Here is a 56467-nt window from a genome sequence, read left to right on the forward strand (position 1 = left end):
TCGCGGTGTTCGAGGCGGCGCTGGGGCTGTGCCGCAAGAGCCATGTCAGCGTTGCGGAGGCGGAGGCGGATGTGGGCGAGTTCCTCAGCAGCGCCCGGGTCACGCTGGTGCCGGTCGGGGCGGGGGAGGCGACGACGGCGCTGGGGGCGTTTTCCCGCTACGGCAAGGGTCGCGGGCATCCGGCGCAGCTTAATATGGGGGACTGTTTTGCGTATGCGGTGGCGAAGGGTCACCGGGTTTCGTTGCTGTACAAGGGTGACGATTTCAGCAAGACCGATATCGGGCTGGAATGATCTGACGCGGGCGCGCGGTCAGCGTTTCGGGGATTGCTGCATTTCGCGGCGGGCATCCTCGAGCAGGCGGCTTTCGTTGCGGTGGATGAAGATGATGGCGGCCAATAGGGCGGCGGCGCCGATCACCGCCAGGACGATGCCGACGGGTCCGCTGATGCGCTTGGCGGCATCGCCCAGGGCGTAGGCGCCGAAGCCGTAGAGCGATGTCCAGGCGAGGCCGCCGGCTGAGTTCCACAGCAGGAAGTTGTGCCAGGGCATGCGGTTGGCGCCGGCGAGCAGGGCGGCGAAAGTTCGCAGCAACGCGACGAAGCGGCCGAAGAACACCACGGGGGCGCCGTATTTGCGGAACAGGAAGCGGCCGAGTTCCAACCGGTCCTCGGACAGTCCGAGCTTGCGGCCCCATCGTTTCAGTACGCGGAAGCCGATCCAGCGGCCGATGAAATAGCCGATCTGGTCGCCGCAAATCGCCGCCGCCGCCGCTGTTGCCACGAGCAGGACGATATTGAGATGGTGGGTGCTGGCGGCATAGAGCGCGGCGGCGATCATCAGGCTTTCGCCGGGCAGTGGCAGGCCGATGCTTTCCAGCATGATGATGACGAAGACAGCGGTGTAGCCGTATTGGTGGAACAGGCTGTCCAACAGGTGCATCGGCAGCAGCGACATTTCGGGACGGCCCTTGGGTGTTGGCGTGCGCTACCAGGAAATCGCAACGCGGGAAACGCAGCGGTGTTACCGCGGGCTGGTTCGCGATGTGGTTGGGTGGAGTTGCGGGGAGCCATGTCGGATATCAGATCGTCGGCTAGCCGGTCTTCGGGTTGATTGCCGAAACGGACCGGAAGGCCGAGGCGAGCCTGTCCGACGTCAGTGGCAGGGGAACCAGGAGGCAAGGCGGCAAGGCCGCCAGAACATCGAGATCGAGTTTGTCCGATGTCGCGCTAATGATAACGATCGGAAGGCTTGGGCGCACGCGGGTGAGGAAGGCGGCGACCTCGGCTTGCACCGACGGGTCGCGGATGTCGATGACGGAAAAGTCGAAACGGCCGGGTGCGGCTTCAATGGCGGCCCGCATAGCATCGATGTCGTAGAACCCCACCGGCTCGTACCCCAGAGCAGCGATGACTTCCTCGTCGTGCATCTGCCGGGAAAGATCACTGGCCAGCAGCAGGACGGTCTCGCCGTTGCCGAAGGGTCGGGTATGGGATGAAACCGCGACAAAGTCTGGCGTGCGCGGCAACCAAACCTCAAATCGGCTGCCTTCGCCGACGGTGCTTTCGACATGTAGCGTGCCGCCATGCTCTTGCACGATGTTCCGCGCGGTGGCGAGGCCGAAGCCGTGGCCATCGGGGCGCGTGGTGAAGAAGGGCTCGAAAATGCGGCCCATGGTTTCGGGATCCATGCCGCGGCCTCGGTCGGAGACGGTCAGTCGCAGATAGCTTCCCGCGGCGAGGCGGCCATGGCTGAACCGGCGTTCTTGCGGCAATTCCTGTCTGTCCAGCGTGCATGTCACGTCGCCATGCAGGTCCATCGCCTGCGCGGCATTGTTACAGAGGTTGACGATCACTTGCTGTAGCTGCGCCGGTTCACCGGTTACCAGGCATCGGCCTTCAGACGGACCATTGGTGACAATCCGGAGCTCCGGCGGCAGGCTTCGCGCAAGCTGGGCGGCCGTTTCGGCCACAAGGGACCCCATGTCGACGCAGCCGCGGCGCGTATCTCGCTTGCGTCCGTAATTGAGGATCTGCTCGATGAGTGTTCTTGCCCGCTCGCCGGCCTGGCGAATACCGGCGACCTGCTGCACGAGCTTCGGGTCGGCTTGGGTGGTTTCCTCCATCATTTCAGTATAGCCCAGGATGGTGCCGACGATATTGTTGAAATTGTGCGCAACGCCACCGGTGAGGGCGGCGATCGTTTCGACTTGCCGGGCGCGCTGGACGGATTGCTCCAGCCGAACGCGATCGCGGGTCAAGACTTCGCGGCTGACGGCGTTGGCGATGGCGTCGAATGCCATGCGCAACAACCTGAGCTCAGGCGGATTGCCGTGCTGGCGTGACCGCAGGCAATCCAGACCCAGCAGGCAGGACATCTTGTTGCTGCCTTCGGTTGCAACGCATGTCCAACTTTCGACGCCGGCCGAATCCAGTTCTTGTTTCATCGGTCCGTCGGGCAGCAGGCGTCGATCGCCGATGTGGGTGACACCCTGTTCGGGGGGCGCAAGGCCAGCGGCGAGCCGGGCCGCGTTGTGCGGCCAGTCGGCAGGGTAGACGACGCTCGGCTTGGCCCAGACGTAGGTTTGAGGCGAAGCACCCAGCACCAGGAAATAGGCTCTGTCGGCCGCTTCCAGATTGGCGAGTTCGGCCAGCGCCAAGCCGACGAGGGCGCCCAGCTCGTTGCCGGTCGAACTGATGAAACGCACCGACAGGGACGCAACGGCGCGTTCGAATTCAGCCCTTCGGCGAGCTGCCAGACGGCGGCGATAAAGGTGGGTTCCGAGATTTATGACCTGGACCAGCAACAGGAGAGAGGTGGCGTAAAGCAAGCCGCGGAAGCGGACCGCCCGGGTCGCTTCCGCCTGCTGGGCGAGCGCGATGATGGCGGAGGCCTTCGCCTGTTGCTCCGCCACGGGCAGGCGGAGAATATCCCTGAGGACCTTGTCGGTCGTGGGAAGCAGGTCGCGCAGCAGCCGGCCATAGGCCAGCAGGGCCGAGGCTGGATCGATGAGGTCGGGGGGAACCGGTTGCGCCGCCAGAAGGTCGAGTTGATGGCTGACCTCCCGCACGGTTTCCGGCGAGGTGTCGAGCGTCAGTTGCAGCATCGCGGCACTGAGATTGTTCACCGCCTGGGTCAGGGAAGCGGGCGCACTGGGCGCCTGCAGCCGGCGGCTGAACACCTGGAAATGAGCCAGTGCATTCTGCAACAGCGCATTGTCGGATTTGAACGTCTCGTCCAGGGAGTCTTGACGCGCGGCGAGCGCACCGAGTGGGCGCCCGTCATTCAAGGTGGCCGCCCGCATCCGGGCGAGCGCGTCATCGATCAGCGACGTGGCCTGGTTCACCGGATCGTAATTGCGCAGCAGGCCGGCGCGCAAACTGAGAAGATCGCTATGCAGGGCGCTTTCATTCACCGCGAAGTCGTTCAGAGCCGCGCTTGCCGAGTCCAGATCGGGCTGGTGGGATGTGGATGTGATCCCGATCAGCGAGCCGGCCAAGGCGAGTAGCAATGGCATGGTCAGGATGACGGACGTTCGCGGCGTCATTGGGCCGGCTTCCGCACCGGTGAACCATCATAGTCTCCGGTAAGAGTGCCGAGAAACGCAACGATCTCGTGATCCTGTTGGTCGGTCAAAGTCCGGTTCAGTTGGGCGGACGCCATTCGGCGCACGGCTTCCGCCAATGTCGGCGCGCTGCCGTCATGGAAATACGGAGCGGTCGTGGCAACGTTGCGAAGCGACGGAACCCGCAGCAGAATCGAGCCTGAGTCGGTGAGCGGATGAAAGATGCCTGAGCGCTCGAAGAGGTTACCGCCCACGTTGGCGCCCTGATGACAGTCGATACAACCCATCGACTGGAAGTCATGGTAGCCGCGCAGTTCGACGTCCGACAGCGCCGCGGTGTCACCGGCCAGCCAGCGGTCGAAGCGGCTGCCGGGCGTGGTGAGAGATCTTTCGAAGGTGGCGATTGCATCGACAAGGTTCTTGCGATCGGCGGGGCGGCCGTAGGCTGCTTTGAATCGGGACCCGAGGTCGGCGGCCTGATTGAGCCGAACCGTCACCTGCCGTGGGCTGTTCGCCATGGTTCCGTGCGCGCGCAGTGCGCTGAGGACCTGATCTTCTAACGAATGCTCGTCGCCATTCCAATCCAGGCGAAAGTTGAGAGCCGCGTTGAAAACGGTTGGCGTGTTGTCCGACACCGGCGCACCGGCAAGCTGATCGAACCGGCTTGCACTGGCACCGTTGGTCCGCAGATCGTGGCACGAGACGCAGGCCAGCTTGCCGGTGTCGAACAGGCGCGGATCGTCAAACAGCGCTGCACCCAGCGCGAGCTTACGCGGATCGGCCGGCGCCGGTTGTGGCGTGGGCGTGATCGGCGTCTGAAAAGTTTCGGATGAAACTGTTGAACTGCCGTGTTTCGGGTTGGGCGGAGTGCCCCAGTCGGCCAACAGCCATAGCCATCCGCCGCAGGTCAGGCACACAAGCGCGGCAATTACAATGGTAAACCAACGATCAACCCGGCGCCACATGCTCATTGGCGAGTGGTCCTTTAATGTCGGAGCGCTTCAGCTCCGGCCCGAGCTTGGCGAGACAGTGGGGCTTGTCAAATTAAGATCGGCTGCAAATGTAATATTCAGAGGGTTTTTACCGCACCAACAAATTTGTATCCGACCCCCCGTTCGGTCTGGATCAACTGTGGCGCGGTTGGCTCGGCTTCGAGTTTGCGGCGCAGGCGCAGCACCTGCACGTCGATGCTGCGGTCGAAGATGTCTTCGTGCACGCGCGTTGCCTGCAACAGGTGTTCGCGGGACAACGGCCGGCCGGGTGCTTCGAGAAACGCCACCAGGAGCGCAAACTCGCCTTTGGTCAGCGGGATCGGCTCGCCCGACGGATTGCGCAGGTCACGCCGGCGCTGGTCCAGTTGCCAGCCGTTGAATTCGTATCCCTGGGTTTTTTCAACGGCGCGAGCGAGTCGGCCGCCCGCCTCCTGGCGGCGCAACACCGCCCGAATGCGGGCCAGGAGTTCGCGCAGGCTGAACGGTTTTTCGAGATAGTCGTCGGCGCCGACCTCGAGGCCGATGACCCGATCGACCTCGTCCTTCCGATGTCCGGTGATAATGATCACCGGCACATCGGATTGGCGGCGGATGTCGCGCAACAGATCCAGCCCGTCGTCCTGGTCGAGGCGAAGATCGAGAATGATAAGGTCCGGGTCGCCAGCGGCCAGATGCTGCACCATTTCGCGCCGGCCTGAGGCGCAGGCCACCGCCATGTCCTGGCCAGTCAGATAGTTGGCCAGCATCTGCCGCATGCCAGAGTCGTCCTCGACGATCAATATGGAGCAGGTGTTGGCGCCGGTATTCATTCGCGTCACCTCAGCCCCAGGGCAGGGAAGGCAGTTGATCATCGATCGTCCCTGATAATTCCGAGCCATTACTGATACTGCCAAGTCAACTGGTCAGCCAGAAATGGCGCAGTGGCATATAGGGCGGACCCGGTGCCTGCACAAGGCAGATGCGGAATCCGGTAATCCGCCACAGAAAATCGTCAAGGGTTTCAGGCGTAACACAAAGGTCCCGGCTTGCAATCCGCTTGTAGGATCGGGAGGTGAAGATCGCTCCGGTCACTGATGACAACGGAGAGATCGATATGCCGCAGAGCATGCCTGAATTGCCTGCTTGTTTCACCGAAAAGACGGGTTTTCAAGCGGGCCGGGAATCTGGCGTCGTTTCACCCATGGGTCGGGCGATGGAGAAGGTCGAGACGGTCGCCATGCGCTGTCTGAAGGCGGCTGGCAATGCGTTTGTCGAGGGGCTCGTCGCTTACGCCAGCTCGATGCATGGCTTGCCGAACCCGCTGCAGCTCGATGCGTGGCGGGTCGACACCGCGTCAGGCGGAGGCACTGACGGGTCGGCGGAAATCATGACGCCGCACTATCAGGAGATCGACGAACTGATCGCCTGGCTGGAGGCGCAGAGCGATCGGGCTCGGGACCGGCTGGGAGTGACGAATGGCTGATCGAGACAGGCAGGGCAGGGTGAGCAGTCTGCTGTTGCGTCGCAATCAGGTCGAGCCATGCGGCAGGCCCGCAGTCCGTACGACGATGGTATCAGAGGAAAGCATCAGGACGATGAGGGTTATCAAACGAGGCGGGGCGGCTACCGCGGTTGTGGCCGCCGTGGCGATCGCGCTGGGGGTGCCGGATCTGGCTTCGGCAGGGTGGCATCAGGGATGGCGCTGGGCGTCAGTTTTGCCCGCGCCGCCGGTCGATGGGAGGCGTGGAACAGATCGGGATGGCCTTGGATGGGATGGCCGCGTGGCGGTTCTTGGTGCTGTCCCGTCCGTCATTGCGACCCCTTCCGCGGTTGTGTACTTGCCACCACCGGTTGCGTTTGGGGCGCCGTTCCCAGCGGCCTGGGGGGCACAGCGTTGATCGGCTGGGTTCGATCACCAAGCGATGTGCTGCAAGGTCTTCCTGGCCGATGCCGTAAGGCGGGGCGGCGGATAATGCTTCGATCAGGCCGCTGGTGGCGGCCCGACGGAAGGGCCAGGCCGATCCACGCGAGGACTGACCTTGCCGCGGCAGTAATGCAACCGGTCGAGCGTGAAACCGGCTGGTGATCCGAGAGAGTCTACTAGTCCCAGAATGCGTGAATACAAACGGAGACTTCAATTGCAACAGACTAATTCACCTGACCATCAGGTTGCGGATTGGCTTTCGCGATTTGACCAGCTTCTGACGAGGGGTCATTTGGAAGCAGCGATGGAGCTCTTCCTGGCTGATTCGTTCTGGCGCGATATCGTGTCGTTTACCTGGAACATCCATACAGCCGAGGGGCGGGATGCAATACACGAAATGCTGCGGGCCTGCCTGGATACGGCGAAGCCAGCGAGCTGGCGGCCAAGTGGTTCGGCTCACGAGGTGGACGACATCGTCGAATGCCGCTTCGACTTCGAGACGGCGGTCGGCCGCGGCACCGGTGTGCTACGACTCAAGGATGGGCGTTGCTGGACGATACTGACGACGCTTGTCGAGCTGAAGGGGCATGAGGAGGCGGTCCGCGACCGTCGTCCGGTCGGTCTGGCGGTTGGCGAATATCGCCATGGCCGCGAGACATGGCGGCAGCGCCGAGAGCGCGACGTGATGGAAATTGGCGTCACCCGGCAACCCTATTGCCTGATTGTGGGCGCTGGCCATTGCGGGCTGGCACTCGGCGCTCGGTTGAAGCAGTTGGGTGTTCCCACGCTGCTGATCGATCGTCTGGAAACGCCTTCGGATGTGTGGCGGAACCGTTACGATACGTTGGTGACCAATTCGCCTGCCGCCGCCGATCATCTGCCGTACATGCCATTTCCCGACAATTGGCCGGCGTTCCCATCCAAGGATCAGGTTGCCAATTGGCTCGACGCCTACGCATCGATCATGGAACTCGACATCTGGTGTGGGACCGACTGTCGCGGTGCGCTGTTCGATGAAGCCGCGGACGAGTGGGCTGTCGAGGTGGTGCGTGATGGTCGAAGCATGACTTTGCGGCCACAACAGCTAGTTTTTGCAACCGGTTTTTCCGGGCCCGCGAACGTGCCGCAATTCCCCGGTGCCGAAAGATTCGCGGGCGAGCAGATCCATTCGGCGTCGTTCCGAACTGGTCATGAATACAGCGGCCGGCGGTGCGTTGTCATTGGTGCCGATGTGTCGGGGCATGACGTATCGGCGGCGTTGTGGGAAGCCGGGGCCGATGTCACTATGGTGCAACGATCACCGGTGATCATCATTCGGCGTGATGCGCTGATGAAGATGTTTGCCGAGCTCTATTCCGACGCGGCTGTCGATCGTGGCGTGACGCCCGAGGCGGCCGATCTGATGATCGCCTCGCTGCCGTTCCGCCTTATGGCGGATCAGCACGCCAAATTCTTCGCCGAAATCAAGCGTCACGACGCGGAGTTATATCGGCAGTTGGAGACGGCCGGCTTTCAACTTACCGATGGTGAAGACCATTCTGGATTTCTGCCGCAACTGTATCGTCGTGGAACCGGGTATTATGTGGATGTCGGTGCTTCGAAGCTGATTATCGATGGCAGCATCAAGCTTCGCAGCCGGGTCGGGATTGAGGCCATCACGGAGCACGGAGTCTTGTTGAGCGACGGGACCGAGTTGCCTGCCGACGTCATCGTCTACGCTACCGGTTACGATCGAGCAAAGAACTCGGCTTGGCAGATCTTGCCGGAGGAGGTCAGGGAAGCGGTCGGCAAGATCTGGGGCTACGGTTCGGGCGTGCGCGGCGACCCCGGTCCTTGGGACGGTGAATTGCGCAACGTGTGGAAGCCGACCCGGCAACGGGGTTTATGGTTCTATGTGGGCGGGTTCTTACACTCCCGGTTCTATTCGCGCGCACTGGCGTTGCAGATCAAGGCGAGGCAGCTGGGTATTTCCACGCCTGTCTATAAGATTCCGGAGACGCATTGTCATGATTGAGCGGCTGGCGGGGCGAATGGTTCACCACCGCGCTGAGGTGCCGCGCCAGCGTCTCGCACTGGTGTCTGATATCGGGGACCGCGGTCATTTCCCAGAACGCGGTTCGGGTTGCCGGCCCGACCGCGAAGATGCGCCGCGATATCGATCCGTCGGCGGTTCGGATCGCGCCACCGAGGCTGACATCGAGCCCAAGGCCCAGCCCGTCCGGCCGCGCCGCGCCGTCGCGAAGCAGCGCCTGCAACGACGGGTCGGCCAGGCGGGCGCACTCTATTCCGGGGCCGGTGCAGTTGATGACGCGAGCGATCGGTAGCGTGACGGTCTCGGCGTTGCCGCGCGAGCCGAAGGTCGCCGCGACGGTTCCAGCCTCAACCACGCAGGCCTGCAGACGACCGGCGTGGACTTGCAACTGGCCGACCGCTTGTGCGGCCTCGACGCGGTCGGCGATGGTGTCGGCCATGCGGTGGCGATGAATATCCCACCAGGGTTGCAGGTGGCGGAGAAACCGCCGCTGGTCATCGAGTGAGAACGCTTGCCACAGGTCGTTGGTAAACGGCCGCAGTGCATCGATGACGCCGCGCCAGTCGCCTGCGCGATCGGCGCGGCCCGCAGCAGGCGGAGGAGTGCGGTCAGCCGCGCCGGATAGGGCGCCGTCCTGTCCGGCGCCGGCGGGACCGAGGTGTGCTTGTGCGGCAGCTTTCCTCGCCGCGACAGGGCGTGGATCGGGCCGCGGTGGTGCTGGTCGAGCAGCGCCACCGCGGTATCGACCATGGTCAAGCCGGTGCCGATCAGCAGCACCGGTTCGTCCGGGTGCAGATCGGTCAGCGCATCGGGGGCCCGGGGGTCGTGGTGGTAGAACGGTGTTTGGTAGAAACTGCCGTCGCCGAGGGGGATCGGGCGCGGAGGGAGATTGCCGTTGGCAAGGACGACGAGATCCGCGGCAACCGATTGGCCGTGTTCCAACCGCAGCCGTTGTGTATGGGTGCGGTGATCGAGGCCGATGACATTGCCTTGCAGCAGGACCAGGCGTTGGTGCGGACCTTCCGCCCGCATGGCGTCCCGCAGCAGCGAGCGTAGATACATGCCGTAGACGGCACGCGGGACAAACGTCGTGGGTGCGGGCTGTGCGGTCCCGAGGTCGTCCGGCCGGGTGCGTTGCAACCAGTGCAGGAAATCGAGCGGACGTTCCGGAAACGCGCTCATTTTGCCGGCCGGGACGTTGAGCAAGTGACAGGGGTGCGGCGTGGCGTAGGCCAGGCCGGGGCCGTGGTGTTCATTGCGCTCGATCAGGATGATCCGGGTGTCGGCCGAACATCGGCGCAGCAGGTGCAGCGCCAGCATGGTGCCGCGGAAGCCGGTGCCGATGATGGCGATGGTTGTTGCGTTATCCTTATGACAAGGAGGTGGAGATGTAGCGGTGGCGGTGTCAGGCATCGGGTGCGTCTCCGTTCATTGATTGGTTCGGTTTAACGCGCAGCTCGCTCCAGATGACATGCAGGCCATGGCTGAGGGTTTCGCCGACCACCATGACCGAGCTGCCGAGCGGTTCGGGTGGCGGGGTGGTGTTCGGGGTGTGGCGGGTGCTGACGGCGGGCCGGGCTTTGCAGTTTGTTGTTTGGTCTTGCGTTGGAGCGGTGCGTGACCGGCGACGTCGGGCGTCGAACCGAGTGATTCTCAAGCCGGGTCCTCCTGCTGATGTGCGATTTATTTTGCCGGCTGCCCAGGTGGCGCCTGATCCGAACTTGGATGGTTTCCGCAGGGCGTTGGGTGGCGCCCCTGATTTCTTATTATCTACCGAACGTATAGGGATTAAGGGTACGGCAATTGGGCATTGTCAACCGGGGAATGCGACGGGCTATGCGACGGCGCGACGGGTGGAGGATGGTTTGGTACGAGGCCGGTTTGCCAGTTGTGCCAGTGAGCAGTGGTCGAGGATGTCGGCGACGGCGTCGCGCGCCTGTTGCAGCACCGGGCGCAGGGCGCAGATCACCGGGTCCACGCAGTCGGCGCAGGCGCCGTACTGGGTGCGACTGGAGCAGGGCGACAGCGCCAGCGGACCATCGATGACACGGATGATATCGCCGACGGCGATCCGCTGAGGCGGGCGGCTGAGGCGGTAGCCGCCATAACGTCCGCGCCGACTGTCGATGATGCCGCGATCGCGCAGGTCGACCAGGATCGCTTCGAGGAATTTTTTTGGCAGGTCTTGCGTGGTGGCGATATCGGACGCCAGCGCCCAGCTATCCTCGGTGTACTTTTCCGCCAGGAAGACCGCCGCGCGGAGGGCGTATTTGGCTTTGCTCGACAGCATTGGCGTTCCAGGTTCAGCGCGGGTGATGCGGGTTGGTCGTTGGTGCGCGGCTACAATGTACACCTTGTGGGACGGGAAGCCTATCGCCTAAAGTCCACTGGACTGGTAGGATCTGGGGTGGTGCGGTAGCGGATGTGCGGGACGCTGGGCTGGTTTGCCTCGACTGCCCTTGGGCGCCGCTTTGGGGCTGGGGACAAGGCCTGTCGTTGCAGCGGCCGCGTTGTGTGGAATTGGCTAGTCTGCCGAGGTGCGCTAAAGGTGCTCCGGACCGAACTGACCGTCATGGGCGCCCTTAGCTCAGTTGGATAGAGCAACAGCCTTCTAAGCTGTGGGTCGGTGGTTCGAGTCCACCAGGGCGCGCCATAAAACTCAATAACTTATCCTTGCTCTGTTGGAACGGTGTTCCTTAACTCCTCGGCGTTATGCCGCGACCAACCAGTGAGCGGGGCAGGCATCTCGCGTCTCCGCCCTCCTGCAGGACGAGAGTCAGGTGCCGGGCTTAGTGCTTCGCTGTCAGGAAATGATTTTCCAGCGCAGTCGCCGGACCGGTGTCACCGATGAAGCCGCTGAGCTGTTTGCGGACATGGTCGACAAATGCCGCTCGCCTATCCTCAGGAAGCGCCGGCGAACGCTTTGCCTTCGTTGCTGCGGGCGATGACGCAGCCATCATTGTTGGAGAGGACGACGACCTCTGTTCTCAAGGCCAGACCGAAAGACGCGCTTGAACCGCGCCGGTTTGCCGGAGGCTGTTTGGATTAAGTCACGACGCCATGGCGCACTCGTCAGATGGCGTATGGTAGCGCGCTTCGGCCTCGGCGAGTGCGTTGTCGTAGCTGTCTCCGACGCTGCCGAGAGATGGTTCAGTTCCTCGGCCGGTCCACACCCAGTCGGACACGCATCCTGAGTGACTATTGTCTCGTGACTTGAGTTACTGTAACAGCAAACCAATCTTTTGAGGAGTGATTGAATGAGCCGGAGTGGTATAAGTCCCGAAAAACGTCTGGGTTCCGCTAAATTAGTTCGATCTGCTTTTAAACTCTGCGTGCTATTGCTCGCGGGATGGGCTGGGCACAGCACCATCGCCGTGGCCCAGTTCAGGGTCGATGAGGCCACGATTCCGCTGGTGGAAGCGGCATTTCGCGACGGTAGGCTGACCTGTCATCAGCTCGTGGAATCCTACCTCGACAGCATCGCTGCGCGCGATCAGGTCGGCCCCGCGGTCAATTCATTTCTGGAGCTAAATCCCGACGCGCTCACGATCGCCGATCAGCTCGATCAGGACTTCCGCCAGACTGGGCCAGTCGGCTCGCTTCATTGCGTGCCGATGGTATTGAAGGACAACTATGACACTGCCGACCAGAACCATACCACGGCGGGTTCGCTCACCATGCGCGGCTTTCTCGCACCCAGCGATTCTTTTCAAGTCGCCAAACTGCGCGCGGCCGGAGCGGTGTTCCTGGGCAAGGTCAACATGGATGAGTGGGCGGTGGGTGTCAGCGGCTACAGTTCGCGTGGCGGACAGACGCACAATCCTTATCGGGTCAATCGCGGACCGGGAGGTTCGAGCGCCGGCACCGGCGTGGCAGTGTCCGCGAATTTCGCTCTGGCGGGCGTTGGCACCGATACCATCGGCTCGATCCAGTTGCCCGCGGCCTTCGACGGCATCGTTGGCATCCGTCCGACCTCGGGCCTGATCGGCCGCAGCGGCATTATTCCGGGGTCTCTTTTCACCGATACCTCCGGGCCGATGACGCGCACCGTAACCGACGCTGCGATCATCCTGGGCGTCATGGTCGGAATTGATCCCGACGATCCCGCGACTGAAGCGTCCGCCGGCAAATCGTTCACTGACTATACTCAGTTTCTGCAGCGCGACGGTCTCCGCAATGCCCATATCGGCGTCTTGCGGACTCTGTTTGGAGAGCCCCTGTCGGGCGACAATGACGAAGTCGATGCGACCTTCAACCAAGCGGTCGCCGAAATGCAAAAGCGCGGCGCATTGATCACCGACCCGGTGTCAATCGACGGGAGCGAAGCTGACATCACCAACCTCGTGACCGTCAATTCATACCAGTTCAAGCCAGGTCTTGACGACTATTTCGCCACGTTCGGCGCCAGCGCGCCGGTGCACAGCCTCGCCGACATCATTACGGCGAGCCAGCAGCCCGGGATCTCGAACAAAGTCAGGCCAGCTACCCTGCAGGCCCTCATCGAGGCGCAGAAGCTCGGCGATCTGACCGATCCGGCCTACCTGTCCGCGCTGGCTACGATCAATTCGTTGCGCGCCTCGCTGCTGCAATTCATGCAGCAGAACGGCTTCGATGCGCTGGTGTTTCCCTCCACGACCTGTGTCGCGCCTCCCCTGCCGGGTGTGATCGATCCAACCTATCACTGCGGCTCGGTGGCCCAGCCTTTGGCTGCCGGTGAGATTCCCGGTGTGATGCCCCCGGTGCTGTCGCCGATTTCCGGCTTTCCGGCGATCGTCGTTCCAGCCGGGTTCAGTGCAGACGGACTGCCGATCGAAATATCGTTCTTTGGCGAACCGTTCAGCGAACCGACCCTCATCAAGTTCGCATTTGCGTTTGAACAGGCGACCAAGGCGCGGCGTCGGCCAAGGTTCGTCGTGCCCACCGGCGCAGCCGCCGCAACAGAGGCGAATGCGTCACCAACGTCGTCCACGCTGTCGTCAAAGCCCTATGGCTGGCTGTTGGACGACTTCGAGCGTTCCGAAGCCAAATAGCTTTGCGGCCATCCAATTCGGAGCGACCACTCCAGGCCGATTGCAGGAAACAATGCAGACTGGGGAGGCCAGTTGAGATCAGGTCAGGCTGCGGCTCATCGCACAAATCCCGACCATCTCTGGACAGATTGCGCAAAAAGTAGCGGTGGCTATCTTATTGAGCTTGCGCCCGAGCGCGGCATTTGTCATTTTTGATGCGCAGCGCGGGCGCGGGGGCCCACGACGAGACCCGCCTCATCCGACGCCGCTGGCAATGATTCTCGTCGCGTCAGGATGCATCATCTGGGGGAGAATCCGATGCCCGAGGCAACGCCCGTCACGGTCAACAGCAGCGGCCGCGCCGTAACGCCCGGAGAGACGACGAAGGTCGGGCGGGACGACGGGCGGCCGCCGCCGGTGACACGACGCGGTGCCGTGGTCGGAGCGCTCGCGGCGGGGCTGGCCTCGACGGTGACCCTACCTCGCCCATCCATTGCAACGGAGTCGGGCGGCGACGCTGGTGATGACCTGTTCGCGGCCTTGGACCAGAAGATCACGGAGGGATGGCGCGCTACGCCATCCCCGGCGTCGCCGTCGGCGTCATCTGGCGCGGCCGCTCGTATCTGCGCGGATACGGCGTCACCGACCTCAGCAACCCCCAGCCGATCAACGCCGACACGCTGTTCCGCACGGCATCGATCGGCAAGTTGTTCACCGGCACTGCCGCGATGCGCCTCGTCGATCAAGGGAGCCTCGTGCTCGACCAGCGGGTCGACAGCTACGTGGACGACTTCGTCGCCCCCGCAGGGGCGCAAAGCGTGACCGTCCGCCAGCTCCTCAACCACTCCGCCGGTTGGCTCGGCGACGATCTCCACGACACCGGGTCCGACGACGGCGCGCTCGCCCGCTACGTCCACGACATGCGCAACCTGCCGCAACTCACCCCCGTCGGGCAGGTTTTCGCCTACAACAACTCCGCTCTCAACTGTGCCGGGAGGGTCATCGAGACCAGGACCGGTCTGACGTTTGAGACCGCCGTCGAGCAGCTCGTCTTTCAGCCGCTCGGCATGTCGCGCTCCGTGTATGCCGCGACCCCGGACGGCTTGGACAACCTCGCGCTGCCGCACACCGTCGGAAGCGATGGCGAGGTGGTCGTGAGCCCCGCGGTGTTCTACAGGCCGCGCAATAGCAATCCGGCCGGGGGCCAGCCGCTGTCGAGCGTGAAGGATCTGCTCACCTTTGCTGCATTCCACCTCGGCGACGGTCGCGCCGCCGACGGAAGCCGCGTGATGAGCCTGGCCGCGCTGCGCGGCATGTGGTCCATGCCCGGCCCGGGCGGCACGCTCCTCGTCGAGCTGATCGGGATGGGCGTGTCCTGGGTGCTCCGCCCGACGGCCCAGGGCGTCGTGGTCCTGGAGCACGGCGGCGATCTGCCCGGCTATCGCCAATTCCTCATGCTGGTGCCGGCGCAGGAGTTCGCCATCGTCTTGCTGACCAATGGCGACGGCGGCAGCGAGCTCCGCGCCGAGCTGCTGGTCAAGGATTGGGTGCTTCGCCACTTTGCCGGGCTGCGCAACCTGCCCGCTCCGCCACGTTCGCTGAGCGCGAGCGAGTTGGCCCAGTACGAGGGCTACTACACGGCGGATCAGATCAGCGTCGATGATCAGGCCCAGTTCAACGAACTCCAGCTCACCGGCCGGCCGGACGGCACTCTGCAGTTGGTGTTCTCCGGCACCGAGGGGACCCCCGCCTTCGAGCAGGTTCTCACCTTCTACGCCGACGATTACGTCATCGATAAGAGCAGTGGGATGCAGGCCAGCGGGTCGCGCGCGAACTTCCTGCGCGACGAGAGCGGCGCCGTCGCCTGGCTGCGATATAGCGGCCGGCTGTATCGCCCGGTCGGCTCGCAACCTCGAGAAACACCCACCACTCCTTCCGACGGCGAGCTGCAACCCGATTATGTCTGACACGAAGCAGTTCATGGCCGAGGCGTTCGCCAATGAAAGCAACCACGCAAGCACCTGGAAAGCGACATGGACTACCGTCATCTCCGGGACTTGCTCCGTCGCGGATCGTCATCGACATCAGTTGATCACCCCATTGTCGTTCGCCATCAGGAGCTGGAATGTCCCCCAGAACTCTATCGTCTGCCTGGCGCGCGGCCGCGCTCGCCGGGCTCGCAATCCTCGCCGCCTTTTGCGCGCGCATGACCCCGGCGCACGCTCAATGCAGTAACCAGCAAGACCAATTAGCCGCGAGCCAGGCCGACCCGCGCTACCGCGCCCTGAAGCAGGCGGTCGACGCCTACTATGCCGAACGGCAGAAGGTGGAGGGTTTCTCCGGCGTCAGCGTGCATATCAGCCCGTCGGCGACGGAACCGGCGATCGACGTCGCCAGCGGCAGCACCTCGTTACAGGATGGCAGCGATATCTGCCCCGACGCGCTGTTCAAGTTCGGCAGCATCGCCAAAAGCTTCACCGCCGTCCTGCTCCTGCAATTGGAGGCGGCGGGCGTGCTGGACATCCACGACACGCTCGGCCAGTGGCTGCCCGAGTATCCGGCCTGGTCATCCATCACCATCCAGCAGTTGCTGAACCTGACGGCGCCGATCCACGACGATTACATTCTCAACACCGCTTTCCAAGCGGATCTGGTCGCCAACATCCATCGCACCTTCCAGCCCGCGGAGCTGGTCGGCTACGTCTATCCCCCCACAACCGAACCGGCGGCGCCCTGGGAATACGTCAACACGAAGTACATCCTGGCCGGCATGGTCGTCGCCAGAGCAAGCCACATGTCCTATCCGACGGCGCTCAAGCAAATGCTCCTCACGCCGTTGCGGTTGCACCAGACCTACTACCGCCGCAAAGTGCCGCCGGAGCGGGTGCTCGATGCCATGCCGAGTGGCTATGACACGCAGTCTTTCTGCAAAGGGGCCCTGAACCTGGAGCCGCCTTGCGCGCAGTTTCCAGCAGACGACCTGCTCGGGCAAGACTTGAAGACAATGAACCTTTCCGTTGAAGATTCCTCGGGAGGGATCGTTGCGAGCCTGCCGGACACGGCCCGCTGGGTGAGGGCGATGTTCAGCGACACGCTGCTGCCAGCCAAACAGAAAGCCGAGTTGTTCTCGCTCGTATCGACAAGCTCAGGGCAGCCTATCCCGGCAACCTCGCCAGCCGATCCGGGTGGCTATTCACTCGGGATTGGCCAGGCTTGGGTGCCTTTCTCGGGGGGGCCACTCTGGTTCTACGAGGGCAAATCGTTTGCCCACACTGTCGTTTGGTATCGCCGCCCGCATGACGATTTGGTCGTCGTCATGGCGGCAAACAGCAGCGCCGCCGAGACCGGCTTCGGCTCGCTTTACCAGACCGTGCTCGGCATCCTCGAGCCGCAAAGCGTGATCAGCCCAGGAGCCGCATCGGGACCATCTCTCTCTCTTGGGAATGGTCCGTCCTGAAGGATGGATTCGCAGCGGCGGAGGGCCGATGGATGGCGAGCAGCCGGATCGCCGTCGTGGCGCGGCGGGGCGCTCCCGGCCGCGCTCAGCGGATCCCGCGGCGGATCGGCTGGGTCCTGTCCAACCGATGGAGACCACCTCACTAGCTAGCGGTGCGTGGCAGGGGTCGTGTTGGCACAATACGCAGTCGCCAAACGTCCATAATCTCTCCGTGAGATGATTGCCACGACTTCTTCTTTGATATCATTGAAAAACCCATCAGGCGCTCAGGGCCAGGTCTTTGGTGGCAAGGCGGCAATGTTTGCATGTGATGCGACGTCAGGGTGCGATCGGTGACGCGGCCTTCACCGGATCGAGGATGAGCTGGATTTGGCGGATCGCCGTTGCGACGGTTTGCGGATCGCCGTTGCAACGGGCCTGAGGTGCGGAACAGGCTGCCGCGAAGGCTGGTGGCAGCCGTGTCGAACGGGAGTCACCCGCGCCGGCAACTGGCCAGCAATGCCGGCAGGAAGACGAAGGTGGCGAGCAGCGTGCAGGCCAGGCTGACCAGCAGCAGGTCTCCCATGCTGGCGGTGCCGGGGTGGCGGGATAGCGCGAGGGAGCCGAACGCGGTGGAGGTGGTCAGGGCGGAGAACAGGATCGCTCGGGCGGTGGCCGAGGCCAGCGGCGCGGTGCGGCCGGCGCGCCAGTTCATCACGAAGTAGACGTTGAACGATACGCCGACGCCCAGCAGCAGTGGCAGGGCGATGATGTTGGCGAAGTTCAGGGGCAAGGGCAGCGCGACCGCGACGATAACGGTGAGCAGCGACGACAGCAGCAGGGATGCGAGGACCAGGGCGGTATCGAGCAGGCGGCGAAGCGCGACCGCAAGGATGATGGTGATGGCGATCAGTGCGCCGATGGCGGCGAAGCGGAAGGCGGCCACGATGGTCTCGGCGCTGCGCACGATGGTGACGGCGGCGCCGCCCGCGCTGGGGACGACGGCGGCGACCTCGGCGACGAAACGGTGCAGGCCGGCGCTGGTGCGGGCGATCTGGGGTTTCGGCATCACCTGGAGCTTGGCGCGGCCGTCGGGTGTGATCCAGTCGCGGGCCAGATCGGGCGGGATGTCGGCCTGGGTGACGGTTGCGGTGGCTTGCAGCGCGGTGAGCAGTTGCTTCAGTTGCTGGGGCAGGAACCGGGTCAGGGCGGCATCTTCGTCGGTCAGTCGCTGGTCGGGCGCATTGCCGAGGTTTCGCAGGTCGTCGGCGATCGGCTTGAGGGCGCGGCCGGCGGGTTTTGCTGCGGCGGCGGTGATGGCGGGAAGCGCGTCGCGTATCGCGGCACGCAGCGCCGCGGCGTCAGGATGCGGTTCTGGCGGTACGTTCAGCGTGGTCATCAGGATGTCGGCGGCGTCCGCGATCAGTTGGCGTTTGCGCGTCTGATCGTCGGGCACCAGGCTGTTCAGGGATAGCACGCCGTCCACCGTCGGCAGGGCGCGCAGCTTGGGGGCGAGTGCCTCGGCGGCGGCCAGTGAGGGCTTGAGGATCTCGATGCTGTAGGGGCTGGTGACCGGATCGGCGATCAGGTCGTTCAGGGTCTGCACCGATTCGGTGTTCTGGTTTTTGGTGTGCAGCGGGTCGCTGTCGAAGCGCAGCCAGGGCAGCAGGCCGAGGCCGAGCAGGGTAAGAAGCGCGGCGGCGGCGAGCACGGGGCGGCGGTGGCGGGCCAGGGCGGTGTCGATCGGGCGGGCCCAGACGAAGCCGACCTCGCCTGCCTCGGCGGCGGGGCGGAACAGTGCGATCAGCGCCGGCAATACCGCCAGAGTGCAGATGAACGCGAGCAGCATGCCGACGCCGGCGATCAGGCCGAGCTGGGCGACGCCGGCGAAGGAGGTTGGGGTGAACGCCAGGAAGCCGGCGGCGGTGGCGAGTGCGGCGACCAGGATCTGGGAGCCGCTGTGTCGTCCGGTGTGGCCCAGCGCGGCTACCGCTGCCGGCGTGTGCAGGCTGGCCTCGCGGAAGCGGACGGTGAACTGGATGGCGAAATCGACGGCGAGGCCGACGAACAGTACTGCGAACGCGACCGAAACCAGGTTGAGCGTGCCGACCGCGAGGGCGGCGAAGGCGGCGGTCAGATCCAGGCCGAGCAGCAGCGTCAGCACGATCGGCAGGATCAGGCGCCAGGAGCGGACGGCGATGAACAGCCACAGCGTGACCAGCAGCAGGCTGCCGAGCAGGCCGACCGCCGCGCCTTGCGCCACGGTGGCGAATTCATCGTCGTCGAGGGCGACGGAGCCGGTGATGCGCACGCGCGCGGCGCCGTCGCGCACGAACGGCAATTTAGCCGCGGCGTCGCGGATTGCCTGGGTCGCCGCCGCTCCGGGTTGCAGCGCGCCGTAGTTGGGGCGTGGCTTGGCCAGCACGAAGCGGTAGCGCCCGGCCAGCGATGACACCGGGCCGGCCATCAGGTTTTGCCATGACAGCGGCGTTGGGTTGGTGGCGGCGAGGGTCTTGTGGAAGGCAGCCAAAGCCGGTTCGAAGGGGGTCAGGCTGGCCTGGCCGCGGCGCGCGGCCTCGGCGATCAACGACAGGGCCCGTGCCAGGCCGCGCAGGCTGGGGTCCTGGGCCAGGTAGCCGAGGAACGGCTGGGCGTCGATGGTCTGGTTCAGCAGGTCGGTCAGCGGACCGGGATCGAGGAACAGCAGGGCGTTGCGTTGCAGGTAGGGCGAGGCGTCGGGGCGCCGGACCAGGCTGAAATGGGTGGTGTCCTGGCGCAGGGCGTCGGCCAGGTGGGCGGCGGTGCTGTCGGCCTGTTCGGGGATTTTGGCGTCGATGACGGCGACCAGGAGGTCCTCGCCTTGCGGGAAGGCCGCCTGCAGCTCGGCCTGGCGTTGTTTCCAGGGTAGGGTCTTGGAGAACAGGCCGTTGGTGTCGGTGGTGACGCCTAATCGGGTGTGGATGATAAACAGGCCGGCGGCGGCCAGCAGCAGTGCCAGCAGCGCGACCAGGCCGGCCCGACGTGCGCATGCGGCGGCAAGATACCCCAAGACCACGCGATCAGGCCTGCAGCGGCAGCCGTCGCAGGCGGACCCAGGTGATGATCATCAAGGTGGTGGTGCAGACCGCCGCCGCCGCCAGGATGGGGGTCAACCAGCCGAGCCAGGCGAGTGGGCTCATGAGGTAGAGTGCGTCGTCGGGATCGAATCCCCAGCGGCCGGAATAGGCTCTGGTGTTGGAGGAGCTGCGTTGCTCCAGTTGTTCCGAGAAGGCGTTGCAGGCGAGCAAGGCGAGGGCGGTGACGATGCCGAGCGGGATCGCCCAGCGGCCGAGCCAGGTGTGGCGCAGGCCGATGCCGATGGCGGCGAAGAACAGCGCGTTGACCAGGTTGTCGCTGTAGTAGTCGTAGATGTGGCCGCCTCGGGTCATCATGTTGCCGACGCGGGCGAGTTCGCCGTCGGCACGGTCGAGGAACGCCGATGCCAGCCACAGGCCGCCGCCCCAGGCCATTCCGGCCTCGGTTCCCGGCGCGAAGCAGGCGCAGGCGGCGATGCCGGAGACCAGGCGCAGCGTGGTCAGGTGGTTCGGGCGCAGCGCGGTGCCGATGAAAGGGTTGATCATCAGGCGGGCCAGAAGGTGGGTCCAGGAGGTTCCGATCATCGGGCGAGGCCTGGCATTGGCTGGACGACGGGGGCTATCTCGGGGTGGATGATGGGGCGGGCTTCGGCATCGAGGATAGGGCGCGCCTCCGCGACGAGGACGGGGCGCGCCTCCGCGACGACGCTGGGGCGCGCATCCGCGACGACGGGGTACGCCTCCGCGCGGATGATGGGGCGCCCTTCGGCATCGACGACCGGACGCGCCTCCGCGCGGGGCCAGGCGAGCAGGGCGGGTATGCCGAGTGTGACCTCGCGCAGGCGCCTCATCAGCGAGAGGGCGATCGCCGTCTCGGGCGACAGGCCGAAGAGCTGACCGATGATGATGTAGCCTCCTTCCTGGATGCCGAGCGCGCCGGGTACGGCGAAGCCGGCGGCTTTCAGTGCCTGGCCGAGGCTTTCGATGATGAGGCCCGGAACGAGGCCGACGTCGTGGCCGAGGAAGTGGAGGGCGAGGCAGACCTCGATGCCGCCGAGCAGCCAGGAGATCATGTGCCACAGCGCGGATTGGGCGACGCGGGCGGGGGAGCGGTAGCAGGCGATCAAGGCGTCGTGCAAGCCTTTGACGTTGGCGGTTCCGGCCCAGCCTAGTGCTCGGCCGAGGCGGAGCAGGGTGGATTCGATGGCCGATGCCAGGCCGAACCATTGGGCGGCGAGAAAGCCGGCGGCGAGGGTGGCGGCCAGGGCCAGCCCGCTGATCACGTAGCCGGCGATGCCGCTGTCGGCCACGGTTTGCAGCAGCAGGACCAGGCCGAGCAGGGTGAAGGCGATCTGGGTCAGCATTTCCATCGTCAGGTCGGCGACGGTTGCGGCGATGGCGGGGGCGAGTTTCATGCCGTGGCGTTGCAGCAGGCGGGCGGCGACGAACTCGCCGCCGATCTGGGCAACCGGCAGCAGGTTGTTCACGCCCTCACGGATCCAGCGCAGCAGGAGGTAGGTGCGCACGGGAGGCCGTGGGGTGGCGGGGCCGGTGATGGCGCACCACCCCAGCGCCGAGGCGACGATCTGCGGCAGGTGGAATGCGATCACGCTGAGCACGCCGAACCAGCCGGCGTTTGCCAGCAGAGCCAGGATTCGGCCGACGCCGTAATTTTGCAGCAGCCACACCGAAAGGGCTAGACCGAGCAGACCGCCGATGATGGCACCGAACCGCATGAGTGGGTGTCTTTCTGATTGGCGCCGATTCTACGATAATGTCTGCTAGATTACATTTGGGAGCGACGCGCCGCCATGCCACCCCTTCTGCTGACACCGGGTCCGCTGACCACGTCCGATCAAACCCGGGCGGCGTTGGGCCGCGACTGGGGGTCGCGCGAGGCTGACTTCATCGCGTTGAGCGAGGGTGTGCGGGCGCGCCTGGCGGTGCTGGCGGGGGTGGAGCGGACGCATGTCGCGGTGCCGGTGCAGGGCAGCGGCACGTTCGCGGTGGAGGCGGCGGTGCAGACGCTGGTGCCTCGGGACGGGCGTCTGCTGGTGCTGGTCAACGGGGCGTATGGGCGTCGCATCGTGGATATCGCCGGTCGGCTGGGACGCGCCTGGGTGGCGCTGGAGGCGGCGGAGGACCAGCCGATTTCGGCGGAGCGGGTGGCCGCGGCGTTGGCGGCTGACCGCGAGATCAGCGACGTCGCGCTGATCCATTGCGAGACCACCAGCGGGCTGCTGAACCCGCTGCCCGAGATTGCCGCCTGCGTGCGGCGGGCCGGCAGGCGGCTGTTGGTGGATGCGATGAGCTCGTTCGGAGCTGTGCCGATCGATGGCGGCCGGGTTCCGTTCACGGCGCTGATCGGTTCGTCCAACAAGGGGCTGGAAGGGGTGCCGGGGATCAGTTTCGTGATCGCCGAGTCGGCTTATCTGCAAGGGTGTGCGGGGAATTCGACCAGCCTCAGCTTGGACCTGTTCGAGCAATGGCGGGGGTTCGAGTCGAACGGGCAGTGGCGTTTCACGCCGCCGGTGCAGGTGGTGGCGGGGTTGGCCGCGGCGCTGGATCAGCTCGAGGCCGAGGGCGGCATCAACGCACGGTTTGCGCGGTATCGGCGCAACTGCGAGGTGCTGGTGGAGGGGATGCGGGCGCGGGGGCTCCATCCGTATATCGCGGCGGCGGACCAGGCGCCGGTGATCGTGACGTTCCTGATGCCGCCGGGGGGCTGGTTCAAGTTCCAGGCGTTCTACGACTTCCTGCATGCGCGTGGGATCGTGATCTATCCCGGCAAGCTGACGGGGGTGGACAGCTTCCGCATCGGCTGTATCGGCGCCATCGGGACGGGGGACATGATGCGGTGCCTGGTCGCGATCGATGGCTTCCTGGCGGAGCATCGGGACGGTCGGACGGCGGCCTGAGTTGGATCGCTCGCAGGCCGACTGCGGGCGGGCGTGTTCGGATCGCATGATTACGTCATCAGTCGTTGCGGGCGGTCGTTATCGGATCGCATGGTTTAGGTCATCGGTCGATGCGTGCGGCTCGGTCGTGGTCGGCCGGCTTGGGCGAGAAAGCCGCGGAAGCGCTGGGCGACCTCGTGCGGGGCGATGGTCGGGCGGCCGAGTTTGGCGAGCGAGCCTGGCAGGATGCGGATGTGCAGCAGAACCGGGCCTTGGGTTGACAGCGCCTGTTTGAATGCCTGGGTGAAGCCGGCGGTGCTGTCGCAGGAGAACGCGCGGCGGTAGCCGCAGGCGAGAGCGATGGCGGCGAAGTCGACTGACGGCGAGGCGGTGGCCTGGCCTCCGGTGGAGTCGTGCACACCGTTGTCGAGGATGATGTGCAACAGTCCGGGCGGCTGATATGCGCCTATGGTGGCGAGGCTGCCGAGCTTCATCAGGGCGGCTCCGTCGCCGTCGAGCACGACGGTGCGGCGGCCGGTGGTGAGGGCCACGCCCAGCGCCATCGGGCTGGCGCAACCCATGGAGCCGACCTGATAGAGGTGCTGGTCGCGGTCCGCCAGGGTGAACAGTTCGCGGCCGGTCTTGCCGGTGGTGACGATGATGGGGACGTGGTCGGGGATCGCGGCGAGCACGGCCTCCAGGGTGGCGAGGCGCGAGCCTCGGTCGGCGTGGTGTCGCAGGTCGATGTGCTCGCCCGGCTCGGGTGGGGTGCGGGGTGGTTGGTCGAGCGGTTCGTCGCGCAGGGTGCCGTTTTCGAGCACCAGGGCGAAGGGCAGGCCGGTGCGGGACATGGTGGCTCGGGCGTCTTGCAGCAGCGGGTCGAGTGCCTGCGGATCGTCGGGGAAGCGGCGGTGCGGGATTTCGATCACGTCGAGCAAGGGTTGGGTGATGCGGCCCATCAATTCATGCTGCGGCTCGTCATGCAGGCTTGGCTGGCCGCGCCAGGTGACGATCAGCAGGGTCGGGATGCGAAACGGCTTGTTCAGCGAGGTCAGCGGGTTGATGGCGTTGCCGAGGCCGGAGTTCTGGCACATGACGGCGGTTTCGCGCCCGGCAAGCCAGGCGCCGGCGGCGATCGCCACGGCCTCGCCCTCGCTGGCGGCGCCGACGTAGCGCAGCGCGCGGTCGCTGGCGGTGCGGTTGATCAGCGGGGTGAGGAAGCTGCAGGGGACCGCGCTGTAGAAGCCGATGCCGATGCGCTGCGCGGCCTGGAGGAAGGCGGCGGCGTCGATCATGAGGACAAATTTGGCATGAGGAGACGTCCGACATTGGAGAGGAGAAGTTCGGAATCAGGGGAAGTCCGGCATCAGGAGAAATCCCGCATCAGGAGAAGTCCGGCATCAGGTAAGTCCGGCATCAGGTAAGTCCGGCATCAGGTAAGTCCGGCATCAGGGAAGTCCGGCATCAGGAGAAGTTCCGGGCTTCCGCCAGGTCGGCTGTGTTGTCGACGTCGAGCCAGTGGCCGGTGATATAATGCACGGCGACCGGGTGACGGCGGATCAGGCGTTGCAGCAGGGCGGGCAGGTCGGCATGGTCGAGCACGCCTTCGGCGAGCATCGCGGTGAGCTCGTCGCGCACCAGGGTGGCGCCGTCGGCGCTGAGGTGCATCAGGCCGATCCACTGGCCGCAGGCGGCGGTGCGTTCGGCGGCGACCTGGGTCAGCAGCGCCGGTTCGTCGTCGTGGTAGAAGCCGGTGTTGCGGATCGTTGCGCCGACCAGGTCGCGTGGATTGGCGGTCGCGGTATGCGCGGAGTCGACGACGACGGTGATGTCGGCGTCCGAGGCCAGTAGCTGGTCCAGGATATAGCGGCGGAACAGCACGTCGCCGTAGACCAGGACGGTTTCGCCCTCGAGTCGCGGCAGGGCGCAGGCCAGCGAGGCGGCCTCTCCGGTGTTAGCGTAGGCGTCGTTGTCGAGCACGGTGATGCCGGTGGTGGGGATCGCCTGCTTGCGATAGCCGCGGACCACGGTGACGTCGTTGACGCCGCATTCGTCCAGGGTGCCGAGCAGGCGGAATAGTAGCGGGGTGCCGCGGACGTCGATCATGCATTTCGGGCGATCGGCGGTGACGGCGTCGAGGTCGGTGCCTCGGGATGCTGCCAGCACGATGGCTTGGATCGAGCGGGTGGCGGGGAGGTAGCGGCGGGTGGCTTCCTCGAGTTCGTCGTTGCCGGTGAGGCGAAAGATTTCGCGCACACTGGTGACGCGGCCCTCGACTTCGAGCAGCGACTCGGTTCCGGCGATGCGGGCGGCGGTGTCGCGCATGGCCGCGATCGAGGCGCGCACCAGGTGGTTGGCCCAGATCACCAGGGAGATGCCGGCGCGGCGGAAGGTTGCGGCCGGCGTGGCGTAGTACATCGTCGGTACGATGACGATCGGGCAGCGGTGGTCCCAGCGCTGCATGAAGTCGGTGATCTCGGTGGCGTTGGACTGCTTGGAATGCACCAGGATCGCGTCTGCACCGGCGGCGTGATAGGCCTCGGCGCGGCGCAAGGCCTCGTCCATCGAATGGCCGGAGATCAGGGCTTCGGTGCGGGCGATGATGGAGAAGTTGTCGTCGGTCTGGGAGTCCTTGCCGGCGCGGATGCGGCCGCAAAATTCGGCGATATCGGCCAGCGGTTGGCGTTCGCCGAGGAAGGAATTGGTTTTTGGGAACAGCTTGTCCTCCAGGCAGACGCCGGCGATGCCGCGTTCGCCCAGCTTGCGGACCAGGCGGCGGACGTTGTTGAAGTTGCCGTATCCGGTATCGCCGTCGACCAGGATGGGCAGCGTGGTGGCGTCGGCCATGTATTCGAATACGTCGAGCGCCTGGGTCCAGGACGCCTCGTTATTGTCGCGCAGGCCTAGCATGGCGGAGATCGACAGGCCGGAGGCCCAGACGCCCTGGAATCCGGCTTCCTCGACGATCTTGGCGGACAGGCCGCTGTGGGCCTCCATGAGGAAGGCGAGGTCGGGCGAGGCCAGGCAATGGCGCAGCTTGGCGGGCCTGGAGAGCCGGGCGGGGTCGGCGGGAGCGGCGACTTGGTTCATGTCGTTTGGCATGTTGTCTCCGGAGGGACCGGATTGACCGGACAAAAGGACTGTGCGGTGTAATGGTATTGCCACGATTCGACAACCGAGGGGACGTTGCGCATGGCTAGCGAGCTTGGTGGGGAGGTGCCGGCCTGTGCGCTGATCCTGGCCGCTGGCATGGGACGGCGGCTGGGTCCGGGCGGGTTGGGGGAAGCCGAGCCGGGGGTGCCCAAGGCGTTGCTGGAGTTTGGCGGGCGGTCGCTGCTGGCTCGTCATGTGGCGATTCTGCGGGGACTGGGAATCCGGTCTATTACGGTCGTGATCGGATTTGGTGCCGAGCGGATGCGCGCGGCGCTGGCCGGGTTGGCGGACGGGCCGGCGGTTTCGGTTGTGCTGAACCCGGACTACCGGGAAGGCAGCGTGGTGTCGCTGTGGACCGGGCGGGCGGTGATGCGCGGTGGTGGTTCGGTTATCCTGATGGACGCGGATGTGCTGTATGATGCGCGGCTGATGGGTCGCCTGGTCAACAGCCGAAAGCCTGACTGCTTGTTGCTCGACCGCGAGATCGAGCCGGGGGATGAGCCAGTGAAGTTGTGTGTGCGGGATGGCCGAATCGTGGATTTTCACAAGCGGCCGACCGAACCGCATGATTGGCACGGCGAGTCGGTCGGTTTCTTCCGGTTTTCCGCCGCGGTGGCTAAGGAACTTGCGGGCCGAAGCGAAGCCTATGTCGATGGCGGTGGTCGGATGATGGAATATGAGGAGCCGATCCGCGACATGATCAGGGCCGGGGCAGATCGTTTCGGATTCGAGGACATTAGCGGCATCCCTTGGACGGAGATCGATTTTCCCCAGGACATCGTGAAAGCTCGGGCGCTGGTGGCGGAATTGTCGGCATGAGCGTGTCGGCGACCGGGTTGGCTGGCGCGGCGGATCGCGACCCGACGGCTGAGCAGGTCGAGCGGATGGCGCGGGACGGATATCTGGTGGTGCGGGGGTTTTTCGGCGCCGATCAGATCGCCCGCCTGTTGCGCTGGACCGAGGAGTTGCAGGCCAGGCCGGAGCAGCCGGGGCGACATTGGGTGTATTACGAGGACAGCCTGACGGAGCCTGGGCGTCGGGTGATCCAGCGGATGGAGAATTTCTGCCCGTTCCATGCCGGTCTAGACGGCCTGATCCGATACGGTGCAATCGCGCGTTGGACGGCGGGGTTGATGGGCGAGCCGGTGGTGCTGTTCAAGGACAAGATCAATTTCAAGATGCCGGGTGGCCCGGGATTCAAGGCGCACCAGGATCAGCAGGCCGGGTGGAGTCGGTATGCGCCGATCTTTGTTACCGCGATGGTCACGCTGGACGCGGCAACACTGGAAAACGGCTGCCTGGAGATGGTGCCGGGGCGCCACCTCGAAGGCTTGATCGGCGAGGAATGGAAGGCGCTGGAGGAGACCGGGCTTGCGTTGCGGGCGGTGCCGACCTCGGCGGGGGATGTGGTGTTTTTTGACAGCTTCGCGCCGCATGCGTCGAAGCCGAACTTCACGGACCGGCCGCGGCGGATCCTTTATTTGACCTATAACCTGGCCAGTGGCGGGGATCATCGGGATCGCTATTATGCCGACAAGCGGGTTGCGTTTCCGCCCGACATCGAACGGGATGGCGGCAAGGCGTATGTGTTCCGGGTTTAGCGGCAATGGTGGCGGCGGACGCCCTGCGGTTGGCGATGGGGTGTCGGGTCGATGGCAGGGATTTTTATGACGGCTGGGTTGTGCAGGCGCGCTTTGCTGGCGATGAGCGCAGTTGTGCTGGTGGCGATTCCGCATGTCGGTCATGCGGACAGCGCGGCGGTTGCGCCGATTCGACAGCTCGTGCAGGGGCTGCTTCGGGTGATGAAGGCGGGGCGCGGCACGCCGTTCGCGGAGCGGGTCGAGATGCTGGGTCCGGTGATCGACCAGACCTTCGATCTCGATACGATTCTGAAGACGTCGGTGGGGATTGGCTGGAATACGCTGTCGCAAGATCAGCAGGCGACTTTATTTGCTGCATTCCGGCGCTACACGGTGGCGTCGTACGTCAACGGGTTTGATCAGAATGATCAGCATTTCGAGGTCAACCCCGATACTCGGGTCTCCGGTAACGATCAGGTTGTTCGGGTGCGGATCGTGCATGATTCCGGGGATCGGGATGAGCTGGATCATGTGATGCGCCAGGGTCCGAAGGGTTGGCGCGTGGTCGACATCCTGGCTGACGGCGTGATCAGCCGGGTTGCGGTGCAGCGTTCGGATTTTCGGCAATTGTTGAGCCGGGGGGGCGCCGCGGCGCTGGCTCAAAGCCTTGAGAGCAAGTCGGCTGATCTGGCGACCGGGTGACGCGGTATCCTTCGGCATGTTGGGGTGGCGTGCCGGTTTCGGGGATGGGACTCGGTTGCCAGGTCGGGCGGATGGTTGAGGCGGGTGTGGTGGGCCGCGTTTGGCGGATCTTGTTGTGATTTTCCGCTGATCATAGGCCGCGAAACGGGGTGTTGAGGCGCACGATGGTGAGGTTGAGGAAGGCGGCAAACGAGACCCAGGCCAGGTAGGGCAGCAGCAGCAGGCTGGCGGTGCGTGAGATCGGTGCCAGCAGCACGATCGGCAGCAGGATGGAGAGCCAGAGCAGCGGCACCTCCCATAATGCCCAGTCGGGCCGGCGCAGCTTGAAGAACAGTGGGCTCCAGCCGAGGTTGGCCAAGCCGTTGAGCACGAACAGGGCAACCACGAGTACGCGGCTGGCGCGATCCGGGGCGGCGCGCCAGGCCAGTAGGGCGGAGACCGAAGCCAGCCCCAGGATCAAGGTCCAGGCCGGACCGAACAGCCAGTCGGGCGGTTGCCAGGTCGGTTTGCGCAAGGCGCGGTACCAGGGGGACAGTTCGGTCAGAAAGGCGCCAAATCCGGCAACGACGATCCCCCAGGCGGCAGCGACGATAATCTGGAAGGTCACGCAGAGACCAGACCCAGCAGATGCGCGAGGTCCTTGAAGAAAATCTTGACGTGTGCGGTTGGGCTGGTGCGGGTCAGGCGCTTGTTCATGTAGGAGTCCCAGGTCAGGCGTTGCACGTCGGGGTCCTGGCACATGCTGACGAATCGCTCGCGCCGCTTGTCGCTGGAATACCAGAACCACTGCATCATGCGCAGGATCCAGAACACCCGGCCGTGCTGGCGCATGAAGCGGCGGCGCGCGGTGCGCAGCGCGGCTGGGTTGCCGTCGGCGAGAAATTTGTCGGCTGCTTCGCCGGCCAGGCGTCCACCGTCCATGGCGTAGTAGATGCCCTCACCGGACGCCGGTGCAACCACCCCGGCGGCGTCGCCGGCGACCATGACGTCGCGGCCGTTGTCCCAGCGGCGCATCGGGTGCAGCGGGATCGGGGCGCCTTCGCGGCGGATCGTTTCGGCGCTGGCGAGGCCGGCGGCCTGGCGCAGGTCGGTGACCGAGCGGCGCAGCGAGAAGCCTTTGTGCATCGAGCCGCTGCCGACGCTGGCGGTTTCGCCGTGCGGGAACACCCAGCCGTAGAAATCGGGTGACAGGCGGCCCTGGTAGTAGACGTCGCAGCGGGTGGCGTCGAAGCCTTCGGGCGGAACGCGGAGGATCTCGTGGTAGGCGAAGACGTGGGGGATCTTGGCGGCGCCGGGGATGCACTGCGCGGCGACTGTGGATTTGGCGCCGTCGGCGCCGATGACGAGGCGGGCGCGGACCGAGGTTTCGGGGCCTTGCTTGGGCTGGAAGTGGACGCGCGCGGTGCCGTCAGGGTCGCGCGAGATGGTGTCGAACTTGCCGCTTTGTCGAGTGGCGCCGTTGGCGGCGGCGCGGTCGCGCAGCCATTCGTCGAAGGTTTCGCGATCGACCATGCCAACGAAGCCATTGGCGATCGGCATGTCCACGGCGCGGTCGGAGGGGGCGATCATGCGGGCCGAGGTGATGCGGGCGGCGAGCAGGTGATCGGGGATGCCGAAATCCTGGATCAGCCTGGGCGGGATGGCGCCGCCGCAGGGCTTGATGCGGCCGGCGCGGTCGAGCAGCAGGACGGAGCGGCCTTTGCGGGCGAGTTCGTTGGCGGCGGTGGCGCCGCACGGGCCGCCGCCGACGACCACGGCATCGTAGGTTTCGATCATGTTGGCATCCTCAGTGCGAAGGCGGTGACCAGCATTCCGATGACGTAGAGCGTGGTGCCGGTGGCGTTGTACCAGGGGGCGTTGGCCCTGGGTGCGGCCATCAGGCGGACCATCAGCAGCAACTGCGCCATCAGCAGCAGCGAGACGACGAAGGCGGAGGTGACGAAGCCCCAGCCCAGCAGCAGGGCGATCACGGCGACTTGCGGCAGGGCCATGGCGATGCAGGCGGCCCCGGCCGCGCGTTCGGTGCCCAGCAGGACGGGCAGCGAGGCGATGCCGGTCTGGCGGTCGCCGTCGATCGACTTGAAATCGTTCAGCGTCATGATGCCGTGGGCGCCGGCGCTGTAGAGCGCGGCGATGGCGAAGATTTGCCACTCGGGCCGGGTGGCGGTCATGACCGCGGCGCCGGTGATCCAGGGCAGGCCTTCATAGCAGGCGGCGCAGGCGGTGTTGCCCCACCAGCCATTTTGCTTCAACCGCAGCGGTGGCGCGCTGTAGGCCCAGGCCAAGGCGAGGCCGACCACCGCGGCGCCGAAGCCCCAGCGGCCGAGCGGGGCGGCGACCAGCAGCGACAGCACGGTCCAGGCGATAGCGATCAGCAGGCCGCTTCGTCCCGGCAGGCGGCCCGATGGGATCGGGCGGTCGGGTTCATTGATTGCATCGACGTGGCGGTCGAACCAGTCGTTCACCGCCTGGCTGGTGCCGCAGACCATCGGGCCGGCCAGGATGACGCCGAGGATCACCGCCCACCAGCGGTCCAGCAGCGGCACGCCGGAGGAGACCACGCCGCAGCCGAACGCCCACATTGGGGCGAACCAGGTGATCGGTTTCAGCAGTTCGAGCATTGCGGGCATGCGGCGCGCGGGGTTTGCGTCTGTCGCGACGTGGTTGGCGGCGATGGGGTTGTTGGCGATGGGGTTGGTGGGTGCGACGAGCGGCCCGGCGATGCCGGGCCATGATGAGGTTGGGGCTGTATCCACGGTGTTGGGTCCTTCAATCCGCACCCGCGGCCTCGGGGTCACCGAGACCGTAGCGACGCAGTTTCACGTAGAGGCTTTGGCGGCTGAGACCGAGCATCTCGGCGGCCGAGGCGCGGTTGTCGCCGGTCAGGTTGAGGGCGGATTCGATACATAGCCGCTCGATCACGTCGGTGGCCTCGCGCACCAGGTCCTTGAGCGCGACGCGGCCGATCAGTTCGGTGAGGTGGTCGAGCGATCTGGGCATGGCGCGTTCGACTTGCGGGGTGCGGTGCAGCCGGCGGCCGACGTCGCGGATGGCGAATCCAAAGCATGGCTGGCCGCCGTTCATGACGGTGACGGCGGAGACCTCGACGTCGGCGGGTTCGCCGAGCTCGCCGCGCAGCAGGCTGGCGAACAGACGTACCGAGCCGTGTTGGCGCATGTTGGCGATCAGGATATCCAGATCGACACCGGAACGGCCGAGCCAACGGCCGAGCGGCTGGCCGCGGGCCTGTTCCTCGGTGGGTAGTTGAGCGAGTTCGAGGAAGGTGGCGTTGGCGGTGATGATGCGGCCATCGACGCCGGTGACTACGAAGCCGTCGGGCGCACTTTCCATCAGCTTGAGCAGCTTGGCCTTCAGTTTCGGCAGCACGCCGGAGGCGGGTTCGCCGGCGGGCTGGGCGATGCGCAGCAGGCAGGCGACGCCGGCCTCGTCGCGGAACAGGGAGGCGCTGACCACGACTTCGCGGTCGTCCTGCAGCAGCCGCGCGTGTACGTCGTCGGCTCGACCGGAGGCGCGCACGCCGGCGAGCAGCAGTTCGACGCCTTGCGCGGTATTTGGGGTGAAGCCGTTGGCCAGCGGCCAGGGGGCGCCGGGTTCGGCGGCGTGGGCGAACAGGCGGCGGGCGGTGGGGTTGCTGTCGAGCACCTTGTGGGTGGCGTTGTCGACGATCAGCACGGCGTCGGTCGCCATCTGGAACAACAGCCGGTAGCGGGTTTCGATGTAGCGGATGCGGATGTAGTCGCGCTCCATCGACTGCTGGGCATCGACCAGGCGGCGCTGCAGCGCGGAGACGGCGCGCAGGTCGCGGCCGAAGGCGACGATGCGTTCGGCGGTTCCGGTGCGGATCGCGGCGTAGAGGATGGGTACGTCGGGGCCGCTGGCGGCGGGGTGGTTGAGGTGGCGCCAGCGCGGCTGCTGTCGGGAAGACGCGCCGGCGATCAGCATTTCGACTTTCTGGCGGCTGTCTTCGGTGACGGTGCTGATCCAGGGCTTGCCCAGCCAGTTGGTATGGCCGGCGAGGTCGTCCATCAGGTCCTCGGCGGCGATCGAGACGTCGCGGATGGTGCCGCTGGCGTCGAGGATCAAAGCGATGTCGGCGGCCGCGGTGATCAGCGCCGCCGCGGCTTCCGCATCGATATCACCCAGGGCTGTTTTTGGGGCCTTGAATGCCTTCACGGTTAGCGGAACCCTCCGTTCTGAACACCGGGCCCTGGTTTGTCGGTCAGTCGGCGGCGGCTTGCATCGCCAGCAAGCCTCTCGCCTGGCGGACGGCGGCGGGAGCGTCGACCGCTGTAGCATCAGCGCCGATCCGGGCCACCAGGTCGGGACGTTCAAGCAGCAGCGGTCCGCCAACCAGCACCGCCAGATAGGGGTTGCGGGATGCCTTGCGCATCGCGCTGATGCAGGTTGTCAGTTGATCGAGGCGCTGCATCGAGCCGATCGAGAAGCCGACGACATCGGTCCATGCGCCGCGCACCAACCTGGGGGCGTCGTAGCCGGTGGAGACCGGGCCGCCGGCGACGTTCCAGCCCTCGCGGCGAAAGAACTCGGCGAGGATGACAAGGCCGATGGTGTGTTGTTCGCCGGGCGCGGGCAGCAGCAGGACGGTATCGGCGTGGGCGGACTGGCCGACGGCGGCGGCCTGGAAGTCGGGCGAGAGCTTGCGCACGATGTGCTGCAGGCGGCCGAGGCAGATGGTGACCTGGGTGAAGTCGCAGCGGTCCTGTTGCCAGAGCTCGCCCAGCAGGCGGGCGGCGCGGGTGATGATGCCGAGATAGAGCGTGGCGGCGGTGGCGCCGTTGGCGTGCAGGCGTTCGATGTAGGCCCAAGGCGCGCCGTCATCAGGGCCGATCAGCCGGTGCACCAGTTCGGTGGTGTCATCCAAAGTTGTCGGCGGTTCGCTGGTGCGCGCGGCGGCTGACCGGGCGCGAGCGAGACGCGGCAGGATTTCGGTCTCGACGATCTTTTCCAGCAGTGCGGAGCGGCGGTTTGGCGCCAGTGATCCGAGATTTTCGCGAGTATAGTGTTTTGGGGTGCCGTGGTCCGAGGCCGGGCCTGACGATTGGCCAGGCGATTTTTGGCGCGGCTGCTTCGAGCCGGGCCATTCGGATGAGTTGGCGACATGTTCCACACAGCTCATGCTCTGTCTCCCCGTTTTAGTTCATCGCGGCGCGCCCTGATTGTCAAGCACGGTTTACGTACGGGGCGCTTGACAGTTTGCTTCGACGCGCTCTAGCCTTCCAACACGTGCTGCATCTTGCGCAGGGAGGGCGAGGTGAAAAATCCCATTGCTATTCCACGATGTGCCGTTCGAACACCAAGCAATTTGCGGTCAATGGATGGGGCAGGCGAGGCGGCTGGCGATTGGTCGCCGGCCGGCGTCAAAGCCCACCAATCCTTCGCTTTGTTGTCAATCCATGTTTACGCTTGATCTGCTCAATCGGGCCATTGGCGGGGCCGACTGTTGCCCGTGGGGCGCAGCCGCGGGTCGGCGGCTGCACCAGTGCAGCCCACTGCGGGGGCGGCCGCTGTACACCGCCGATGAGCGGCGGCGGCGCGACGAGTCGCGGTGGACCATGGTGCAGGGCGTGCTGGCGCCGCTGCAGTTCGCGGTCTTTGTGGTCAGTGTGAGTTTGGTGCTGCGCTATTTGGCGACGGGCAGCGGGCTGGGGGTGGCTACGGCGTCGATCGTGGTGAAGACGGTGGTGCTGTATGTCATCATGGTGACGGGTTCGATCTGGGAGCGTGACGTGTTCGGGCGCTACCTGTTTGCTCCGGCGTTCTTCTGGGAAGACGTCGTCAGCATGTTGGTGCTGGCGCTGCACACTACGTATCTGATCGCGTTGTTTTCCGGTGCGGTCGATGCCGAACGGCAGATGTGGTTGGCGCTGGCGGCTTATGCGTCGTACGTGATCAATGCCACTCAGTTCGTGCTGAAGCTGCGGGCGGCGCGCCAGCAGGAGCATCTTTGGACGGCGGGCGCCGCGCTCGGTCAGCCTTCGTGAACGGTGCCCCAGCCAGTGCGATCACGGGTGAACGGGCGGTGTTGCGCGAGCGTGGCCAGCGCGAGGTGTTCTGTGGCCTGACCGGGATCATCTGGCTGCATCGCAAGATCCAGGATGCGTTTTTCCTGGTGGTGGGATCGCGCACCTGCGCGCACCTGATCCAGTCCGCGGCCGGGGTGATGATCTTCGCCGAACCGCGCTTCGCCACGGCGATCATCGATGAGCGTGACCTGGCGGGGCTGGCGGATGCCAACGACGAGCTGGATGAGGTGGTGACGCAACTGCTGCGGCGGCGTCCCGATATCAAGTTGTTGTTCCTGGTCGGGTCTTGTCCGTCGGAAGTCATCAAGCTGGACCTGTCGCGCGCGGCGCTGCGGCTGGGGCGGCAGTTCGGGCCGGATGTGCGGGTGCTGAACTACTCGGGCAGCGGGATCGAAACGACATTCACGCAAGGCGAGGATGCTTGCCTGGCATCGCTGGTGCCGGTGTTGCCGGCGGGCGGGGCGGGCGAGTTGCTGGTGGTGGGTGCGTTGGCGGACGTGGTGGAGGACCAGTTCGCGCGGCTGTTCGCGGCGATGGGAATCGAGCGGGTGCGGTTCCTGCCGCCTCGTCGGGCCGGGGCGTTGCCGGCGGTGGGGCCGGGCACGCGTTTTTTGCTGGCGCAGCCGTTCCTGGCGGAGACCGCGCGGGCGCTGGAGGAGCGTGGCGCTGAACGAATCGCGGCGCCGTTTCCGCTGGGGGTCGAGGGCACCACGGCGTGGCTGTGGGCGGCGGCCTGCGCGTTTGGGGTGGATGCTTCGACGTTTCGGGTGGCGACTGAATTGGCGCAGGAGCGCGGGCGTCGGGCGGTGGCGCGGTATCGCGGCGAGCTGGCCGGGCGCCGGGTGTTTTTGTTTCCGGACTCGCAACTAGAGATTCCGCTGGCTCGGTTTTTGTGCCGCGAATTGTCGATGCGGGTGCTGGAGGCTGGGACGCCGTATCTGCATCGCCAGCACCTGGCCGAGGAACTGGCGCTGTTGCCGGAAAGCGTGGTGTTGAGCGAAGGCCAGGATGTCGAGCGGCAACTGGATCGCTGCCGCGCGGGCCGGCCTGACCTGGTGGTGTGCGGCTTGGGATTGGCGAATCCGCTGGAGGCGGAGGGTCTGACCACGAAATGGTCGATCGAGCTGCTGTTCAGCCCAGTACAGGGCTACGACCAGGCCGGCGAGCTGGCCGAACTGTTCGCGCGACCGCTGGTGCGGCGCACACGGCTGGCGGTGTAGCGCGATGAAGCTGACGCTGTGGACATATGAAGGTCCGCCTCATGTCGGGGCGATGCGGGTGGCGACGGCGATGGAGGGGCTGCACTACGTGCTGCACGCGCCGCAGGGCGATACTTACGCCGACCTGCTGTTTACCATGATCGAGCGGAAACCGAAACGGCCTCCGGTGACCTATACGACGTTCCAGGCGCGCGATCTTGGCGGCGACACGGCGGAGTTGTTCAAGAACGCGGCGCGCGAGGCGTATGAGCGGTTCAAGCCCGCGGCGTTGCTGGTGGGGGCATCGTGCACCGCCGAACTGATCCAGGACGATCCGGGCGGATTGGCCCGGGCGCTGGGGTTGCCGATCCCGGTGGTGGCGGTCGAGTTGCCGGCCTATCAGAAGAAGGAAAATTGGGGCGCGGCGGAGACTTTCTATCAGTTGGTGCGGGCGTTCGCGGTGCGTCGCGAACCGAGCGCGAAGGCGCGGTGCAATATACTGGGGCCGACGGCGCTGGGGTTTCGGCATCGTGACGACGTGGCCGAGGTTGTTGCTTTGCTGAAGCGGCTCGGCGTCGCGGTCAACGTGATCGCGCCGCTGGGAGCCGAACCGGCTGACCTGGCGCGGCTGGGCGATGCTGCGTTCAATATCGTGCTGTATCCGGAGACTGGATTGCAGGCGGCGTCCTGGCTGTCGCGTCAGTTCGGTCAGCCGATGGTGAAGACGGTGCCGATCGGGGTTGGGGCGACTCGGGATTTCGTTGCGGAGGTGGCGGCGTTGGCCGGGGTCGAGCCGTTGCCGGTCGAGTCGCGGCTGCCCTGGTATTCGCGTTCGGTGGATTCGACCTATCTGACCGGCAAGCGCGTGTTCATTTTCGGCGACGCGACCCACGCCATCGCGGCGGCTCGGATTGCGTCCGAGGAGCTTGGATTCACGGTGGTGGGGTTGGGGTCGTACACGCGGGAATTCGCGCGCGAGGTTCGTGCGGCGGCAAGTCGTTACGACCTCGAGGCTTTGATCACGGACGACTATCTGGAGGTCGAGGCGCGGATCAGCGAGTTGCAGCCGGAATTGGTGTTGGGCACGCAGATGGAGCGGCACATTGCCAAGCGGCTGGGCATTCCGTGCGCGGTGATCTCGGCGCCGGTGCATGTGCAGGACTTCCCGGCGCGGTATTCGCCGCAGATGGGTTTCGAAGGCGCGAACGTCATTTTCGATACCTGGGTGCATCCGCTGATGATGGGCCTGGAGGAACATCTGCTGGGCATGTTCCGGGACGATGTGGAGTTCCATGACGACGCCGGTGCGTCGCATCTGGGTGGCGCGGCGCCGCCCGATGTCTTGAGTCCGGCATGGGACGGCGCGGCGGAGGCGGAGTTGAAGAAGATTCCGTTTTTTGTCCGCGGCAAGGCTCGCCGCAATACGGAACGTTTTGCCGCCGATCGTGGCTTGACCGGTATCACCTTGGAAACGCTGTACGATGCGAAAGCCCACTACGGCCGCTGACCGCACTCCGATACGGGTTGTCGTGGTGACGATGGATAGTCACCTGGGCGGCGCGTTGACCAGGGCCGAGGGGGTGTTGCGGCGGGAGTTGCCGAAGCTGGAAGTGACGATGCACGCGGCCGACGAATGGGGCGGCAACCCCGGCGCCTTGGCGGCGTGCCATGCCGATATCGGGCGGGCGGATATCGTTATCGCAACGATGCTGTTTATGGAGGATCATATCCGCGCGGTGCTGCCGGCGCTGGCGGCGCGGCGGGATCATTGCGACGCGATGATCTGCATGCTGTCGGCCGGCGAGGTGGTTCGGCTGACGCGGGTCGGCAAATTCAACATGTCGGCCGAGGCGACCGGGGCGATCGCGTGGCTTAAGCGGATGCGCGGCAAGGGCGGCAGCGGATCGAACGCGCGCGGGCAGATGAAGATGCTGCGCCAGATCCCCAGGCTGCTGAAATTCGTTCCGGGCACGGCGCAGGATGTGCGGGCGTATTTCATGACCCTGCAGTATTGGCTGGCGGGGTCCGAGGAAAACCTTGGCGGTATGGTGCGGCTGCTGGTGGGTCGTTACGCGGCCGGCGATCGGGCGCACTTGGCCGGGTCTCTGCGGGTGGTCCCTCCGGTCGAGTATCCCGAGGTTGGACTGTATCACCCGGGGGTTCCGGGTCGCATCGTCGAGCGGCTGGATCAGCTTCCGGCTTCGGGGTCCGGCGGACGGGTCGGGGTGTTGCTGCTGCGCTCCTATGCGCTGTCCAGCAACGCGGCGCATTATGATGGGGTGATCGCGGCGCTGGAGGCGAAGGGGCTGCAAGTGGTCCCGGCGTTCGCCAGCGGACTGGATCAGCGCGAGGCGGTGACGCGCTATTTCATGCGCAACGGTCGGGTGAGCGTGGATGCGGTGGTCTCGTTGACCGGGTTCAGCCTGGTCGGCGGGCCTGCGTACAACGATGCGCGCGCGGCCGAGGACGTGCTGGCGGGGCTGGATGTGCCTTATATCGCGGCGCATCCGGTCGAGTTCCAGACCTTGGAACAGTGGAAGGATGACGCGCGCGGGCTGCTGCCGGTGGAAGCCACCATGATGGTGGCGATTCCGGAGCTTGACGGTGCGATCTGTCCGATGACGTTCGGCGGCCGGTCGGCCTCGGCGGGTGAGGCGAAGCGGCGCGATATGGTGGCGCACCCGGAACGGACTGCCATGCTGGCGGCCAGGGTTGCGCGGCTGGTGGAATTGCGCCGCAAGGTTCGCGCGGAGCGGAGGATCGCGATCGTGCTGTTCAATTTTCCGCCCAACGCTGGGACGGTTGGAACGGCGGCTTATCTTTCGGTGTTCGCGTCGCTGTTGAACACGTTGCGCGGGATGCGGGACGCCGGCTACGAGGTCGAGGTTCCCGGAAGCGTCGATGCGCTGCGCGATCGGTTGCTGCAGGGCAATGCATCCTTGTTCGGCGCCAACGCCAATGTGGCGGCGCGGATGAGTGCTGATGATCACGTGCGGCGGCAGCGCTGGCTGGGCGAGATCGAGGCGCAGTGGGGTCCGGCGCCGGGGCGGTTGCAGACCGACGGCGCGTCGTTGTTCGTGCTGGGCTCGCAGTTCGGCAACGTGTTCGTGGGCATTCAGCCGGCCTTCGGTTACGAGGGCGATCCGATGCGGCTGCTGTTCGAGCAGGGGTTCGCGCCGACGCATGCGTTTTGCGCATTCTATCGCTGGATCAATCAGGAGTTTGGCGCCGATGCGGTGCTGCATTTCGGCACGCATGGTGCGCTGGAGTTCATGCCTGGCAAGCAGGCCGGGATGTCGGGTGATTGCTGGCCGGACCGGTTGATCGGCGATCTGCCGAATTTCTATCTGTATGCCTCGAACAACCCATCGGAAGGGATGATCGCGAAACGGCGCGCCGGGGCATCGTTGATCAGTTACCTGACTCCGCCGGTGGCTCATGCCGGGTTGTATCGCGGGTTGCTGGATCTGAAGGCGTCGCTGGATCGCTGGCGCGCGCTGCCGCCGGATGCCGATGATGGGCAGCGCGAGTCGTTGACGGCGCTGATCGAGAGCCAGGCCGAGGCAGTGGATCTGGCGGCGCGGGACCCCGAGCGGCTGGCGGCGGATTTGTTGGAGTTGGAATATACGCTGATCCCGCATGGTCTGCATGTGGTGGGCGAGGGGCTGAACGAGGATCAGCGGCGCTCGATGCTGGATGCCGCCGGGGTGAGCGATGCCGGCGAGCGCGCTCGGTTGGATGGGCTGCTGGCGGTGGACCATGAGGTTCCGTCGCTGATCCATGCGTTGGACGGTGGCTATATTCGTCCGGCGCCGGGGGGCGATTTGCTGCGCACGACTGAGGTGCTGCCGACCGGGCGAAATCTGCACGGGTTCGATCCGTTCCGGATTCCCAGCGCATTCGCGGTGCGCGATGGTGTCAGGCAGGCGGATCGTCTGCTGGAGCGGCACCGGGTGGACAGCGGGTCGTTGCCGCAGACGGTGGCGATGGTGCTTTGGGGCACCGATAATTTGAAGACCGAGGGGGGGCCGATCGCGCAGGCGCTGTGGCTGGTGGGCGCCGAACCGCGCTGTGACAGTTATGGCCGGGTGTGCGGTGCCAGCTTGATTCCGCTGGAGGTCCTGGGTCGGCCTCGTATCGATATTGTGGTGACACTTTCAGGGATTTTCCGCGACCTGCTGCCGTTGCAGACGAAACTTCTTGCCGAGGCAGCGTTGTTGGCGGCGACTGCCGAGGAGCCGATCGAGCAGAATTTCGTGCGCGCTCATGCGCTGGCGTTTCAAGCCGAGCATGGGGGAACGATTGAGGACGCGGCGTTGCGGGTGTTCGGCAATGCGGACGGTGCGTATGGGGCAAACGTCAACCAGTTGATCGGCAGCGGGACCTGGGAGGATGAGGGTCAGTTGGCCGATGCGTATCTGAAGCGCAAGGGCTTTGCTTACGGGGCTTCGGGTCGGCCGCAGCGGCATGACGCGGTGCTGTCGCACGCGCTGGCTCGGGTTGATATTACTTATCAGAACCTGGATTCGCTGGAACTGGGTGTTACCACGGTCGATCATTACTTCGATACGCTTGGCGGCATCAGTCGGGCGGTGCGGCGGGCGCGCGGTGGTCAGGCGTCGGCGGTGTATATCGGCGACCAGACGCGGGGTGACGGCACGGTGCGGACGATTTCCGAGCAGGTGGCGCTGGAAACCCGCACGCGGGCGCTGAATCCGAAATGGTACGAAGCTTTGCTGGCGCACGGCTACGAGGGAGTCCGCGAGATCGAAGCGCATGTGACCAACACCTTCGGCTGGTCGGCGACGACGGGCGAGGTTCAGCCCTGGGTTTACGAGAAATTGTCGGAGACATTCGTTTTGGATCCGGAGATGCGGCAGCGGCTGGCGGCGCTGAATCCGACGGCGTCGGCGAAGATCGCCAATCGGCTGATCGAAGCGCACGAGCGCAACTATTGGACGCCGGGCGAGGCGATCCGGGAAGCGCTTCAGCGCGCGGGCGAGGAACTCGAGGACCGGCTCGAAGGGATTGGATTGGAGGCAGCGGCATGACGGTGATCAGGCGAATTCCGGGTCGCGGCGACGGCGAGGGCAGTGTGCAGGTGCAGATGGCGCCCGACGTTCAGATCGGCAACGCACAGGTGTTCGCGGTGTATGGCAAGGGCGGCATCGGCAAGAGCACGACGTCGTCGAATTTGTCGGTGGCGTTTTCGAAACTTGGCAAGCGGGTGCTGCAGATCGGGTGCGATCCGAAGCACGATTCGACGTTCACTTTGACCAAGCGGCTGGTGCCGACGGTGATCGATATCCTGGAGAGCGTGAACTTTCATTCGGAAGAATTGCGCGTCGAGGACTTCGTCTACGAAGGCTACAACGGTGTCATGTGCATTGAGGCGGGCGGACCGCCGGCCGGCACCGGTTGCGGCGGATACGTTGTCGGGCAGACGGTGAAGCTGCTGAAGGAGCACCATCTGCTGGAAGACACCGATGTGGTGATCTTCGACGTTCTGGGTGACGTGGTGTGCGGCGGCTTCGCCTCGCCGTTGCAGCACGCCGGGCGGGCGCTGATCGTGGCGGCGAATGATTTCGACTCGATCTTCGCGATGAACCGGATCGTTGCGGCTATTCAGGCCAAGGCGCGCAACTACGAGGTTCGGTTGGGCGGGGTGATCGCCAATAGAAGTGCCGCAACCGATCAGATCGACAAGTTCAACGCGCAGACCGGGTTGAAGACGCTGGCGCATTTTCCGGATTTGGACGTGATCCGCCGGTCGCGGCTGAAGAAATCGACGTTGTTCGAAATGGAAGCAACGCCGGAAATTGCGGCGGTGCAGAACGAATACCTTCGGTTGGCGGCGACACTGCTGGCTGGAACTGAGGCGTTGGAGACCCGGCCGCTGAAGGATCGGGACATATTCGACTTGTTGGGATTTGACTGATGCCGACGCTGACTTACGCGGCACGCCGCGGGGAGTTGCTGCAGTACTTCGATCGCACCGCGGTCGAGGCGTGGAAGCGGCTGACCTCGGATGCGCCGGTGAACAGCATCCGGGCGACGGTGCGTGCCGGGCGGGACGACATGCGGCGAACGCTTCTGGGCTGGCTTCCCGATGACCTTCATGGCGTGCGGCTGCTGGATGCCGGGTGCGGCACGGGGGCCTTGGCGGTGGAGGCGGCGCGGCGCGGCGCCAAGGTGGTGGCGATCGATCTTTCGCCTTCGCTGATCGAACTGGGTCGGGAGCGGTTGCCGGGTGACCTCGACATCGACTTTCGTGTTGGCGACATGCTGGATCCCGAGCTGGGTCGTTTCGATTACGTTGTGGCGATGGACTCGCTGATTCACTATCGGCCGCGTGACACTGTTCGGGTGCTGGAGGGGTTGTGTCAGCGTAGCGATCGGGGGGTGCTGTTCACCTTCGCGCCGCGGACTGCGGCGCTGAGCGTGATGCATGCGGTGGGGCGGCTGTTTCCCAGGAGTGACCGCGCCCCGGCGATCGAGCCGGTTCGGCCGCGCATCATCGAGCGTCTGATCGGCGAGGCGGTTCCGGGCTGGGGTGCGCGGGGGATGCATCGGGTGGCGCGCGGATTCTACATTTCTCAAGCCATGGAGCTGGTCCGCCGGTGAGTGCGATCGGAACAAAATTTGCTCGTGGGTGGACGCATCTGGGCACGCGGTTCCTGCCGTTCGCCGATGCGGCGACGCCGGAACTGCCGCTGGGACGCCTGCTGCGTTTGTCGCTGTTCCAGGTATCGGTGGGACTGGCGGTGGTGCTGCTGATCGGCACGCTGAATCGGGTGATGATCGTTGAGCTTGGCGTGCCGGCTTGGCTGGTGGCGGTGATGATTTCGCTGCCGTTGGTGTTTGCTCCATTCCGAGCGCTGGTGGGGTTTCGGTCGGATACGCATCGGTCGGTGCTGGGGTGGCGGCGGGTGCCGTATATCTGGATGGGCACGCTGATTCAGTTTGGTGGGCTGGCGATCATGCCGTTTGCGCTGATCGTGCTGTCGGGCGACAGCAATGGGCCGCCGATCATCGGCCATCTGGGGGCGGGGCTGGCGTTTTTGCTGGTTGGCGCGGGGCTGCACACGACGCAGACGGTGGGCCTGGCGCTGGCCACCGACCTGGCGCCGCCGGAGTCGCATCCGCGGGTCGTTGCGCTACTGTGCATGATGCTGCTGCTTGGCATGGTGGGCGGGGCGCTGACCTATGGTGCGCTGCTGGCTCATTTCACCGAGATAAAGTTGATCCAGGTGGTGCAGGGGACCGCGTTGGTGACGATGATCCTGAACGTCTGTGCCTTGTGGAAGCAGGAGGCTCGGGATCCGGCGCTGACCGCGCGTGACCGGGTTCAGCCGACGTTCCAGGAGGCCTGGCAGTCGTTCAGTGCGACGCCTTATGCGACCCGACGGCTGGTTGCGCTTGGGACCGGCACGGTGGCGTTCAGCATGCAGGATATTCTGTTGGAGCCGTATGGCGGCCAGGTGCTGCACCTCGCGGTGGGAACGACGACGCTGTTGAGTGCGGTGCTGGCGTTTGGCGGTCTGAGCGGTTTCGGGGTCGCGGCCAGACTGTTGGGACGCGGTGTGGATGCGTATCGTCTGGCGGCGTGTGGTGCGTTGACCGGGCTGGCGGCGTTCAGCCTGGTGGTGTTCGCGGCGCCGCTGAGTTCGATTGTGTTGTTTGCGATGGGGACCGTGCTAATCGGTTTCGGTGCCGGACTGTTCGCGCACTGCACGTTGACCGCGGCGATGGGGACTGCCCGCAGCGGGCAGATCGGGCTGGCGCTGGGGGTTTGGGGCGCGGTGCAGGCGTCGGCTGCCGGCACCGCGGTTGCCGCCGGCGGCCTGATCCGTGACGGCGTGTCGATCCTGGCCAGCAACGGTGTGCTGGGGCAGGCGATGAACGATCCGGCGACCGGATATTCGGTAGTCTACCACATCGAAATTTTGCTGTTGTTCACGACCTTGATTGCCATTGGTCCGCTGGTACGGCGGCCCAGCATGCCAAGCATTGGGCTTGGTGAACTATCGTCCCACTCGCTCAGTCTTCCGAGGTGATGTCATGCAAACCGGAGCCATCACAGGCTATATCGATGTCGCACAGGTCGCACTTTATGTGTTCTGGCTGTTTTTCTTCGGTTTGGTGTTCTATCTGCGCAGAGAGGATAAGCGGGAGGGTTACCCGTTGGTGACTGAGCGGGAAGGCGTGTTCCTGCAGGGGTTCCCGGTGATGCCGCCACCGAAAACCTTCCTGCTGCCGGATGGCAGCACGGTTAGCTCGCCGCGCGTGGAGCTGCCGCAGCCGACTTTCGATGCGCAGCCGGTTGCATCCTGGCCGGGTGCGCCGATGCATCCGATGGGCAACGCGATGCTGGCCGGGGCGGGGCCGGCGGCTTCGGCGTTGCGGGCCGACGTGCCGGATCTGATGCAGGAGAACGGCGAGCACCGGGTGGTGCCGTTGCGGGTCGCGACCGACCATACGGTGGATGAGGAAAGCCCTGATCCGCGCGGCAAGGAGGTGGTTGGCGCGGACGGCGTTGTCGGCGGTGTGGTGTCGGATCTGTGGGTCGACCGTGCCGAGACGCAGATCCGATACCTGGAGGTGACGCTGCCGGCAGGGGCGTCGGTGCTGGTGCCGATGCCGTTGTCCAAGGTCGACGCGACTGGGCAAGTCGTGGTGGCGTCGGTTCTGGGGTCGCAATTCGCCGACGCGCCGAACCGGGCCAGTCCGGACTCGGTGACCCTGCGTGAGGAGGACCGTATCCAAGCTTATTACGCCAGCGGTTATATGTACGCGACGCAAAGCCGGGTGGAGCCACTGCTATGAACGAGCACGATTACGAGCCGATACCGGGGCTGCCGGGGCCACTGCCTGAGGGCGAAACGATTCTATGGCAGGGCACGCCGCGCTGGCAGGCGTTTGCTCGGCGCGCGATGCGGGTGCGCCTGGTCACCGGGTATTTCATGCTGCTGGCGATATGGGGTATCGCCGGGCGGCTGTCGTCCGGGACGCCGCCGGAACAGGTTTTGCTGTCGACGCTTCGGCTGGGCGGGTTGGCGGCGGTCGCGATCGGCTTGCTGGTACTGTTTTCCTGGCTGGTTGCCCGCACCACGATGTACACCATCACCACGCGGCGGGTGGTGATACGCTTTGGGATCGCAGTGCCGATCAGCATTCAGATTCCGTTCGGAATGATCGCATCGGCCGGTGCGCGTAGCTGGTCGGATGGTAGCGGCGATATCGCGTTGACGCTGCTCGCGGGCCAGCGCATCGGCTATGCGGTGCTGTGGCCGCACGCTCGTCCATGGCGGACCGGCAGAGCCGAACCGGCGCTGCGTGGTATTGCGGATGCGGCCGCGGTTTCGCTAATCCTGGGGCGAGCGTTGGCGGCTTCGGCGGCGCAGCCGGCCAGGGCGATCGCGGTTCCGGTGGGCGAGAGTGCCGGCGCCGGCGGTCATGTTCCGGCAGCGGCGTGAAGGAGTGGGATCGATGAGCAAGGCACCGTTTCCCCGCCCGATCCTGTTCGTGGCCGGCGCCGTGATCCTGCTGTCGATCGTTACGGCAGCAGTGGGGCGGCTGACGGGGGCGGCCAACAGCACGCCGACCGCGCCGGCGGTTGCGTCGCGTGAGCTGTTGTTCCGCGATCAGCCGAACGGTGCCGTGGCGGTGTATGATGCACGCAACACGAAGGTGCCGATCGAAATGATCGCGCCGGCGACCAACGGTTTCCTGCGCGCCACGGTACGCGGGCTGGCGCAGCAGAGATTGCGTCAGGACGCCAGCGTGTCGGTTCCGTTCCGGCTGACCGAATGGGCTGACGGGCGGTTGACGCTGGCCGATCCGACGACCGGGCGGGCGGTCGAGATGGAAGCGTTTGGCATCACCAACGAATCGGTGTTCGCCGAACTGCTGACCGCGCAGGCCAAGTCATGAGGCGCATCGAGGTTCCCTGCACGGTGGATATCGAGCAGACGGCGGACAGTCTGCATGCTCATGTCGTGCCCGAGGGTATCGAGATTCAGCCGGGTGATCGGGTGCTGGTACACGGTGCGCCGTCTCGGGTGGCGTTTGGCGACCGTCTGGAGTTGCGCTGTTCGGCCACGGTGATCCGGGCGACTGCGCTGGGCAGGCTGTGGGCACAGATCAGCGGACTGCTGGAGTTCACGGCGTTGTATGAAGTCGGGTTCGAGCGGAGGGAAGCGCCATGAAGCCGGTCACCGAAACCACGCAACTGGCGCAACGCGATACGGTGCTGAGTCCGCGGTTCTATACCACGGATTTCGCCGCAATGGATCGGCTGGACGTGACGCCGGTGCGCAAGGAGTGGGACGAATTGATGGCGGAATTCGCCCGCGATGCCAACAAGCATCATTTCGTCCGCAACTCCGATTACGATATCGATTTGTCGCTGATGCCCGAGGATCTGCGCGAGGAATTCATCCATTTTCTGGTCAGCTCGGTCACCTCGGAATTCTCCGGCTGTGTGCTGTATGCCGAGATCAAGAAGCGGGTGAGCAATCCCGATATCCGCGACTGGTTTGCCTTCATGAGCCGCGATGAGGCGAGGCACGCGGGCTTCATCAACGACACGCTGAAGGATTTTGGTGTCGGTGTCGATCTGAGTTTCCTGACCAAGGTGAAGAAATACACCTACTTCCGGCCGAAGTTCATCTTCTACGCGGTGTATCTATCCGAGAAGATCGGCTATGCCCGCTACATCACGATATTCCGCCAACTTGAGCGTCATCCGGACAAGCGGTTCCATCCGATCTTCAAGTGGTTCAAGGAGTGGTGCAACGACGAGTTCCGTCACGGTGAGGCGTTCGCGCTGATCATGCGGGCCAATCCCGAGGTGCTTTCGGGGTTCAACCGGATCTGGATCCGGTTTTTCCTGCTGGCGGTCTTTGCAACGATGTTCGTGCGTGATCATGGCCGCCCGATATTCCACCGCGCGCTGGGGCTGGACCCGACGGAATACGACATGCAGGTGTTCCGCATCACCCAGGAGATCTGCAAGCAGGTGTTTCCGGTGACGCTGGACCTGGACAATCCGGCGTTCCTTGCGGGTCTGCAACGGCTGTTGCGGCTGAGTGGCCGGATCGAGGCAAACAAGGGGCAGTATGGCTTGGGTGGCATTTTGAAGGGGCTTGGGTTGAAGGCCTCGGCGGCGGTCACGCTGGGGCGATTGTTTTTCATGCGGCCGCGGCAGCACGAATTGCCGAGGGAAATCCGCATGGCGCCGGCCTGGTAGGGCAGGGATGGCGCAATTTGGACTGCCGGCGCTGCATGGTCTGCTGATCTGGTGGTTCAGCACCGGGCTGATCCTGGTGCTGGACGGTCTGCCGACGCGGACCTTCCGGTGGAGCATGGCGGCAGCGACCGCGGTGCTGATCGTTTCGGTGTTCGGGCTGGTGAGCAGTGCGTCCGACACCAGCGTGACGGGTGCCTATACAGCGTTTACCTGCGCGGTGCTGATCTGGGGGTGGCTGGAGATCAGCTTCTACATGGGGTTTGTCACCGGCCCTCGGACGCATCACTGCAAGCACGGCTGCAGTGGCTGGCGCCATTTCGGGCATGCGGTCCAGGCCAGCTTGTATCATGAGATCGCCGTCCTGGTCCTGGCCGCGACGGTGATCGGTCTGACCTGGCGTGGCAGCAACCACTTCGGGACCTGGACCTTCATCGTGCTGTGGTGGATGCATCAGAGCGCTCGGTTGAACGTGTTCCTGGGGGTCAGCAACCTGAATGCGGAGTTCCTGCCGGAGCACCTGGCGCATATCAGAAGTTTCTTTCGCAGCGCGCCGATGAACCTGCTGTTCCCGTTCTCGGTCACCCTGTCCACCATCGCGGCTGTGCTGCTGGCGGAACGGGCGTTTGGGGCGGCGGATCTGTTTCGGCGCACCGGCTATACGTTGGTCACCACGATGATGGTGCTGGCGATCCTGGAGCACTGGTTCCTGGTGCTGCCGGTGTCGGCGGCGAAGCTTTGGAACGGCCTGTGGCAGTGGAGCCTTGGCGTGCGCGGCAAACCGGCCGGGGCGCCGAGACCAACGACGAAACAAGCAACCATCGGGGGACGCCCATGAACTACGAGCAATTCTTCCGCAAGCAGATCGACGGCCTGCGCCGCGAGGGCAACTATCGGGTGTTCGCGGATCTGGAGCGGCAGGCCGGAAGTTTCCCCCGAGCGACCCACCACAAGGGGGTTGGGGAGGCGCAGATCAGGGTGTGGTGTTCCAACGACTATCTCTGCATGGGCCAGCATCCCGCGGTGATCGCTGCGATGCACGAGGCACTGGATCGGTGTGGGGCCGGCGCCGGGGGCACGCGCAACATTGCCGGCACCAACCACTACCACGTGATGCTGGAGCGGGAGTTGGCCGATCTGCATGGGACCGAGGCCGCGCTGCTGTTCAACTCCGGCTACATGTCGAACTGGGCGACGCTGAGCACGCTGGCCGGGAAGATCCCCGGCTGTGTGGTGCTGTCGGATGAATCGAATCATGCCTCGATGATCGAGGGGGTTCGCCACAGCCGAGCCGAGAAGCGGATCTGGGCGCACAACGATCCGGAGGATTTGCGGCGCAAGCTGGCGCAACTCGATGCGGCGGTGCCGAAGCTGGTTGCCTTCGAGTCGGTCTACTCGATGGATGGCGACATCGCGCCGATCGCGGAGATCTGCGACGTGGCCGACGAATTCGGTGCGATGACGTATCTGGATGAGGTGCATGCCGTGGGGCTGTATGGTCCGCGTGGCGGCGGGGTCAGCGAACGCGAGGGGGTGGCAGATCGATTGACGGTGATCGAGGGGACCTTGGCGAAGGCGTTTGGCGTGGTCGGCGGCTACATCGCGGGGTCGGCGTCGATGTGCGACTTCGTGCGCAGCTTTGCCTCGGGGTTCATCTTTACCACGGCGTTGCCGCCGGCGGTGGCGGCGGGGGCGCTGGCGAGTATCCGCTATCTGAAAGGCAGCCAGACCGAGCGTAAGCAGCAGCAAAGGCAGGTGGCGAGATTACGGCATCGGCTGGATGCGGTGGGAATTCCGCATTACGACAACCCCAGCCATATCGTTCCGGTCATGGTTGGCGATCCGGTGTTGTGCAAGCAGATCAGCGACCGGCTGCTGGACGATTTCGCGATTTACGTGCAGCCGATCAACTATCCGACCGTGCCGCGCGGAACCGAGCGTCTGCGTATCACGCCGTCGCCGATGCACTCGGATGCCGATATTGAACATCTGGTGAATGCATTGGGCACGATCTGGTCGGAACTCAGTGTGCTGAAAGCAGCTTAAGCTATATACAGCGGCACAACAAAAGGAGGCGGCCGACGTGAGTAGAGAATTCGAGAAGGCGACCCGGCGACAGATGATGCGGGCCGGGCTGGCGGCGGTCGGCGGGATTGTGGCGGTAAGCAGCAGCGCCAGCGCCGAGGACAAGATCGCCCAGGCGCAGGTGCAGTATCAGGAGACGCCGAAGGACGGCAACAAGTGCAGCACCTGCGTTAACTTTCAACCGCCTAATGCGTGCAAGATCGTCGCCGGCACGATCAACCCGAACGGCTGGTGCATCGCGTTCGCGCCGAAGCAGCAGTCCAACGGATAAGGCGATCCGCGCCGGGAGGTTGTCCCGGCGCGGTGCGGCCTACTTCTTCGCCGGCAGCGGTTCCGGATTGGGTGACAAGCTGCGCAGATAGGCGATGACGTCGGTGCGTTCCTTCGGGTCAGGGATGCCGACGAAGGTCATTTTGGTTCCCGGTGCGTAGGCGCTGGGTTTTTTCAGCCACTGATAGAGTTCGTCGTAGGTCCAGGGCCCCTGCTTGCTTTTCAGAGCGGCCGAGTATTCGAACCCTTTCATATGCGCGTGCGGTCCGCCGACGACGCCGTAGAGGTTGGGTCCGATGCCGGCCTTGCCGCCGTCGGTGAAGGTGTGGCAAGCGATGCAACCCAGCTTCTTGGTATCAGCTTCGCCCAGCTTGGGGTCGGCGGATGCGAGCAATGTCTCGACCGGAGGTTCGCCCGCGGGAGAAGCGCCGGCCGGGGCGGCCGCCGCGGCCGCAGGGGGTGGTGCCTCGGTTGGCGAGGGCAACGCCTCGGGTTTTGCGGCCAGGGTGTGCAGGTAGTCGATGACGTCTGCACGTTCCTTGTCGTTCTTGATGCCGGCGAAAGTCATTTTGGTGCCTGGTGCATAGGCACTGGGCTGGTGCAGCCATTCGTTCAGCTCATCGAACGTCCAGGGGCCCTTCTTGGCCTTCAACGCGGCGGAATATTCGAAGCCCTGCATGTGGGCGTGCGGTCCGCCGACGACGCCGTAAAGGTTGGGTCCGATGCCGGCCTTGCCGCCTTCGGTGAAGGTGTGGCAGGCGACGCAGCCCAGCTTTTTGGTATCCGCCTCGCCGGCTGCCGGATCGGCCTTCGCCAGCAGCGGCGCGATCGGGGTCAGTTGCGGGGCGGCCGGCGCGCCGGAGGGTGCGGTCTGCGGGATGTCGATCTTGATGGCCGGTTTGGCCAGATGATGTTCCTGGATCAGGATCGTGCCGACGGTTCCGCTTAGGAAGAAGGTGATCCCCGCGACCAGGACCGCCGCGATCCCTTTGTTGACCTCCATCGAGTCCATTCAGCCAAGCTCCCAGTCCACAATTGCCGGCGTTTACTCGCAGACATTGTGGTGGACGTCAATTTCGCTAGGGCGTGTCCAGGGCGAAATTTACCGCTTGGACACACCCTGGTTTGTCACATGATTCAACCGGCTTGAACGTTCCGCCCAGCGCGATTGCCGGTGGCCCGGGTTCAGTGCGAAACGGTCTGCAGTTCGGGGAAGTCCTTCGCCATGCTGACACCAAACAGCGGTTTGTAGACACCTTGGTGGCAGGTGGTGCAGTTCACTTTCGGCGAATCGCCGGTCGGCCCGAGTCGGGCTTGCGGGAAGACGCCGTGCAGCGGGTCGAGATAGTTGTTGTTCAGGTCGCGCACCATGCGGATGCCATACCAGGCGGTGACGCGCTGCGGCGTGCTTTGGCTCCAATCGGTGAAGGATCGGCTGTTATGGCAGTAGGTGCAGTTGACGCCGAGTGACTGGGAGAAATGGATCATCAAGGCATAGGTCCAGTCGGTTTGCTTGATGGACGACCGGTTGGTGCCGGCCAAGGCCTGTTGGCCGATGACACGTATGTTGGCATCTCCCTCCAGGAAGGGGGTGAACGGATCGAACGGCAGCGAGGTGTCGTTGATCAGGGCGGTCGGGTGGTTCTTGCCAGCGGGTGTCTGCGCCATGCCGCCGGCCTGCTGCGGTCCGGGGTTGTTGAACCAGATGTTGGCCGGCACCGGCTGACCGCGGTGGCAGGTGTAGCAGGTCACCCCGGTTTCGGCGACGTGGTTCTTCCAGTTGGCGTTGACGTTCTGCACCATCTGGATCATGCGCCGGGCAACAACCTTGGTGTAGAGGCCGTCGGAAGCCATGTTGTTGACGTCGTGGCAGTAGGCGCAGCCTTGGGCAGGGGATACCCAGTTGGTGATCGAGGCCATCAGGCGGGTGAAGTTGCCGACACTCTCGTCGCCCAGCACCTTGACGTTCTTGTAGACGGCGCCCGCCTTGGGACCGCTGTCGGGGAGTCGTGGCAGCGAGACCGGGACCTTGTTGGCGTCGAGCTGGTTGGCGACGATCCTGGGGTTGTAGATCTCCTGCATGGCGACGCCGCGATAGCCGCGTTGGACGGTATCCATCGGCGGGCGCTCGGTTTGATACAGGATGACGGCGGCGGCGGCGAGGACGAAGCCGCCGATCGCGAAGCGAAGCGCCACGCTCATTTCACCGCTCCTGAGCCCGAGATGGTGGCAGGGTCCACGATGTTGCCGAAGACATGTGGATAGCTTGGTGCGATGCCATGCTTGACGCCCCACAGGTACCAGTTGTCGACCACGGTGCCGGTGAGCAGGATGCCGATACCGCCGACCAGCGGGCAGAGCACGGCGAACCACCAGGCCCAGCGATGGATCGACTCGGCGGTGGCGTTGAAGCCCATGGTCCAGCGCCAGAATAGCGCGCCGCGCTCGAAGGCGGTGCCGCGGTCGACGATCTGCTCGACCTCGCGTTCGGCGCCGAAGCGGCTGGTCGCCAGCACGGTGGCGCCGTGCATCGCGAACAGCACGGCGGAGCCGTAGAGGAAGACGATGGATAACATGTGGAACGGGTTGTAGAACAAGTTACCGTAGCGTATCGAGAACGCGGCGGTCCAGTCCAGGTGGGGGAAGATGCCGAATGGCACGGCCTCGGCCCAGCTTCCCATCATGATCGGGCGGATGAAGCCGAGGACAAGGTATAGCCAGATCGCCGCTGCGAACGCCCAGGCGGTGTGGGTGCCTAGGCCGAGCGCGATGGCTCGGCGATACATGCGCGTCCACCACAGCAGGATCGAGGCGGTCAGGAAGAAACCGGCCATCAGCCACCAGCCGCCCTGGGCCAGTGGTGGCAGGATCGACAGACCGTAGGCTGGCGGGGGTGGTTCCAAAGCGAGCCAAGGCAACTGGCGGACGAACTGGATCGGGCTCCAGTCGACCGAGGCCCACATGTTCAGGCCAATGATCTCGATCGCGAAGAAGCCACAGATCAGCGACGCGACGCCGGTGAACCCGAGGTAGATCGGGCCGACCTGTGCGTCACCGATCAGGCCAAACAGGTGCGAATGAAACGGTTTGCCCGAGCGCTTCCAACTGCCGTGGGGCAGAGCGATACCGTCATGCAGCGGTCCGCGAACCTGGACCCGGGTAAAGATATTCTGATATTCGGCCATGTTTCCCTCCCGGCTTGCGGATCAGTGTGCCCAGATCGGAAGATTGAGCCACCAGCTCCACCACTCCGGCCAGCCGCGGCTCCAGAATGGTCCGCTGATGATGATGCAGACGGCACTCCAGAACGAGGCGGAGACCGCCAGGAACAGTCCGAGGCGATGAATGCCCAGGGTGCCGATCGAGTAGCCGATAGTATCGCGGAAGTAGGCGTTTTCCTGTTCCGCGGACTTCACCGCCTCGCCCTTGCGGGGATTGGCGGCGGACAGCACCAGTGAGGCGTGCAGACCCAGCGCCAGACAATTGGTGAAGAAGAAACTGACGGCGATCATGTGCGCTGGATTGTAGTGGAAGTGCAGATACTGGTAGCCGGTATTCGATACCCAATCGAGATGGCTCATGATGCCGTAGGGAAAGCCGTAGCCCCAGGCGCCCATCAGCAGGGGGCGGGCGACGACCAGGGTGAAATAGGCCAGGATGGCGAAGCCGAAGGCCACCGGAACGTGCATCCCCATGCCGAGCTTGCGGGCGATCTCGGCCTGGCGCAGCGCCCAGGAGCAGAACGCGCCGAGCGCGCAGATGGTGATCAATTGCCACAGGCCACCGTGTGCCAGCGGTGCCAAGGCGAGTCCGTAGCTCAGGTCGGGTGGGGCGATGCTGATGCGCCACAAGTTCCAGGTCGGCCCGATGGCGGCGCCCCAGACGATCAGCGCGGTGCCGAGGATCGAAAAGAACGCCGCGGTAACGCCGAAAAATCCGACGAAGAATGGTCCCACCCAGAAGTCGAACAGGTCACCACCGATCAGGGTGCCTCCCCTGACTCGGTACTTCCTTTCAAAGCTCAGCATGGCCATTGCCACGGTCTCCTATCGATGGGCGGGAAGTGGTGACGGACCGGGGCTGCTCGGGCTCCTGCATCCGTCACCGTGGTCGAACACAGTTACTTCGCGGCTGGTGGCAAGGGCGCCATCTGTGTAGCCGCGGTCGCACCATGATGCGGCCCTTCCAGCCAGTTGAACCGGTCGGTGCTGAGCAGGATGAAGTGGATCAGCAACGCCAGCACGAACAGGAAGACGCTCAACGCGACGAGCACCCGCCTGGGGTCGAAAAGCAGCCAAAGTCTCCACATGTTCGCTTCCTCCTAAACGAGATGCGAGATCGTGTGGAACGCGGTTCCGCCGGCATCATACAGCCACGAGGTGGCATAGCCGTTCGGTCCGGGCAGCCAAGGCCGCCACTGCCACGCGAGGAAGTGCGCGACGATGGCGATTACGGTGAAGACAATAAAGCTCGTGATAAAGATACCGTGGAACTCTTTTGCCTCCGCCTCAGTCAACCCCGTTACCGAGGGTCCTGTGGTTCCTGTTGGGGTTATAGCCATTTGGTTACTCTCCAGTCTCGGCCTCGCGGCCCTTGTCGCGCCCATCCCGCGCAACTGGGTTTGCCGTAAAAGCGGGCCACGGCGCCCATTCCGTTCGGGAACCCGACGGAATTCCGAGTAGGCCGGGGGTCACGCGAGCTGCCTTTCGGCGAGCGCCGCGGCGACGTGGACCGCAGTGACGCGATCCTCATTGGCCTGGCGGACTGTGGTTTCGACCCGGTCGCGCAACCGCTTGGCGGCGGAGATGCGGATCAGGAACGGTTCGGTTTCGAGGTGATCGTCGAACAACTGCTGGGCGTCGTCGTCCCAGGGAGTGCTGGTGTTTAGCCGCGACGGCGTCGGTTCGATCTTGTCGAGCTCGGTGCCCAGCGGCAGGATGGTGAACAGCGCGTCGAACAGCGCGTTGCAGAATTCCTGCACGATGTAGGTGGCCCCGGCGTAGCCCATGAACGGGGTGCCGGTGGCGCGGCGGATGATGGCGCCTGGGAATGACGCCGGTATATACATGCTGCGATTGCCGGCCTCGGCTGCATACATGCGTTCGTTGTACGATCCGAACACCACTAGTGGCGGCTTGGTGCGCAGAGCCGTGCGGATCGCGGCGTTGTCGGGCTTGACACCAGCGCAGCGCGACACCGCAAGGGTGCAGGGGATGCCCATCTCGGATTCCAGGAAGCGCTGCAGGCCGCGGGTGTAGGTGTCGGTGGCGACCACGCCGAACGACGCGGTTGCGAAGAAATCCTGGGTGACACTGCGCCACAGGTCCCAGATCGGCTTGATCGTGGTGTGTTTTTCGCGCTCGATGAACGGTTCGGGATCGAGGCCGGTCAGTTGGCCGAGTTCGCGCAGGAAGCTGGTGGTGGTGAACAGCCCGATCGGTGCCTGAAGGAAGGGGCGGTCGAGGTCTTCGCACAGCTTGCGGCCGAACTCGCGATACATGCAGATATTGGCGTCGGCCTGGGGCAGCCGCTGGATGTCGTCGATGTGGGCACCGAGCGGGAAGGTGAGGTTGACTTCGCAGCCGATGCCCTCGACCAGACGGCGGATTTCGGCGACGTCGGAGGGCATGTTGAAGGTGCCGTAGATCGGGCCGATGATATTGACGCGGGGCTTGGCGCCCTCGGGACGGACGTAGGGTTTGGGCTTGGCGCGCTTGGCGCCAAATTCGGTCCACAGCCAGTAGATCGCGCGGTCGGCGGCCTGCCACTGGTCTTCGTCGATGGTGCGCGGGATGAAGCGGAGTACGTTGGAGCCTTCGGGGGTGACGCCGCCGCCGATCATTTCGGCGATGCTGCCGGTGACCACCACCGCTGGCATGTCGGGGTCCTGGGTGGCGGCGGCGCGGCGCATGGCGTCTTCGGTGCCGTTGCGCGACAGTTCTTCCTCGGACAGGCCGGTGACGACGATCGGCAGTTCGTGTGGGGGGAGCGCGTCGGTGTAGTGCAGCACGGCGGTGACCGGCAGGTTCTCGCAGCCGACCGGTCCGTCGATGATCACCCGCAGGCCGCGGATTGCGGTGAAGGTGTAGACCGCGCCCCAGTAGCCGCCGGCTCGATCATGATCCAGCACCAGCATCGATCAGGTCCCCACCGCTTGGGTTGCCTTGGCTTTCGCCTCGCGGGCGCGGCGGTAGCGGTCCTTCGATCCGGGCGGGTCCTTGGGAATACTGGTCCAGCCGTAGCCGGCGGTTTCGCCGGTGCCGACCTTATCGAAGAAGCTGACCATGCGGGCGAAACGATCGCGGCCCTTGGTCTGCGCGGCGACGATCGCGGCGAGGGCGGCAGCGCCCGGGGCGCCGAACAGCGGCCGGGCGGATACCATGTTGGTGAAGTAAAGTGCCGGGATGCCGAGCGCCTTGGCTTTTTGCACCAGGGGCGTGGTGCCAACGGCGAGGTCTGGCTGCACATCGACCATCGCGGCGATGTCCTGTTCCAGCGAGGCGCGGTATTGCACGTGGGCGCCGTGGGCTTCGAGCCAGGCGCGATCGGGGGCGCTCCATTCGGTCTTCGGCAGGGCGGTGCCGACATAGGGGATTTCTGCGCCGGCTTCGATCAGCAGGCGGGCGACCAGCAGTTCGGATCCTTCGTAGCCGGAGACGGTGATGCGGGCGTTGATCGGATTGGCGGCGAAGGCGGCCTGGATCTGGGGCAGGGCCTTGGCCTTGGCGGCGTCGGCACTGATGCCGGTGGCGCGGGCGATGGCGTCGAGCCAGTCGGCAGTGGCCTCGACGCCGACCGGGCCGGAGCCGACGATGGGGCGTCTGGCGGCCTGCATCTCGCGGATCGATGCGGTGTAGAAAGGATGGACCGCGGCGGCGGCGGCGCAATCCAGCGCACCGTAGAGGTCGCGCCATTCGCGTGATGGCACCTGTGGTCCGACACCGAGGCCCATCGGTGCGAGCAGGGCGCCGACCGCCACCGGATCGACCGGGAACAGTTCGCCGATCAGGGTCACGGTGGGGAGTTCTGCCTGCGCGCGTGGGCGTGAGACGGGGCCGGCTTCGACCTCGGTGCGGGCGTAGCGCAGCATGGCGCCGGCGAGGACGTCTTTCGCCTCGGCGTGGGTGGGGACGCCGAAGCCAGGCACGTCGATGCCGATGATGCGCACGCCGTCGATGGCTTTCGGCAGGCGGTCGAGCGGCACGCCGGATGCGGTCGGCACGCAGAGGTTGATGACGACGACGGCGTCGTAGTCGTC

The 56467-nt window shown here is 65.1% G+C and carries 50 protein-coding genes and 1 tRNA gene (2 of these 51 running past the window's edge); 27 read left to right on the top strand and 24 right to left on the bottom strand.

The features are described from left to right. Positions 1–293, top strand: partial view of a type II toxin-antitoxin system VapC family toxin gene (locus ACQY4T_RS11245; protein WP_428541652.1) — the 3' portion only. Its footprint begins 106 nt before the window's first position; only the last 293 of its 399 coding nucleotides appear in the window; its start codon lies beyond the left edge, outside the window; the stop codon is at positions 291–293. 18 nt (positions 294–311) lie between these two features. Here ACQY4T_RS11245 and ACQY4T_RS11250 read toward each other — a convergent pair whose 3' ends face one another. The 4 genes from ACQY4T_RS11250 to ACQY4T_RS11265 all read right to left on the bottom strand — a co-directional run bounded on the left by ACQY4T_RS11250 (position 312) and on the right by ACQY4T_RS11265 (position 5365). Next, the gene (locus ACQY4T_RS11250; RefSeq protein WP_428541655.1) at positions 312–956 is read right to left on the bottom strand and encodes a DedA family protein; all 645 of its coding nucleotides are present in this window, start codon (positions 954–956) and stop codon (positions 312–314) included. Positions 957–1092: 136 nt separating this feature from the next. After that, positions 1093–3546, bottom strand: coding sequence for a two-component system VirA-like sensor kinase (locus ACQY4T_RS11255; RefSeq protein ID WP_428541658.1), 2454 nt, complete (start codon positions 3544–3546; stop codon positions 1093–1095). Then, positions 3543–4535 carry a cytochrome-c peroxidase gene (locus tag ACQY4T_RS11260; RefSeq protein ID WP_428541661.1) on the bottom strand — a complete coding sequence of 331 codons (993 nt, stop codon included), beginning with the start codon at positions 4533–4535 and terminating at the stop codon, positions 3543–3545. Before ACQY4T_RS11260 ends, ACQY4T_RS11255 begins: the two co-directional genes overlap by 4 nt. A gap of 98 nt (positions 4536–4633) precedes the next feature. Beyond that, a complete protein-coding gene (locus ACQY4T_RS11265; RefSeq protein ID WP_428541664.1) occupies positions 4634–5365 on the bottom strand; it encodes a response regulator in 732 nt (243 codons plus the stop codon). 242 nt (positions 5366–5607) lie between these two features. Here ACQY4T_RS11265 and ACQY4T_RS11270 point away from each other — a divergent pair, with 242 nt between their 5' ends. From ACQY4T_RS11270 to ACQY4T_RS11280, 3 genes are all read left to right on the top strand, one after another. After that, positions 5608–6018 (top strand): hypothetical protein, encoded by a 411-nt coding sequence (locus tag ACQY4T_RS11270; RefSeq protein ID WP_428541667.1) that lies wholly within the window; start codon positions 5608–5610, stop codon positions 6016–6018. Between the two features lie 745 nt (positions 6019–6763). Continuing rightward, positions 6764–8473 (top strand): flavin-containing monooxygenase, encoded by a 1710-nt coding sequence (locus ACQY4T_RS11275; protein WP_428541670.1) that lies wholly within the window; start codon positions 6764–6766, stop codon positions 8471–8473. Continuing rightward, positions 8466–8783, top strand: a complete 318-nt coding sequence (locus ACQY4T_RS11280) for a hypothetical protein (RefSeq protein WP_428541673.1) — start codon at positions 8466–8468, stop codon at positions 8781–8783. The genes ACQY4T_RS11275 and ACQY4T_RS11280 overlap by 8 nt, the downstream gene beginning before the upstream one ends. On the opposite strand, the gene ACQY4T_RS11285 is transcribed toward ACQY4T_RS11280, so the two are convergent. Continuing rightward, positions 8741–9904 carry an FAD/NAD(P)-binding protein gene (locus tag ACQY4T_RS11285; RefSeq protein WP_428541676.1) on the bottom strand — a complete coding sequence of 388 codons (1164 nt, stop codon included), beginning with the start codon at positions 9902–9904 and terminating at the stop codon, positions 8741–8743. The two genes, ACQY4T_RS11280 and ACQY4T_RS11285, sit on opposite strands and share 43 nt — an antisense overlap. 421 nt (positions 9905–10325) lie before the next feature. After that, positions 10326–10781, bottom strand: coding sequence for an RrF2 family transcriptional regulator (locus ACQY4T_RS11290; RefSeq protein ID WP_428541679.1), 456 nt, complete (start codon positions 10779–10781; stop codon positions 10326–10328). Positions 10782–11067: 286 nt separating this feature from the next. On the opposite strand from ACQY4T_RS11290, the gene ACQY4T_RS11295 reads away from it, so the two are divergent. The 4 genes from ACQY4T_RS11295 (at position 11068) to ACQY4T_RS11310 (ending at position 16957) form a co-directional block, all read left to right on the top strand. Then, positions 11068–11144 (top strand) — tRNA-Arg (locus ACQY4T_RS11295). Positions 11145–11748: 604 nt separating this feature from the next. Continuing rightward, positions 11749–13521, top strand: a complete 1773-nt coding sequence (locus ACQY4T_RS11300) for an amidase family protein (protein WP_428541682.1) — start codon at positions 11749–11751, stop codon at positions 13519–13521. Positions 13522–14063: 542 nt separating this feature from the next. Then, positions 14064–15467 carry a serine hydrolase domain-containing protein gene (locus ACQY4T_RS11305; RefSeq protein ID WP_428541685.1) on the top strand — a complete coding sequence of 468 codons (1404 nt, stop codon included), beginning with the start codon at positions 14064–14066 and terminating at the stop codon, positions 15465–15467. A gap of 158 nt (positions 15468–15625) precedes the next feature. After that, complete coding sequence (locus ACQY4T_RS11310) at positions 15626–16957, top strand: serine hydrolase domain-containing protein (RefSeq protein WP_428541688.1); 1332 nt, start codon at positions 15626–15628, stop codon at positions 16955–16957. A 472-nt stretch (positions 16958–17429) separates the two neighbouring features. Here ACQY4T_RS11310 and ACQY4T_RS11315 read toward each other — a convergent pair whose 3' ends face one another. The 3 genes from ACQY4T_RS11315 to ACQY4T_RS11325 are packed head-to-tail and all read right to left on the bottom strand — an operon-like array spanning position 17430 to position 21746. Beyond that, entirely contained in the window at positions 17430–19991 is a 2562-nt protein-coding gene (locus ACQY4T_RS11315) for an MMPL family transporter (protein WP_428541691.1), read from the bottom strand. Positions 19992–19995: 4 nt separating this feature from the next. Further along, positions 19996–20595: a CDP-alcohol phosphatidyltransferase family protein gene (locus ACQY4T_RS11320; protein ID WP_428541694.1), complete on the bottom strand. Its 600-nt coding sequence runs from the start codon at positions 20593–20595 to the stop codon at positions 19996–19998. Continuing rightward, a complete protein-coding gene (locus ACQY4T_RS11325; protein ID WP_428541697.1) occupies positions 20592–21746 on the bottom strand; it encodes a flippase-like domain-containing protein in 1155 nt (384 codons plus the stop codon). Before ACQY4T_RS11325 ends, ACQY4T_RS11320 begins: the two co-directional genes overlap by 4 nt. Positions 21747–21821: 75 nt before the next feature. Here ACQY4T_RS11325 and ACQY4T_RS11330 point away from each other — a divergent pair, with 75 nt between their 5' ends. Then, positions 21822–22928, top strand: coding sequence for a 2-aminoethylphosphonate--pyruvate transaminase (locus ACQY4T_RS11330; protein ID WP_428541700.1), 1107 nt, complete (start codon positions 21822–21824; stop codon positions 22926–22928). Between the two features lie 95 nt (positions 22929–23023). Here the strand turns inward: ACQY4T_RS11330 and aepY are convergent, their stop codons facing one another. Both aepY and aepX read right to left on the bottom strand, forming a co-directional pair. Beyond that, complete coding sequence (aepY, locus tag ACQY4T_RS11335) at positions 23024–24202, bottom strand: phosphonopyruvate decarboxylase (protein ID WP_428541703.1); 1179 nt, start codon at positions 24200–24202, stop codon at positions 23024–23026. A gap of 169 nt (positions 24203–24371) precedes the next feature. Continuing rightward, positions 24372–26009 carry a phosphoenolpyruvate mutase gene (gene aepX, locus ACQY4T_RS11340; protein WP_428541706.1) on the bottom strand — a complete coding sequence of 546 codons (1638 nt, stop codon included), beginning with the start codon at positions 26007–26009 and terminating at the stop codon, positions 24372–24374. 90 nt (positions 26010–26099) lie between these two features. Here aepX and ACQY4T_RS11345 point away from each other — a divergent pair, with 90 nt between their 5' ends. The 3 genes from ACQY4T_RS11345 (at position 26100) to ACQY4T_RS11355 (ending at position 28342) form a co-directional block, all read left to right on the top strand. After that, positions 26100–26879: an NTP transferase domain-containing protein gene (locus ACQY4T_RS11345; RefSeq protein ID WP_428541709.1), complete on the top strand. Its 780-nt coding sequence runs from the start codon at positions 26100–26102 to the stop codon at positions 26877–26879. Further along, positions 26876–27661 carry a phytanoyl-CoA dioxygenase family protein gene (locus tag ACQY4T_RS11350; protein ID WP_428541712.1) on the top strand — a complete coding sequence of 262 codons (786 nt, stop codon included), beginning with the start codon at positions 26876–26878 and terminating at the stop codon, positions 27659–27661. The genes ACQY4T_RS11345 and ACQY4T_RS11350 overlap by 4 nt, the downstream gene beginning before the upstream one ends. A 102-nt stretch (positions 27662–27763) precedes the next feature. Next, a complete protein-coding gene (locus tag ACQY4T_RS11355; RefSeq protein WP_428541715.1) occupies positions 27764–28342 on the top strand; it encodes an ABC transporter substrate-binding protein in 579 nt (192 codons plus the stop codon). 130 nt (positions 28343–28472) lie between these two features. Here ACQY4T_RS11355 and ACQY4T_RS11360 read toward each other — a convergent pair whose 3' ends face one another. Genes ACQY4T_RS11360 through ACQY4T_RS11380 form a run of 5 tightly spaced genes read right to left on the bottom strand, consistent with a single transcriptional unit; the run spans position 28473 to position 33500 of the window. After that, on the bottom strand, positions 28473–28949 hold the full coding sequence (locus tag ACQY4T_RS11360) for a TspO/MBR family protein (protein ID WP_428541718.1): 477 nt from the start codon (positions 28947–28949) through the stop codon (positions 28473–28475). Then, positions 28946–30118, bottom strand: a complete 1173-nt coding sequence (locus ACQY4T_RS11365; RefSeq protein ID WP_428541721.1) for a geranylgeranyl diphosphate reductase — start codon at positions 30116–30118, stop codon at positions 28946–28948. The genes ACQY4T_RS11360 and ACQY4T_RS11365 overlap by 4 nt, the downstream gene beginning before the upstream one ends. Then, positions 30115–31098, bottom strand: coding sequence for a chlorophyll synthase ChlG (gene chlG / locus ACQY4T_RS11370; RefSeq protein ID WP_428541724.1), 984 nt, complete (start codon positions 31096–31098; stop codon positions 30115–30117). Before chlG ends, ACQY4T_RS11365 begins: the two co-directional genes overlap by 4 nt. A 13-nt stretch (positions 31099–31111) precedes the next feature. Continuing rightward, complete coding sequence (ppsR, locus tag ACQY4T_RS11375) at positions 31112–32536, bottom strand: transcriptional regulator PpsR (protein WP_428541727.1); 1425 nt, start codon at positions 32534–32536, stop codon at positions 31112–31114. Positions 32537–32582: 46 nt separating this feature from the next. Beyond that, positions 32583–33500: a cobalamin B12-binding domain-containing protein gene (locus ACQY4T_RS11380; RefSeq protein WP_428541730.1), complete on the bottom strand. Its 918-nt coding sequence runs from the start codon at positions 33498–33500 to the stop codon at positions 32583–32585. Positions 33501–33777: 277 nt separating this feature from the next. Between ACQY4T_RS11380 and bchF the strand changes: the two genes are divergently transcribed. From bchF to ACQY4T_RS11455, 15 genes are read left to right on the top strand one after another with little or no spacing between them, the layout of a single operon-like run. Beyond that, entirely contained in the window at positions 33778–34365 is a 588-nt protein-coding gene (bchF, locus tag ACQY4T_RS11385; RefSeq protein WP_428541733.1) for a 2-vinyl bacteriochlorophyllide hydratase, read from the top strand. Further along, positions 34362–35627, top strand: a complete 1266-nt coding sequence (locus ACQY4T_RS11390) for a ferredoxin:protochlorophyllide reductase (ATP-dependent) subunit N (protein ID WP_428541736.1) — start codon at positions 34362–34364, stop codon at positions 35625–35627. The genes bchF and ACQY4T_RS11390 overlap by 4 nt, the downstream gene beginning before the upstream one ends. A 4-nt stretch (positions 35628–35631) precedes the next feature. Beyond that, positions 35632–37113 carry a ferredoxin:protochlorophyllide reductase (ATP-dependent) subunit B gene (bchB, locus tag ACQY4T_RS11395; protein ID WP_428541739.1) on the top strand — a complete coding sequence of 494 codons (1482 nt, stop codon included), beginning with the start codon at positions 35632–35634 and terminating at the stop codon, positions 37111–37113. Then, complete coding sequence (locus ACQY4T_RS11400; protein WP_428541742.1) at positions 37088–40657, top strand: magnesium chelatase subunit H; 3570 nt, start codon at positions 37088–37090, stop codon at positions 40655–40657. The genes bchB and ACQY4T_RS11400 overlap by 26 nt, the downstream gene beginning before the upstream one ends. Continuing rightward, on the top strand, positions 40654–41544 hold the full coding sequence (bchL, locus tag ACQY4T_RS11405) for a ferredoxin:protochlorophyllide reductase (ATP-dependent) iron-sulfur ATP-binding protein (RefSeq protein ID WP_428541745.1): 891 nt from the start codon (positions 40654–40656) through the stop codon (positions 41542–41544). The genes ACQY4T_RS11400 and bchL overlap by 4 nt, the downstream gene beginning before the upstream one ends. Continuing rightward, the gene (gene bchM, locus ACQY4T_RS11410; protein ID WP_428541748.1) at positions 41544–42230 is read left to right on the top strand and encodes a magnesium protoporphyrin IX methyltransferase; all 687 of its coding nucleotides are present in this window, start codon (positions 41544–41546) and stop codon (positions 42228–42230) included. Before bchL ends, bchM begins: the two co-directional genes overlap by 1 nt. Beyond that, positions 42227–43663 (top strand): PucC family protein, encoded by a 1437-nt coding sequence (locus ACQY4T_RS11415; RefSeq protein WP_428541751.1) that lies wholly within the window; start codon positions 42227–42229, stop codon positions 43661–43663. The genes bchM and ACQY4T_RS11415 overlap by 4 nt, the downstream gene beginning before the upstream one ends. A 4-nt stretch (positions 43664–43667) precedes the next feature. Beyond that, positions 43668–44432 carry a photosynthetic reaction center subunit H gene (gene puhA / locus ACQY4T_RS11420; RefSeq protein ID WP_428541754.1) on the top strand — a complete coding sequence of 255 codons (765 nt, stop codon included), beginning with the start codon at positions 43668–43670 and terminating at the stop codon, positions 44430–44432. After that, on the top strand, positions 44429–45082 hold the full coding sequence (puhB, locus tag ACQY4T_RS11425; protein ID WP_428541757.1) for a photosynthetic complex putative assembly protein PuhB: 654 nt from the start codon (positions 44429–44431) through the stop codon (positions 45080–45082). Before puhA ends, puhB begins: the two co-directional genes overlap by 4 nt. Positions 45083–45095: 13 nt before the next feature. Next, the gene (gene puhC / locus ACQY4T_RS11430) at positions 45096–45539 is read left to right on the top strand and encodes a photosynthetic complex assembly protein PuhC (RefSeq protein ID WP_428541760.1); all 444 of its coding nucleotides are present in this window, start codon (positions 45096–45098) and stop codon (positions 45537–45539) included. Then, entirely contained in the window at positions 45536–45814 is a 279-nt protein-coding gene (locus ACQY4T_RS11435) for a hypothetical protein (protein WP_428541763.1), read from the top strand. Before puhC ends, ACQY4T_RS11435 begins: the two co-directional genes overlap by 4 nt. Further along, positions 45811–46857 carry a magnesium-protoporphyrin IX monomethyl ester (oxidative) cyclase gene (acsF, locus tag ACQY4T_RS11440; protein ID WP_428541766.1) on the top strand — a complete coding sequence of 349 codons (1047 nt, stop codon included), beginning with the start codon at positions 45811–45813 and terminating at the stop codon, positions 46855–46857. Before ACQY4T_RS11435 ends, acsF begins: the two co-directional genes overlap by 4 nt. Positions 46858–46864: 7 nt before the next feature. Beyond that, entirely contained in the window at positions 46865–47692 is an 828-nt protein-coding gene (gene puhE / locus ACQY4T_RS11445) for a putative photosynthetic complex assembly protein PuhE (protein WP_428541769.1), read from the top strand. Next, on the top strand, positions 47689–48900 hold the full coding sequence (gene hemA, locus ACQY4T_RS11450) for a 5-aminolevulinate synthase (RefSeq protein ID WP_428541772.1): 1212 nt from the start codon (positions 47689–47691) through the stop codon (positions 48898–48900). The genes puhE and hemA overlap by 4 nt, the downstream gene beginning before the upstream one ends. A 37-nt stretch (positions 48901–48937) precedes the next feature. Beyond that, the gene (locus ACQY4T_RS11455; protein ID WP_428541775.1) at positions 48938–49210 is read left to right on the top strand and encodes a high-potential iron-sulfur protein; all 273 of its coding nucleotides are present in this window, start codon (positions 48938–48940) and stop codon (positions 49208–49210) included. A 39-nt stretch (positions 49211–49249) separates the two neighbouring features. Here ACQY4T_RS11455 and ACQY4T_RS11460 read toward each other — a convergent pair whose 3' ends face one another. From ACQY4T_RS11460 to bchY, 8 genes are all read right to left on the bottom strand, one after another. Continuing rightward, a complete protein-coding gene (locus ACQY4T_RS11460) occupies positions 49250–50221 on the bottom strand; it encodes a c-type cytochrome (protein WP_428541778.1) in 972 nt (323 codons plus the stop codon). Between the two features lie 173 nt (positions 50222–50394). Continuing rightward, the gene (pufC, locus tag ACQY4T_RS11465; RefSeq protein WP_428541781.1) at positions 50395–51411 is read right to left on the bottom strand and encodes a photosynthetic reaction center cytochrome PufC; all 1017 of its coding nucleotides are present in this window, start codon (positions 51409–51411) and stop codon (positions 50395–50397) included. Continuing rightward, positions 51408–52394 (bottom strand): photosynthetic reaction center subunit M, encoded by a 987-nt coding sequence (gene pufM / locus ACQY4T_RS11470; RefSeq protein WP_428541784.1) that lies wholly within the window; start codon positions 52392–52394, stop codon positions 51408–51410. The genes pufC and pufM overlap by 4 nt, the downstream gene beginning before the upstream one ends. Before the next feature lie 21 nt (positions 52395–52415). Continuing rightward, on the bottom strand, positions 52416–53243 hold the full coding sequence (gene pufL / locus ACQY4T_RS11475) for a photosynthetic reaction center subunit L (protein ID WP_428541787.1): 828 nt from the start codon (positions 53241–53243) through the stop codon (positions 52416–52418). 86 nt (positions 53244–53329) lie between these two features. After that, positions 53330–53518, bottom strand: a complete 189-nt coding sequence (pufA, locus tag ACQY4T_RS11480) for a light-harvesting antenna LH1, alpha subunit (protein ID WP_428541790.1) — start codon at positions 53516–53518, stop codon at positions 53330–53332. 12 nt (positions 53519–53530) lie between these two features. Further along, positions 53531–53770, bottom strand: a complete 240-nt coding sequence (gene pufB, locus ACQY4T_RS11485; protein ID WP_428541793.1) for a light-harvesting antenna LH1, beta subunit — start codon at positions 53768–53770, stop codon at positions 53531–53533. Positions 53771–53899: 129 nt separating this feature from the next. Beyond that, positions 53900–55345, bottom strand: coding sequence for a chlorophyllide a reductase subunit Z (gene bchZ, locus ACQY4T_RS11490; RefSeq protein ID WP_428541796.1), 1446 nt, complete (start codon positions 55343–55345; stop codon positions 53900–53902). Positions 55346–55348: 3 nt separating this feature from the next. After that, positions 55349–56467 carry the 3' portion of a chlorophyllide a reductase subunit Y gene (gene bchY, locus ACQY4T_RS11495; protein ID WP_428541799.1) on the bottom strand. The gene runs 363 nt beyond the window's last position, so the window shows 1119 of its 1482 coding nt (coding positions 364–1482); its start codon lies off the right edge, out of view; it ends in the stop codon at positions 55349–55351.

The sequence above is a fragment of the Rhodopila sp. genome (genome assembly GCF_965277825.1).
Classification (GTDB): Bacteria; Pseudomonadota; Alphaproteobacteria; order Acetobacterales; family Acetobacteraceae; genus Rhodopila.

Bases quoted from the DNA above. Each gene is read 5' to 3' on its own strand.
- pufL (WP_428541787.1), bottom strand. From the start codon at position 53,243: ATGGCCATGCTGAGCTTTGAAAGGAAGTACCGAGTCAGGGGAGGCACC.
- ACQY4T_RS11400 (WP_428541742.1), top strand. From the start codon at position 37,088: ATGCGAAAGCCCACTACGGCCGCTGACCGCACTCCGATACGGGTTGTC.
- bchL (WP_428541745.1), top strand. From the start codon at position 40,654: ATGACGGTGATCAGGCGAATTCCGGGTCGCGGCGACGGCGAGGGCAGT.
- aepX (WP_428541706.1), bottom strand. From the start codon at position 26,009: ATGCCAAACGACATGAACCAAGTCGCCGCTCCCGCCGACCCCGCCCGG.
- bchF (WP_428541733.1), top strand. From the start codon at position 33,778: ATGTTTACGCTTGATCTGCTCAATCGGGCCATTGGCGGGGCCGACTGT.
- ACQY4T_RS11280 (WP_428541673.1), top strand. From the start codon at position 8,466: ATGATTGAGCGGCTGGCGGGGCGAATGGTTCACCACCGCGCTGAGGTG.
- ACQY4T_RS11265 (WP_428541664.1), bottom strand. From the start codon at position 5,365: ATGAATACCGGCGCCAACACCTGCTCCATATTGATCGTCGAGGACGAC.
- ACQY4T_RS11320 (WP_428541694.1), bottom strand. From the start codon at position 20,595: ATGATCGGAACCTCCTGGACCCACCTTCTGGCCCGCCTGATGATCAAC.
- ACQY4T_RS11250 (WP_428541655.1), bottom strand. From the start codon at position 956: ATGTCGCTGCTGCCGATGCACCTGTTGGACAGCCTGTTCCACCAATAC.
- aepY (WP_428541703.1), bottom strand. From the start codon at position 24,202: ATGATCGACGCCGCCGCCTTCCTCCAGGCCGCGCAGCGCATCGGCATC.
- bchM (WP_428541748.1), top strand. From the start codon at position 41,544: ATGCCGACGCTGACTTACGCGGCACGCCGCGGGGAGTTGCTGCAGTAC.
- ACQY4T_RS11460 (WP_428541778.1), bottom strand. From the start codon at position 50,221: ATGGACTCGATGGAGGTCAACAAAGGGATCGCGGCGGTCCTGGTCGCG.
- ACQY4T_RS11345 (WP_428541709.1), top strand. From the start codon at position 26,100: ATGGCTAGCGAGCTTGGTGGGGAGGTGCCGGCCTGTGCGCTGATCCTG.
- pufA (WP_428541790.1), bottom strand. From the start codon at position 53,518: ATGTGGAGACTTTGGCTGCTTTTCGACCCCAGGCGGGTGCTCGTCGCG.
- ACQY4T_RS11285 (WP_428541676.1), bottom strand. From the start codon at position 9,904: ATGCCTGACACCGCCACCGCTACATCTCCACCTCCTTGTCATAAGGAT.
- ACQY4T_RS11300 (WP_428541682.1), top strand. From the start codon at position 11,749: ATGAGCCGGAGTGGTATAAGTCCCGAAAAACGTCTGGGTTCCGCTAAA.
- ACQY4T_RS11350 (WP_428541712.1), top strand. From the start codon at position 26,876: ATGAGCGTGTCGGCGACCGGGTTGGCTGGCGCGGCGGATCGCGACCCG.
- ACQY4T_RS11260 (WP_428541661.1), bottom strand. From the start codon at position 4,535: ATGAGCATGTGGCGCCGGGTTGATCGTTGGTTTACCATTGTAATTGCC.
- ACQY4T_RS11330 (WP_428541700.1), top strand. From the start codon at position 21,822: ATGCCACCCCTTCTGCTGACACCGGGTCCGCTGACCACGTCCGATCAA.
- ACQY4T_RS11290 (WP_428541679.1), bottom strand. From the start codon at position 10,781: ATGCTGTCGAGCAAAGCCAAATACGCCCTCCGCGCGGCGGTCTTCCTG.
- bchZ (WP_428541796.1), bottom strand. From the start codon at position 55,345: ATGCTGGTGCTGGATCATGATCGAGCCGGCGGCTACTGGGGCGCGGTC.
- ACQY4T_RS11305 (WP_428541685.1), top strand. From the start codon at position 14,064: ATGGCGCGCTACGCCATCCCCGGCGTCGCCGTCGGCGTCATCTGGCGC.
- ACQY4T_RS11380 (WP_428541730.1), bottom strand. From the start codon at position 33,500: ATGAGCTGTGTGGAACATGTCGCCAACTCATCCGAATGGCCCGGCTCG.
- puhA (WP_428541754.1), top strand. From the start codon at position 43,668: ATGCAAACCGGAGCCATCACAGGCTATATCGATGTCGCACAGGTCGCA.
- puhB (WP_428541757.1), top strand. From the start codon at position 44,429: ATGAACGAGCACGATTACGAGCCGATACCGGGGCTGCCGGGGCCACTG.
- hemA (WP_428541772.1), top strand. From the start codon at position 47,689: ATGAACTACGAGCAATTCTTCCGCAAGCAGATCGACGGCCTGCGCCGC.
- ACQY4T_RS11365 (WP_428541721.1), bottom strand. From the start codon at position 30,118: ATGATCGAAACCTACGATGCCGTGGTCGTCGGCGGCGGCCCGTGCGGC.
- bchB (WP_428541739.1), top strand. From the start codon at position 35,632: ATGAAGCTGACGCTGTGGACATATGAAGGTCCGCCTCATGTCGGGGCG.
- ACQY4T_RS11310 (WP_428541688.1), top strand. From the start codon at position 15,626: ATGTCCCCCAGAACTCTATCGTCTGCCTGGCGCGCGGCCGCGCTCGCC.
- puhE (WP_428541769.1), top strand. From the start codon at position 46,865: ATGGCGCAATTTGGACTGCCGGCGCTGCATGGTCTGCTGATCTGGTGG.
- pufB (WP_428541793.1), bottom strand. From the start codon at position 53,770: ATGGCTATAACCCCAACAGGAACCACAGGACCCTCGGTAACGGGGTTG.
- pufM (WP_428541784.1), bottom strand. From the start codon at position 52,394: ATGGCCGAATATCAGAATATCTTTACCCGGGTCCAGGTTCGCGGACCG.
- puhC (WP_428541760.1), top strand. From the start codon at position 45,096: ATGAGCAAGGCACCGTTTCCCCGCCCGATCCTGTTCGTGGCCGGCGCC.
- ACQY4T_RS11255 (WP_428541658.1), bottom strand. From the start codon at position 3,546: ATGACGCCGCGAACGTCCGTCATCCTGACCATGCCATTGCTACTCGCC.
- ACQY4T_RS11355 (WP_428541715.1), top strand. From the start codon at position 27,764: ATGAGCGCAGTTGTGCTGGTGGCGATTCCGCATGTCGGTCATGCGGAC.
- pufC (WP_428541781.1), bottom strand. From the start codon at position 51,411: ATGAGCGTGGCGCTTCGCTTCGCGATCGGCGGCTTCGTCCTCGCCGCC.
- ACQY4T_RS11325 (WP_428541697.1), bottom strand. From the start codon at position 21,746: ATGCGGTTCGGTGCCATCATCGGCGGTCTGCTCGGTCTAGCCCTTTCG.
- ACQY4T_RS11275 (WP_428541670.1), top strand. From the start codon at position 6,764: ATGGAGCTCTTCCTGGCTGATTCGTTCTGGCGCGATATCGTGTCGTTT.
- acsF (WP_428541766.1), top strand. From the start codon at position 45,811: ATGAAGCCGGTCACCGAAACCACGCAACTGGCGCAACGCGATACGGTG.
- ACQY4T_RS11435 (WP_428541763.1), top strand. From the start codon at position 45,536: ATGAGGCGCATCGAGGTTCCCTGCACGGTGGATATCGAGCAGACGGCG.